The organism is Serratia ureilytica, assembly GCF_013375155.1.
Taxonomy (GTDB): domain Bacteria; phylum Pseudomonadota; class Gammaproteobacteria; order Enterobacterales; family Enterobacteriaceae; genus Serratia; species Serratia ureilytica.
This window is the reverse complement of the sequence record NZ_JABXOF010000010.1, coordinates 56,153-113,823: the sequence shown is the minus strand read 5'-3', so window position 1 is coordinate 113,823 and position 57,671 is coordinate 56,153. Positions and strand designations below refer to the sequence as shown.

At 60.7% G+C, this 57,671-nt stretch carries 50 protein-coding genes and 1 pseudogene (2 of these 51 running past the window's edge); 32 read left to right on the top strand and 19 right to left on the bottom strand.

The features are described from left to right. Positions 1–407, top strand: the end of a protein-coding gene (ampE, locus tag HWW83_RS18710) for a beta-lactamase regulator AmpE (RefSeq protein ID WP_033631795.1). It extends 448 nt beyond the left edge of the window; 407 of the gene's 855 nt are visible here — the last part of the coding sequence; the start codon falls outside the window, past its left edge; its stop codon occupies positions 405–407. Positions 408–469: 62 nt separating this feature from the next. Here the strand turns inward: ampE and hemL are convergent, their stop codons facing one another. Next, complete coding sequence (gene hemL / locus HWW83_RS18705) at positions 470–1,759, bottom strand: glutamate-1-semialdehyde 2,1-aminomutase (RefSeq protein ID WP_015376661.1); 1,290 nt, start codon at positions 1,757–1,759, stop codon at positions 470–472. Between the two features lie 174 nt (positions 1,760–1,933). Between hemL and clcA the strand changes: the two genes are divergently transcribed. Further along, positions 1,934–3,373: a H(+)/Cl(-) exchange transporter ClcA gene (gene clcA, locus HWW83_RS18700; protein ID WP_033641864.1), complete on the top strand. Its 1,440-nt coding sequence runs from the start codon at positions 1,934–1,936 to the stop codon at positions 3,371–3,373. 89 nt (positions 3,374–3,462) lie between these two features. Continuing rightward, on the top strand, positions 3,463–3,807 hold the full coding sequence (gene erpA / locus HWW83_RS18695) for an iron-sulfur cluster insertion protein ErpA (protein ID WP_033641865.1): 345 nt from the start codon (positions 3,463–3,465) through the stop codon (positions 3,805–3,807). Positions 3,808–3,971: 164 nt separating this feature from the next. On the opposite strand, the gene HWW83_RS18690 is transcribed toward erpA, so the two are convergent. The 3 genes from HWW83_RS18690 to mtnN are packed head-to-tail and all read right to left on the bottom strand — an operon-like array spanning position 3,972 to position 6,095. After that, the gene (locus HWW83_RS18690; RefSeq protein ID WP_033641866.1) at positions 3,972–4,586 is read right to left on the bottom strand and encodes a TRIC cation channel family protein; all 615 of its coding nucleotides are present in this window, start codon (positions 4,584–4,586) and stop codon (positions 3,972–3,974) included. Then, complete coding sequence (btuF, locus tag HWW83_RS18685; protein ID WP_046688235.1) at positions 4,586–5,392, bottom strand: vitamin B12 ABC transporter substrate-binding protein BtuF; 807 nt, start codon at positions 5,390–5,392, stop codon at positions 4,586–4,588. Before btuF ends, HWW83_RS18690 begins: the two co-directional genes overlap by 1 nt. A gap of 1 nt (position 5,393) precedes the next feature. Next, positions 5,394–6,095, bottom strand: coding sequence for a 5'-methylthioadenosine/S-adenosylhomocysteine nucleosidase (gene mtnN / locus HWW83_RS18680; protein ID WP_122016515.1), 702 nt, complete (start codon positions 6,093–6,095; stop codon positions 5,394–5,396). Between the two features lie 128 nt (positions 6,096–6,223). On the opposite strand from mtnN, the gene dgt reads away from it, so the two are divergent. Next, positions 6,224–7,741, top strand: a complete 1,518-nt coding sequence (gene dgt, locus HWW83_RS18675) for a dGTPase (protein ID WP_176589475.1) — start codon at positions 6,224–6,226, stop codon at positions 7,739–7,741. Positions 7,742–7,922: 181 nt separating this feature from the next. Next, complete coding sequence (gene degP, locus HWW83_RS18670) at positions 7,923–9,365, top strand: serine endoprotease DegP (protein WP_033641869.1); 1,443 nt, start codon at positions 7,923–7,925, stop codon at positions 9,363–9,365. 68 nt (positions 9,366–9,433) lie between these two features. Here the strand turns inward: degP and barA are convergent, their stop codons facing one another. Continuing rightward, a complete protein-coding gene (barA, locus tag HWW83_RS18665) occupies positions 9,434–12,160 on the bottom strand; it encodes a two-component sensor histidine kinase BarA (RefSeq protein WP_033641870.1) in 2,727 nt (908 codons plus the stop codon). Between the two features lie 66 nt (positions 12,161–12,226). Between barA and rlmD the strand changes: the two genes are divergently transcribed. The 8 genes from rlmD to HWW83_RS18625 all read left to right on the top strand — a co-directional run bounded on the left by rlmD (position 12,227) and on the right by HWW83_RS18625 (position 23,187). Continuing rightward, positions 12,227–13,576 (top strand): 23S rRNA (uracil(1939)-C(5))-methyltransferase RlmD, encoded by a 1,350-nt coding sequence (gene rlmD / locus HWW83_RS18660; protein WP_046688236.1) that lies wholly within the window; start codon positions 12,227–12,229, stop codon positions 13,574–13,576. Positions 13,577–13,585: 9 nt separating this feature from the next. Beyond that, positions 13,586–15,817 (top strand): GTP diphosphokinase, encoded by a 2,232-nt coding sequence (gene relA / locus HWW83_RS18655; protein WP_122016514.1) that lies wholly within the window; start codon positions 13,586–13,588, stop codon positions 15,815–15,817. A 99-nt stretch (positions 15,818–15,916) separates the two neighbouring features. Beyond that, a complete protein-coding gene (gene mazG, locus HWW83_RS18650) occupies positions 15,917–16,711 on the top strand; it encodes a nucleoside triphosphate pyrophosphohydrolase (protein ID WP_033641873.1) in 795 nt (264 codons plus the stop codon). A 358-nt stretch (positions 16,712–17,069) separates the two neighbouring features. Continuing rightward, positions 17,070–18,707: a glutamine hydrolyzing CTP synthase gene (gene pyrG, locus HWW83_RS18645; protein ID WP_004932674.1), complete on the top strand. Its 1,638-nt coding sequence runs from the start codon at positions 17,070–17,072 to the stop codon at positions 18,705–18,707. An 81-nt stretch (positions 18,708–18,788) separates the two neighbouring features. Then, the gene (gene eno, locus HWW83_RS18640; protein WP_004932670.1) at positions 18,789–20,084 is read left to right on the top strand and encodes a phosphopyruvate hydratase; all 1,296 of its coding nucleotides are present in this window, start codon (positions 18,789–18,791) and stop codon (positions 20,082–20,084) included. Positions 20,085–20,368: 284 nt separating this feature from the next. Next, a complete protein-coding gene (locus HWW83_RS18635) occupies positions 20,369–21,559 on the top strand; it encodes an NAD(P)/FAD-dependent oxidoreductase (RefSeq protein ID WP_042783697.1) in 1,191 nt (396 codons plus the stop codon). Continuing rightward, positions 21,556–21,960, top strand: a complete 405-nt coding sequence (locus HWW83_RS18630; protein WP_080280870.1) for a hypothetical protein — start codon at positions 21,556–21,558, stop codon at positions 21,958–21,960. The genes HWW83_RS18635 and HWW83_RS18630 overlap by 4 nt, the downstream gene beginning before the upstream one ends. Positions 21,961–21,990: 30 nt before the next feature. Further along, positions 21,991–23,187, top strand: coding sequence for a methionine gamma-lyase (locus HWW83_RS18625; protein WP_160203970.1), 1,197 nt, complete (start codon positions 21,991–21,993; stop codon positions 23,185–23,187). 36 nt (positions 23,188–23,223) lie between these two features. Here the strand turns inward: HWW83_RS18625 and HWW83_RS18620 are convergent, their stop codons facing one another. From HWW83_RS18620 to HWW83_RS18605, 4 genes are all read right to left on the bottom strand, one after another. Continuing rightward, positions 23,224–24,618, bottom strand: a complete 1,395-nt coding sequence (locus tag HWW83_RS18620) for an amino acid permease (RefSeq protein ID WP_033651653.1) — start codon at positions 24,616–24,618, stop codon at positions 23,224–23,226. A gap of 102 nt (positions 24,619–24,720) precedes the next feature. After that, complete coding sequence (gene hutH, locus HWW83_RS18615; protein ID WP_025301604.1) at positions 24,721–26,256, bottom strand: histidine ammonia-lyase; 1,536 nt, start codon at positions 26,254–26,256, stop codon at positions 24,721–24,723. Further along, complete coding sequence (gene hutU, locus HWW83_RS18610; RefSeq protein WP_025159649.1) at positions 26,253–27,944, bottom strand: urocanate hydratase; 1,692 nt, start codon at positions 27,942–27,944, stop codon at positions 26,253–26,255. The genes hutH and hutU overlap by 4 nt, the downstream gene beginning before the upstream one ends. Before the next feature lie 375 nt (positions 27,945–28,319). Continuing rightward, positions 28,320–29,660 (bottom strand): MFS transporter, encoded by a 1,341-nt coding sequence (locus HWW83_RS18605; protein ID WP_176589474.1) that lies wholly within the window; start codon positions 29,658–29,660, stop codon positions 28,320–28,322. Between the two features lie 327 nt (positions 29,661–29,987). Here HWW83_RS18605 and queE point away from each other — a divergent pair, with 327 nt between their 5' ends. After that, entirely contained in the window at positions 29,988–30,659 is a 672-nt protein-coding gene (queE, locus tag HWW83_RS18600; RefSeq protein WP_033641878.1) for a 7-carboxy-7-deazaguanine synthase QueE, read from the top strand. Between the two features lie 43 nt (positions 30,660–30,702). Next, positions 30,703–31,212: a GNAT family N-acetyltransferase gene (locus HWW83_RS18595; protein WP_049866645.1), complete on the top strand. Its 510-nt coding sequence runs from the start codon at positions 30,703–30,705 to the stop codon at positions 31,210–31,212. 26 nt (positions 31,213–31,238) lie between these two features. Here the strand turns inward: HWW83_RS18595 and queD are convergent, their stop codons facing one another. Next, a complete protein-coding gene (queD, locus tag HWW83_RS18590; RefSeq protein ID WP_004932638.1) occupies positions 31,239–31,598 on the bottom strand; it encodes a 6-carboxytetrahydropterin synthase QueD in 360 nt (119 codons plus the stop codon). Between the two features lie 436 nt (positions 31,599–32,034). Between queD and cysJ the strand changes: the two genes are divergently transcribed. The 3 genes from cysJ (at position 32,035) to HWW83_RS18575 (ending at position 36,345) form a co-directional block, all read left to right on the top strand. Then, entirely contained in the window at positions 32,035–33,834 is a 1,800-nt protein-coding gene (gene cysJ, locus HWW83_RS18585; RefSeq protein ID WP_176589473.1) for an NADPH-dependent assimilatory sulfite reductase flavoprotein subunit, read from the top strand. Further along, positions 33,834–35,549 (top strand): assimilatory sulfite reductase (NADPH) hemoprotein subunit, encoded by a 1,716-nt coding sequence (gene cysI / locus HWW83_RS18580; RefSeq protein WP_033641880.1) that lies wholly within the window; start codon positions 33,834–33,836, stop codon positions 35,547–35,549. The genes cysJ and cysI overlap by 1 nt, the downstream gene beginning before the upstream one ends. A gap of 61 nt (positions 35,550–35,610) precedes the next feature. Beyond that, a complete protein-coding gene (locus HWW83_RS18575; RefSeq protein WP_033641881.1) occupies positions 35,611–36,345 on the top strand; it encodes a phosphoadenylyl-sulfate reductase in 735 nt (244 codons plus the stop codon). Positions 36,346–36,400: 55 nt separating this feature from the next. Here HWW83_RS18575 and HWW83_RS18570 read toward each other — a convergent pair whose 3' ends face one another. Next, a complete protein-coding gene (locus tag HWW83_RS18570) occupies positions 36,401–37,471 on the bottom strand; it encodes an aminopeptidase (RefSeq protein ID WP_176589472.1) in 1,071 nt (356 codons plus the stop codon). Positions 37,472–37,732: 261 nt separating this feature from the next. Here HWW83_RS18570 and cysG point away from each other — a divergent pair, with 261 nt between their 5' ends. From cysG to HWW83_RS18545, 5 genes are all read left to right on the top strand, one after another. Beyond that, entirely contained in the window at positions 37,733–39,163 is a 1,431-nt protein-coding gene (cysG, locus tag HWW83_RS18565; RefSeq protein ID WP_142075049.1) for a siroheme synthase CysG, read from the top strand. A 22-nt stretch (positions 39,164–39,185) separates the two neighbouring features. Continuing rightward, entirely contained in the window at positions 39,186–40,094 is a 909-nt protein-coding gene (gene cysD / locus HWW83_RS18560; protein ID WP_033641883.1) for a sulfate adenylyltransferase subunit CysD, read from the top strand. 11 nt (positions 40,095–40,105) lie between these two features. Beyond that, positions 40,106–41,533 carry a sulfate adenylyltransferase subunit CysN gene (cysN, locus tag HWW83_RS18555; RefSeq protein ID WP_033641884.1) on the top strand — a complete coding sequence of 476 codons (1,428 nt, stop codon included), beginning with the start codon at positions 40,106–40,108 and terminating at the stop codon, positions 41,531–41,533. Beyond that, positions 41,472–42,161: an adenylyl-sulfate kinase gene (gene cysC, locus HWW83_RS18550; protein WP_079656228.1), complete on the top strand. Its 690-nt coding sequence runs from the start codon at positions 41,472–41,474 to the stop codon at positions 42,159–42,161. The genes cysN and cysC overlap by 62 nt, the downstream gene beginning before the upstream one ends. 83 nt (positions 42,162–42,244) lie before the next feature. Further along, positions 42,245–42,571: a DUF3561 family protein gene (locus HWW83_RS18545; RefSeq protein ID WP_033641885.1), complete on the top strand. Its 327-nt coding sequence runs from the start codon at positions 42,245–42,247 to the stop codon at positions 42,569–42,571. Between the two features lie 52 nt (positions 42,572–42,623). On the opposite strand, the gene HWW83_RS18540 is transcribed toward HWW83_RS18545, so the two are convergent. The 3 genes from HWW83_RS18540 to HWW83_RS18530 form a co-directional block, all read right to left on the bottom strand. After that, positions 42,624–43,346: an amino acid ABC transporter ATP-binding protein gene (locus HWW83_RS18540; protein WP_033641886.1), complete on the bottom strand. Its 723-nt coding sequence runs from the start codon at positions 43,344–43,346 to the stop codon at positions 42,624–42,626. Then, complete coding sequence (locus tag HWW83_RS18535) at positions 43,330–44,049, bottom strand: amino acid ABC transporter permease (RefSeq protein ID WP_042706788.1); 720 nt, start codon at positions 44,047–44,049, stop codon at positions 43,330–43,332. The genes HWW83_RS18540 and HWW83_RS18535 overlap by 17 nt, the downstream gene beginning before the upstream one ends. 114 nt (positions 44,050–44,163) lie before the next feature. Then, positions 44,164–44,934 (bottom strand): basic amino acid ABC transporter substrate-binding protein, encoded by a 771-nt coding sequence (locus tag HWW83_RS18530; protein ID WP_033651644.1) that lies wholly within the window; start codon positions 44,932–44,934, stop codon positions 44,164–44,166. Positions 44,935–45,337: 403 nt separating this feature from the next. Between HWW83_RS18530 and ftsB the strand changes: the two genes are divergently transcribed. From ftsB to rpoS, 8 genes are all read left to right on the top strand, one after another. Then, positions 45,338–45,658, top strand: coding sequence for a cell division protein FtsB (gene ftsB, locus HWW83_RS18525; RefSeq protein ID WP_016929043.1), 321 nt, complete (start codon positions 45,338–45,340; stop codon positions 45,656–45,658). Positions 45,659–45,661: 3 nt separating this feature from the next. After that, a complete protein-coding gene (ispD, locus tag HWW83_RS18520) occupies positions 45,662–46,369 on the top strand; it encodes a 2-C-methyl-D-erythritol 4-phosphate cytidylyltransferase (protein WP_004932598.1) in 708 nt (235 codons plus the stop codon). A 10-nt stretch (positions 46,370–46,379) separates the two neighbouring features. Further along, entirely contained in the window at positions 46,380–46,853 is a 474-nt protein-coding gene (gene ispF, locus HWW83_RS18515) for a 2-C-methyl-D-erythritol 2,4-cyclodiphosphate synthase (protein ID WP_004932594.1), read from the top strand. 4 nt (positions 46,854–46,857) lie between these two features. Continuing rightward, positions 46,858–47,904, top strand: a complete 1,047-nt coding sequence (truD, locus tag HWW83_RS18510; RefSeq protein WP_089196592.1) for a tRNA pseudouridine(13) synthase TruD — start codon at positions 46,858–46,860, stop codon at positions 47,902–47,904. Continuing rightward, positions 47,885–48,646: a 5'/3'-nucleotidase SurE gene (surE, locus tag HWW83_RS18505; protein WP_033641889.1), complete on the top strand. Its 762-nt coding sequence runs from the start codon at positions 47,885–47,887 to the stop codon at positions 48,644–48,646. Before truD ends, surE begins: the two co-directional genes overlap by 20 nt. Continuing rightward, a complete protein-coding gene (locus HWW83_RS18500; protein WP_033641890.1) occupies positions 48,640–49,266 on the top strand; it encodes a protein-L-isoaspartate(D-aspartate) O-methyltransferase in 627 nt (208 codons plus the stop codon). The genes surE and HWW83_RS18500 overlap by 7 nt, the downstream gene beginning before the upstream one ends. Before the next feature lie 325 nt (positions 49,267–49,591). Then, entirely contained in the window at positions 49,592–50,590 is a 999-nt protein-coding gene (nlpD, locus tag HWW83_RS18495; RefSeq protein ID WP_033641891.1) for a murein hydrolase activator NlpD, read from the top strand. A 54-nt stretch (positions 50,591–50,644) separates the two neighbouring features. Beyond that, on the top strand, positions 50,645–51,643 hold the full coding sequence (rpoS, locus tag HWW83_RS18490; protein WP_019455119.1) for an RNA polymerase sigma factor RpoS: 999 nt from the start codon (positions 50,645–50,647) through the stop codon (positions 51,641–51,643). 79 nt (positions 51,644–51,722) lie between these two features. Here the strand turns inward: rpoS and mutS are convergent, their stop codons facing one another. Next, on the bottom strand, positions 51,723–54,278 hold the full coding sequence (gene mutS / locus HWW83_RS18485; RefSeq protein ID WP_089192564.1) for a DNA mismatch repair protein MutS: 2,556 nt from the start codon (positions 54,276–54,278) through the stop codon (positions 51,723–51,725). Positions 54,279–54,672: 394 nt separating this feature from the next. On the opposite strand from mutS, the gene HWW83_RS18480 reads away from it, so the two are divergent. Then, complete coding sequence (locus tag HWW83_RS18480; RefSeq protein WP_164489250.1) at positions 54,673–54,840, top strand: hypothetical protein; 168 nt, start codon at positions 54,673–54,675, stop codon at positions 54,838–54,840. On the opposite strand, the pseudogene HWW83_RS18475 reads toward HWW83_RS18480, so the two are convergent. From HWW83_RS18475 to HWW83_RS18460, 4 genes and pseudogenes are all read right to left on the bottom strand, one after another. Further along, positions 54,837–55,455 (bottom strand): annotated as a pseudogene (locus tag HWW83_RS18475) (Fic/DOC family protein). The gene HWW83_RS18480 and the pseudogene HWW83_RS18475 overlap by 4 nt on opposite strands. 194 nt (positions 55,456–55,649) lie before the next feature. Continuing rightward, positions 55,650–56,642 (bottom strand): Vgb family protein, encoded by a 993-nt coding sequence (locus HWW83_RS18470; protein ID WP_230079616.1) that lies wholly within the window; start codon positions 56,640–56,642, stop codon positions 55,650–55,652. Positions 56,643–56,672: 30 nt separating this feature from the next. Continuing rightward, entirely contained in the window at positions 56,673–57,644 is a 972-nt protein-coding gene (locus tag HWW83_RS18465; RefSeq protein WP_033641894.1) for an aldo/keto reductase, read from the bottom strand. Positions 57,645–57,656: 12 nt separating this feature from the next. After that, on the bottom strand, positions 57,657–57,671 hold the 3' portion of the coding sequence (locus HWW83_RS18460) for an SDR family NAD(P)-dependent oxidoreductase (RefSeq protein WP_049866646.1). It continues 786 nt past the right edge of the window; the window shows 15 of its 801 coding nt (coding positions 787–801); its start codon lies off the right edge, out of view; its stop codon occupies positions 57,657–57,659.

The window sequence follows — 57,671 nt, the reverse complement described above, 5'->3', positions numbered from 1 at the left end:
GGTTCGTGGTCTTTGGGCCGTACGGGCCGATCGCGCTGGCGGGATATGCCTTCCTGCGCGCCTATCAAACCTGGCTGGCGCGCCACAATACGCCGCTGGAGCGTTCGCAGTCGGGCATTGATCATCTGCTGAACTGGCTGGACTGGATCCCGGTGCGTTTGGCCGGGGTGGCCTATGCGTTGTTCGGCCACGGCGAGCGCGCGTTGCCGGCCTGGTTCGCCTCACTCGGCGATCGGCATTCGTCGTCGTATCAGGTGTTGACGCGGCTGGCGCAGTTCTCGCTGGCGCGCGATCCGCATATGGACCCGGTGCAAACGCCGCGGGCGGCGGTGACGCTGGCGCGCAAGGTGACGATGATCATCGTGGTGGTGGTGGCGCTGTTGACCATTTACGGCACGCTGCTGTAAACCGCCGTGAAAAACAAAACGGGCGCCTCGGCGCCCGTTTCTTTTTGGCCATCCGGCCGGGATTACAGCTTGGCGAAGCAGCGACGCGCGGCGTCGATGGTGCGCTGGATGTCTTCCTTGCTGTGCGCCACGGACATGAAACCCGCTTCGAAGGCGGACGGCGCGAGATACACCCCCTCTTCCAGCATCAGGTGGAAGAAGCGCTTGAAGCGTTCCACGTCGCACTGCATCACGTCCTGGTAGCAGGTGACCGCCGGCGCGTCGGTGAAGAACAGGCCGAACATGCCGCCGACGTTGTTGACCACCAATGGAATATTCTCTTCCTGCGCCGCGTGCAGCAGGCCAGCGGCCAGCATCTCGGTCAGTTCGGTCAGCGTCTGGTGCACGCCAACCTGCGACACTTCGGTCAGGCAAGCGTAGCCCGCCGCCATGGCGATCGGGTTGCCGGACAGGGTGCCCGCCTGGTAGACCGGGCCGGTCGGCGCCAGCGCGTCCATCACCTCGCGACGGCCGCCGAAGGCGCCCACCGGCATGCCGCCGCCGATGATTTTTCCGAGGCAGGTCAGATCCGGCTCGACGCCGTAATAGGATTGCGCGCCGGCCAGCGCGACGCGGAAGCCGGTCATCACTTCGTCGATGATCAAGAGCGCGCCGTACTTGTCGCACAGGGCGCGCAGGCCCGGCAGGAATTCCGGCAGCGGCGGCACGCAGTTCATGTTGCCGGCGACCGGCTCGACGATGATACAGGCGATCTCGGACGGGTACTGTTCGAAGGCGGCGCGCACCGAATCCAGATCGTTATAGGTGCAGGTCAGGGTGTGTTTGGCGAAGTCGGCCGGCACGCCCGGTGAGTTCGGCTGGCCGAGGGTCAGCGCGCCGGAGCCGGCTTTCACCAGCAGGCAGTCGGCGTGGCCGTGGTAGCAGCCTTCGAACTTGATGATTTTATCGCGGTTGGTGTAGCCGCGCGCCAGGCGGATAGCGCTCATGGTGGCTTCGGTGCCCGAGTTCACCATGCGCACCATATCCATCGTCGGCACCAGTTCGGTGACCAGCTGCGCCATTTTGACTTCCATCTCGGTCGGCGCGCCGAAGCTCAGGCCGCGCTGCGCCGCTTCGATCACCGCGTCGCGGATCGCCGGGTGGTTATGCCCCAGCACCATCGGTCCCCAGGAACCGACATAGTCGATATAGGCCTTGCCGTCGGCATCGAACAGGTAAGCCCCGTCTGCGCGCTCGATAAACAGCGGCACACCGCCCACGCCGGTGAATGCACGCACCGGAGAGTTTACCCCGCCGGGGATCAACTGTTGCGCCTGGGCGTACAGACTTTCGGACTTGCTGTGTAGGCTCATAAATCGGCTCCTGGATTCTCTTTTGAATGATTTGACCGCGCTATTCTAGAGGAGAGCGCCGCGTTATGAAACGATCACAGTCAGATACCATTAACGGCAGCGCCCGCCGCCGGGTTGGGGTAGAATTATCGCCCTGCCTATTTGTATTACAAATTACCTGACGAATCACTCGCGATGACAGAATCACAATCACAGCCAGTCGGGACGTTGAGCCCGCGTCTTAGCCGCAGCGATGCGGTGCGCCAGTTTATCCGCCGCGATAAAACGCCGGTGGCGATCCTGTTGATGGCCGCGCTGGTGGGGACGCTGGCCGGTTTGCTCGGCGTGGCCTTCGATAAAGCGGTGGAGTGGGTGCAGCAGCAGCGGCTGGCTTCGCTGGCGCAGGTCGCCGACTTCTGGATCCTGGTGTGGCCGCTGGCGTTTATCTTGTCCGCCGCGCTGGCGGCGCTGGGTTATTACCTGGTGCGGCGCTTTGCGCCTGAGGCTGGCGGTTCGGGCATTCCGGAGATCGAAGGCGCGCTGGAGGAGCTGCGGCCGGTGCGCTGGTGGCGCGTGATACCGGTGAAATTCATCGGCGGCATGGGAACGCTGGGGGCGGGCATGGTGCTGGGGCGCGAAGGGCCTACGGTACAGATGGGCGGCAACGTCGGGCGCATGGTATTGGACGTGCTGCGCATTCGCGGCGCCGAGGCGCGCCATTCGCTGCTGGCGACCGGGGCCGCCGCCGGGCTGTCCGCCGCGTTCAACGCGCCGCTGGCCGGCATTCTGTTTATCATCGAAGAGATGCGGCCGCAGTTTCGCTACAACCTGATCTCGATTAAAGCGGTGTTTATCGGCGTTATCATGTCGAGCGTGGTGTTCCAGCTGTTCAACGGCCAAGGCTCGGTGATCGCGGTCGGCAAACTCGCCTCGGCGCCCATCAACACCTTGTGGCTCTATCTGGTGCTGGGCGCGATATTCGGCGCGGTGGGTGTGGGATTCAACGCGCTGATCTTTCGCACTCAGGACATGTTCGCGCGCCTGCACGGCGGCAGAATGCGCAATGTGCTGCTGATGGGCGGGCTGCTCGGCGGCGTGTGCGGCATTCTGGGGCTGATCCAGCCGGAGGCGGCGGGCGGCGGCTTTGGGCTGATCCCGATCGCCGCGGCGGGCAATTACAGCGTCGGCATGTTGATGTTCATTTTCATTACCCGCATCTTCACCACGCTGCTGTGCTTCGGTTCCGGCGCGCCGGGCGGCATCTTTGCGCCGATGCTGGCGCTGGGCACGCTGTTCGGCACCGCCTTCGGGCTGGCGGGGGCGCATTTGTTCCCGCAGTACGGCATCGAGGCGGGCACTTTCGCCATCGCCGGCATGGGGGCGTTGTTCGCCGCCACGGTGCGCGCCCCGCTGACCGGTATCGTGTTGGTGCTGGAAATGACCGACAACTACCAGCTGATTTTACCGATGATCATCACCTGCCTCGGCGCTACGGTGGTGGCGCAACTGCTCGGCGGCAAGCCGCTGTATTCGTCGATCCTGGCGCGCACCCTGCAACGGCAGGAGGCGCAGTTGGCGCGGGAAGCGGCGGAGAAAACAAGTAAAGAAAATACAACAAATGCGGTGAATACTTGAACGCAACACTCAGGTATCGGATAATCGTTAATATTAATCAGGCAGCCCTGGTCGCGATCTGATGCTGAACAATGTTGGGAGTAAAGAGTATGAGTGATGAAACGGCACTGCCCCTGCAATTTACCGAGGCAGCAGCAAACAAGGTCAAGTACCTGATTGCTGACGAAGAAAATCCGAACCTGAAGTTGCGGGTTTACATTACCGGCGGCGGCTGCAGCGGATTCCAGTACGGTTTCACTTTTGACGACAAGGTCAACGATGGCGACATGACCATCGAGAAGCAGGGCGTGGCGCTGGTGGTCGATCCGATGAGCCTGCAGTATCTGGTTGGCGGTTCGGTGGACTACACCGAAGGGCTGGAAGGATCGCGTTTCGTGGTGACCAACCCGAATGCCAAAACCACCTGCGGTTGCGGTTCGTCGTTCAGCATCTGAGTTTGCCTGTCAGAATATCAACCCGCTTGCTTTCCAGCCGGCGGGTTTTTTTATGCCTACCACTCCACGAGGAGCACTGCCACGCCGTTCTCCTGGGCCGGTGGGCTGTGGATGATAATCGGCTGTGCCGTCGCGTGGCTGCATTCGCCCCGCAGGGCGGCGGCTCAGCGTTCGAGAATAAAGGCGGGCAGCTTGAGGTGCCAGCGGATGGCCGCCAGCCGAATGGCCAGCGTGATGACCATGCCCAGCATCATGGCTTGTTGCAGCGGCATGTTGAAGGTGTAAAACGCCGTGGCGTGCGCGATGCCGCCGATGATACAGGCGGTGGCGTAAATTTCGGTGCGCAGGATCATCGGGATCTCGCGCGCCAGCACGTCGCGGATAATGCCGCCGCCGACGCCGGTGATCACCCCCATGCAGATCGCCACCAGCGGGCCGGTACCGGCCGCGAAAGCCTTGTTGACGCCGATGCCGACGAACACCGCCAGCCCGACGGCATCGAGCACCGGCAGCACCCATTTCGGCAGGCGGCGCGGCTGGCGCACCAGCAGCAGCGTCAATACGCAGGTGATCATCGCCACCACCAGATCGGTGGGATCCTTGACCCAGAACACCGGGCCGTTGGCCAGCGCCATATCGCGGATGGTGCCGCCGCCGACCGCGGTAACCACGCCCAACACCAACACGCCGAACGGATCCATGCGCAGTTTGCCGGCCAGCAGTACGCCGGAGACGGCGAACACCGCCGTACCGAGAATATCCAACCAGAACACCAGCATCAGCGGATCTCCGCCAGCTGGCGGCACAGTTGCTGCGCCGCCAACAGCAGCCGCGGGCCGCCGCGATTGAACCAGTCTTCATTCAGCGCGATCACCGGCACCTGCAGCTGCGGCGCCCAGAAGGCTTTCACATTGGCGGCCTCTTTCGCGCCGCCGGTGATGACGATGGCCTGGGGTTGGCGCGCCAGCACCTGCTCGCGGCTGATCTGCGGCCAAGGCGTGCGGCTGTCGGCGAAGACGTTCTGCGCGCCGCACAGCGCCAACACCTGGCTCTGCAGCGTGGCGCCGGAGCTGGTGAACAGCGGCTGGGTGCCGAACTGCAGCAACACGCGTCGCGGAGGATTATCGGCGTACTGTTGTCTGAGAGCAGCGAACTGACGGCGAAGGCCGGCGGCGGCCTGATGCGCCTGGTCCGGGTGCGGGCTGTATTGCGCCAGCTTATCCAGCAAGCCGGCGATCCCTTCGAGATTATCGGCGTCCGCATAGAAGATCGGGATGCCGAATGCGGCGAGCTGATCCAGCACGCGCTGCGGATTGCCGCCGCGCCAGGCGAGGATCAGGTCCGGCTTGAGCGCCAGCACCCGCTCCAGGTTGATGCCCTGCCAGGAGGCCACCTGCTCCAGCCTGGCGGCCTGCGGCGGATAATCGGAATAGGCGCTCGCCGCCACCAGCACTTCGCCCATGCCGGCGGCATAGGCGAGTTCGGTCGCATTGGGCGCCAGGCTGATCACTCGCTGGGCGGCCCCGGCCGGCAGGGCTAGCCAGAACGCCAGCAGCCAGAGCGCCGAGGTGAAGCGCAGCCTCACATCAACCGCGCTTGGTCAGGGTTTGCAGCATGGCGTTGACCATCAGCGTAGACTGCTTGGCCGCTACCACCAGGAACTCGTCAAAGCTCATGTGCGACTCGCTGTCGGCGACGTCGGAAATGGCGCGCACCACCACGAACGGCGTGCCGAACAGATGGCAGACGTGGGCGATCGCCGCGGCTTCCATTTCCACGGCGGCGACGCGCGGGAAGGTGGCGCGGATGCGCGCCAGCGGCTCGGCGCCGTTGATGAAGGCGTCACCGCTGCAGATCAGGCCGCGCACCGCGTGCAGATCCAGCTGTTTGATGCAGCTTTCCGCCAGCGCGATCAGTGCGTCGTCGGCGACGAACGCCGCCGGGCAGCCGGCCATCTGGCCCGGCTCGTAGCCGAAGGCGGTGACGTCGGCGTCGTGGTAGCGCACTTCTTCCGACACCACGATGTCGCCCACGCGCAGCGTGCTGGCCAGGCCGCCGGCGGAGCCGGTATTGATCACCACGTCCGGGCTGCAGTGCTCCAGCAGCAGGGTGGTGCCCATGGCTGCGGAGACTTTGCCGATGCCGGATTTCAGCAGGGCCACTTCAACGCCGCCGATCTGGCCGGTGTAGATTTCGCAGCCCGCGCGCTGGATGGTTAGACGGTTTTCGATTTGATCGCGCAGCAGGGTGACTTCCTGCTCCATTGCGCCGATGATGCCTACTTTCATAATAACACTCGCTGATTGGCCGTGAGAATTGCGGCATAGTCTATCATGGCTGTGTATCAGAGATAATGCGTTGCATCCGCCGCCGGGAATTGTTATCACGGGGGCAGGGCGCAACGGCGGAGAAACAGATGTCCGGGATCGACTTCAAGCAAAAAATCAGCTTCCAACGGCCTTTCAGCAAACCGATCGAGGCCGAGGAAGAGTACGACATCGTGCGGCAGTTCGAGAGCGATCGCGGGCGCATCGTCAACTCGGCCGCCATTCGCCGTTTGCAGCAAAAAACCCAGGTGTTTCCGCTGGAGCGCAACGCGGCGGTGCGCAGCCGCCTGACGCACTCGATGGAGGTGCAGCAGGTCGGGCGCCATATCGCCAAAGAGATCCTCAACCGCTTCAAACAGGCGGGTAAGATCGATGAATTCGGCCTGACCCGGCTACTCGATCCGTTTGAGAGCATCGTGGAAATGGCCTGTCTGATGCACGATATCGGCAATCCGCCGTTCGGTCACTTCGGCGAGTCGGCGATCAACGACTGGTTCGCCCAGCGGCTCGATCCTGCCAGCTGCGGCAGCGAGCCGGGCAGTCACGATCGCTGCCAGGTCGCGTCGCTGCGGCTGCATGAAGGGGAGAGCGATCTGAACCGGCTGCGCAGCCGGATCCGTCAGGATCTCAGCCATTTCGAGGGCAACGCCCAGGCGATCCGCATGGTGTACAGCCTGCTGAAACTCAATCTGACCTACGCGCAGGTCGGCTGCATTTTGAAATACACCCGCCCGGCTTATTGGGCGGGCGACATCCCCGCCAGCCACAGCTATTTGATGAAAAAGCCCGGCTATTATCTGGCGGAAGAAGCCTTTGTCGATAGGCTGCGGCGCGAGCTGCACATGGGCGAGTTCGATCGTTTTCCGCTGACCTACATCATGGAGGCCGCCGACGATATCTCATACTGCGTGGCCGATCTGGAAGACGCGGTGGAGAAGAGCATTTTCACCGTCGAGCAGCTGTATCAGCACCTGATTCAGGAGTGGGGCGAGGTGGCGCCGGGCGATCTGTTCGACAAGACCGTCGCCAGCGCGTTTCGCAAGATCGACCGCGGCGGCGCGCGGCGCAGCGCGGAAGATCAGTTCTTCATGTATCTGCGGGTGTTTACCGTGGCGCGGCTGGTGCCGCACGCGGCGCAGCGCTTTATCGACAATCTTGACGCGGTTTATCAGGGCAGTTTCAATCAGGCGCTGCTGGAAGATTCCAGCCCTGCCTATCAGCTACTGAAAATATTTAAAAATGTGGCGTTCAAGCACGTGTTCAACCACCCGGAGGTCGAGCAGCTCGAGCTGCAAGGCTACCGGGTGATCAGCGGCCTGCTGGACATTTACAGCCCGCTGCTGGCGATGTCGCTGGCGGACTTCAGCCGGTTGGTGCGCGAGGACAGCCATCGCTCTTACCCGATCGAAACGCGCCTGTTCCACAAGCTGTCCACCAAGCATCGGCTGGCTTATGTGGAAGCGGTAGAAGGGCTGCAGCATTTATCGCCGGAGCAGCAAACCATTCGGGAATATTATTTCCGCGCGCGTTTATTGCAGGACTATATCAGCGGAATGACCGACCTTTATGCCTATGATGAATATCGTCGATTAATGGCGGCGGAATAATTAAGCGGAGGAATAATTATCAGCAATTCCAACCGGTTGGCTGTCTCGAGTTTTGTAAAGACGAACAATATTTGTTTACTATTGCCAATCATCTGTGCCGGAACTTCGGGCTATTAATTAACTCTGAATAAGCACGCAAGACAGCCATTCTTTTTTGAACGACTTTATAAGAGACACACAGATGAAAAAAACCGCATTAGTTCTGAGCGCACTGGCATTCAGCATCGGTATGGCGATGGGCCCGGTTACGGCCAGCGCCGCTGAAACCGCGTCTTCCAGCACCCAGCAGTTGCCGAGCCTGGCGCCGATGCTGGAGAAGGTGATGCCTTCCGTCGTGAGCATTAACGTTGAGGGCAGCACCACGGTCAATACGCCGCGCATGCCGCAACAGTTCCAACAGTTCTTCGGTGAAGATTCGCCGTTCTGCCAGGACGGTTCACCGTTCCAGGGCTCGCCGATGTGTCAGGGCGCTGAACAGCCCGGACCGGATGGCCAGCAGCCGCAGGGCACGCAGCAGAAATTCCAGGCGCTGGGCGCTGGGGTGGTTATCGATGCCGCCAAGGGCTATGTGGTGACCAACAATCACGTGGTGGACAACGCCAACAAGATCCAGGTGCAACTGAGCGACGGCCGCCGTTTCGACGCCAAAGTGATCGGCAAGGATCCGCGTTCCGACATCGCCCTGATCCAGCTGAAAGACTTCAAGAACCTGACGGCGATCAAGATGGCGGACTCCGATCAGCTGCGCGTCGGCGATTACACCGTGGCGATCGGCAACCCGTACGGGCTGGGTGAAACCGCCACCTCGGGCATCGTGTCCGCCCTGGGGCGCAGCGGCCTGAACATCGAAAACTACGAAAACTTTATCCAGACCGATGCGGCAATCAACCGCGGCAACTCCGGCGGCGCGCTGGTTAACCTGAACGGCGAGCTGATCGGCATCAACACCGCGATCCTGGCGCCGGACGGCGGCAACATCGGCATCGGCTTCGCCATTCCGAGCAATATGGTGAAAAACCTGACGGCGCAAATGGTCGAGTATGGCCAGGTGAAACGCGGCGAGCTGGGCATCATGGGCACCGAGCTGAACTCTGAGCTGGCCAAGGCGATGAAGGTCGACGCGCAGCGCGGCGCCTTCGTCAGCCAGGTAATGCCGAAATCTTCCGCCGCGAAGGCGGGCATCAAGGCCGGTGATGTGATCGTCACTATGAACGGCAAGGCCATCTCCAGCTTCGCCTCGTTCCGGGCAGAGATTGGCACGTTGCCGGTCGGCAGCAAGATGTCGCTGGGCATTATTCGCGACGGCAAGCCGATAACGATTGACGTCACGCTGGAGCAAAGCGCGCAGACCCAGGTGGCCTCGGGCAATATCTACACCGGCATTGAAGGCGCCGAGCTGAGCAATACCCAGGTCGGCAACGTGAAAGGCGTCAAGGTCGACAGCGTGAAAGCCGGCAGCGCCGCCGCACGCATCGGCCTGAAAAAGGGCGACGTGATCCTGGGCGTGAACCAACAGCCGATCCAGAACCTGGGCGAGCTGCGTAAAATCCTCGACAGCAAACCGTCGGTGCTGGCGTTGAATATTCAGCGCGGCGATAGCCAGCTGTACCTGCTGGCGCAGTGATAAACGTCAGGCGCTAAAAGCAACAAAGGCACGCTACGGCGTGCCTTTTTGCATTATGGCCTGAGGATTCAGGCCGGTTGCGCCAGATGCGCGCGCGCCGCGTGGATCACCAGTTCAATCTCATCCAACAGCTCCAGCCACTCCGGCTCCAGCTCGTCGTTGGTGATGCCCTGGCGCAGCTGCCGCTCGAGGTAGAAACACAGCTGCTTGAGGCGCGGCACGCCGCTGTAGCTGCAGCTGCCGTGTAGCTTATGGACCAGGTCGAGGATCTCGTCGTCGTGTTGCCCCTCGAGCAGCGCCTGCACCCGTTCGCGTACCTGCGGCAGGAAATCGAGCAGCATTTGCAGCAGATCGCGCGCCAGATCCGGTTTATTGGCCGCCTGGCGCAGCGCCAGCGGCCAGTCGAGCGACAGCGGGGCATCGTCGGCGACGGCGCTTTCCACGTCGCCGCTGTGGTAGCGCGACAGCACGCGGGTCAGCATTTTCTCGTCGATCGGCTTGGCCAGGTAGTCGTCCATCCCCGCCTGCAGCAGATGCTCGCGTTCGCCGCTGGCTGCATGGGCAGTGACGGCGACGATCGGCGTGGAGTTGTGGTGCGGCAGTTGGCGGATCAGTTCGCTAGCGTGAATGCCGTCCATCTTCGGCATTTGAATGTCCATCAGGATCAGATCCAGCACGTTGTTGCGCGCCAGCGCCAGCGCTTCCTCACCGCTCTCGCACAGCAGCGTTTTTTCCACCTGTTCGCCCAGCAGCGTGCCGATCAGCTTCAGGTTGGCCGGGTTGTCGTCGACCGCCATCACCGTCAGCGGCAGACGTTTACGCTCAGGCGGGGCGGCGAGCCGATCGGGCGTTTCCATTCTCAGCAGCGGGAACAGACGCGTGCTGGTGATAGGCTTGATCAGGCAGCCGAGCGCGCCTTGTTGCTTAAGCAGCTCGGCGTCGATCTGCGCCTGGCACGGCAGCGCCAGAATGACCCGATCGGCCAGCTTCAGCGAGGCCAACAATTTGTCCTGATGCTGCGCCATGTTGTCGCGGAACGGGATCGGCACGCCGGCCAGCAGGAAATCGTAATGGCCTGACGGCAGTTGGCCCAGCGTCGGCGAGTGGGTGATCACCAGCTGCGTGACGCTGAGCATGTTGAGCGTCGCCTGTGCCGCCGTCGGGTTGGACTCGATGTAGGCGAGCGTTTTGCCGTTCAGATCCGGCAGGTTCGGCGCCAGCGACAGCATGCCCTCGTTCAGATCCAGCGTGATGTGGAACCAGAAGGTCGAGCCGCGATTCAGCTGGCTGTGGAAGCAGATGTCGCCGCCCATCTCCTTCACCAGCTTTTGCGTGATCACCAACCCCAGCCCGGTGCCGCCGTGGCGGCGGGAGATGCTGGCGTCCGCCTGGCGGAACGCCTGGAACAGCTGCGACTGCTGGCGTTCGGAGATGCCGATGCCGGTGTCGTGGATCTGCACTTCCACTTCCACCCGGCGCTCCAGCTGTTTGCGCAGCTCGACGCGAATATCGATATTGCCGGTTTCGGTGAACTTGATGGCGTTGCCCAGCAGGTTGGTGATGATTTGCTGCAGGCGCAGCGAATCGCCGATCACCTGCTCCGGCACGTCGTTGTGCACATCCAGCGTCAGCTCCAACCCTTTGTCATGGGCGCTGGGGGCCAGCAGCACCACCACTTCGTCCAGCGTTTCGCGCAGGGCGAACGGAATATGCTCCAGCACCAGTTTGCCGGCCTCCAGCTTGGAGAAGTCCAGTACGTCATTGATGATGGTCAGCAGGTTGTTGGCCGAGCGCTCGATGGTCTGCAAATAGTCGGTTTGGGTCGCGCTCAGATCGGTTTTCAGCATCTGGCGGGTAAAACCGATCACGCCGTTGAGCGGGGTACGCAACTCGTGCGACATGTTGGCCAGGAATTCGGACTTGATGCGCGCCGCCTCCTGCGCGCGTTTTTTCGCCAGATCCAGTTCGACGTTCTGGATCTCCATCTGCTCCAGCGTTTCACGCAGGTCAGACGTGGCCTGATCGATGTTCTGCTGCATCTCTTCATGATAGGCGGTGAGCGACATCGCCATCGAGTTGATGCCGTTCTTCAGCATGTGCAGCTCGCCGAGCATGTAGCCCTCCACGCGGCTGTCGAGCTGGCCGCGGCGGATGCGATCGACGGTGTTCACCATGTTGCGGATCGGGCCGGTCACGTCGCGCATCAGGCGGTAAGCGAACAGGATGGCGATGCACATGCACAGCAGCAGCAGCAGGGTGGAGACGAACACCTCTTTATACTGCTGCAGCCGCACCGACTGCAGATCCAGCTCGATCGCCACATAGCCCAGGTTGTTGTCGGGGTGGCTGCCGCCGTCGGCGGTTTCATCCGGATACTGATTTTCCGACAGGATCGGCGTGCGCAGGATCAGCGAATCGCCGCGCCGGGTGAGCATCAGTTCGGTGGGCAACGGCACGCCTTTCGGCAACTGCAGCTGAGCGAAGTTGTGGTGATAATTGGAGGTGACGAACAGGTTGTTCTGCGCATCGAACACGGTGATCGAACGCACGATGTCCGAATGGCGGCGGTGCAGCAGGCTGACCAGTTGCCTGACCGATTCGCGGCTGCGGAACGTCATGCCGTACTCGCTGGCTACCGCCAGCGGCTCGATGATGCTGGCGCCGGCATCGACCAATTGCTCCTGCAGCTCGTTATAGCGGTGCACCACGAAGAAGGTGCTGAGCAGCAAACCAATCAGCAAGGTCGGGGCCAGAATCAGGATCATCATGCGCGCACGCAGGCTGTATTTGGTCATGGGATTCCAATGTGGGAGAATTGACAGCTGACACTAGCTTAATGAACCAGCACACAATCGACAAATATGGCGCAATTCTACTCTCCCAAACGCCGCGTGACGACCCGGCAGAGCTCACAAATCTTCACCGTGACGGTGAGCGATCTCGATACTTTCGGCCAGGGCGTGGCGCGCCACGACGGCAAAGCGGTGTTCGTGCCGGGCGTATTGCCGGGCGAGCAGGCGGAAATCCAACTGACCGAAGACAAGCGCCAGTTCGCCAAAGGCAAGCTCAAGCGCCTGCTGAGCCGCAGCCCGCAGCGGGTGGAGCCGCGCTGCCCGCATTTCGGCGTGTGCGGCGGCTGCCAGCAGCAACATGCGGATGAGGCGCTGCAACAGCAGAGCAAGGCGGCGGCGCTGGTGCGCATGATCGCCCGCGAAACCGGAGTAACCCCGCAACAGGAACCGGTGATCGCCGGCCCGGAATACGGCTATCGCCGCCGCGCCCGCCTGAGCCTGGCGTGGCAGCCGAAGCTGCAGCGCCTGATGATGGGGTTTCGACAGGCGGCCTCCAGCGAGCTGGTGGCGGTGGAGCACTGCCCGGTGCTGCGCCCGGAGCTGGAACAGCTGCTGGCGCCGGTGCGCGCCTGCCTGAGCGGGCTGCAGGCGGTGCGGCGGCTGGGGCATGTGGAGCTGGTGCTGGCGGATAACGGTCCGCTGCTGGTGCTGCGCCATCTCGATGCCCTGAAAGAGGCGGATCGCCAGGCGCTGTTGGCGTTTGGCGAGCGGGAAAAGGTCGCCGTTTATCTGGCGCCGGACAGCGATCGGGTGGAAAAACTGTGCGGTGAAACGCCGTATTATCAGGTTGACGGGCTACGCTTAGACTTCAGTCCGCGCGACTTTATTCAGGTCAATGACGCCGTAAACCAACAAATGGTGGCGCAGGCCCTTGAATGGCTCGACATTCAACCCAATGATCGGGTGCTGGACCTGTTCTGCGGCATGGGGAATTTCACCCTGCCGCTGGCGCGCCGCGCCGCTGCGGTGGTGGGCATCGAAGGTGTTGCCACGCTGGTAGCGAATGGGCAATATAATGCACATAAGAATAAGCTGAATAATGCGTCGTTCTTCCATGAGAATCTGGAGGACGACGTTGAGCGGCAACCTTGGGCAGCACAAGGGTTTGATAAGGTGATGCTGGATCCCGCCCGCGCCGGTGCGGCCGGGGTGATGTCACACATTGTAAAACTGGCGCCGGCGCGGGTGGTGTATGTTTCCTGTAACCCCACCACGCTGGCTCGCGACAGCAAAGTGCTGTTGAACGCCGGTTATCGTCTTGCGCGCGTGCGGATGTTGGATATGTTTCCGCACACGGGGCATCTTGAATCAATGGCGCTGTTTATCAACGAGCGCGCGCCAGAGGTCGCTGCAAAGTAGGGAGAAGTTATGGTTGCGGTAAGAAGTGCACATCTGAATACGGCGGGTGAGTTCGCTCTCGATGAGTGGATCGCCGGCTTGGGGCTACCCAACCCGCAGTCATGTGAGCGATTGGCCGCAACCTGGCGTTATTGTGAGCAGCAGACCCAAAACCATCCCGACGCCTCGCTGCTGTTGTGGCGCGGCCTGGAGATGGTGGAAATCCTCTCGACGCTGAGCATGGACAACGACAGCATGCGCGCCGCGCTGCTGTTTCCGCTGGTGGATGCCGGCATTGTGCAGGAAGAGATCCTGACGGAAACGTTCGGCAAGGGCATCGTCGCCCTGGTGCATGGCGTGCGGGACATGGACGCCATTCGCCAACTGAAAGCCACCCAAAACGACTCGATGGCCTCCGAACAGGTCGACAACGTGCGCCGCATGCTGCTGGCGATGGTGGAGGATTTCCGCTGCGTCGTCATCAAGCTGGCGGAGCGCATCGCCCACCTGCGCGAGGTGAAAGACGCGCCGGAAGACGAACGCGTGCTGGCGGCGAAAGAGTGTTCCAACATCTATGCGCCGTTGGCTAACCGGCTCGGCATCGGCCAGTTGAAGTGGGAGCTGGAGGATTTCTGCTTCCGCTACCTGCACCCGGAAGAATACAAGCGCATCGCCAAGCTGTTGCATGAGCGCCGCATCGATCGCGAACAGTTCATCGACGATTTCGTCGCCGGGCTGCGCGACGAGATGGCCAAAGAAGGCATTCGGGTGGAGATCTACGGCCGGCCGAAACACATCTACAGCATCTGGCGCAAGATGCAGAAAAAGCACCTGGCGTTCGACGAACTGTTCGACGTGCGCGCGGTGCGCATCGTGGCGGAGCGTCTGCAGGATTGCTATGCGGCATTGGGCATCGTGCATACCCACTTCCGCCATCTGCCGGATGAGTTCGACGACTACGTCGCCAACCCCAAACCCAACGGCTACCAGTCGATCCACACCGTGGTGCTGGGGCCGCGCGGCAAAACCGTCGAGATTCAGATCCGCACCCGGCAAATGCACGAAGACGCCGAACTGGGGGTGGCCGCGCACTGGAAGTACAAAGAGGGCGCGGGGGTTACCGTGCGCTCCGGCTACGAAGAGCGCATCGCCTGGCTGCGTAAGCTGATCGCCTGGCAGGAAGAGATGGCGGACTCCGGCGAGATGCTCGACGAAGTGCGCAGCCAGGTGTTCGACGATCGGGTCTATGTCTTTACCCCGAAAGGCGACGTGGTGGATCTGCCGGCCGGCTCCACGCCGCTCGATTTCGCCTACCACATTCACAGCGACGTTGGTCACCGCTGCATCGGCGCCAAGATCGGCGGCCGCATCGTGCCGTTTACCTATCAGCTGAAGATGGGCGATCAGATTGAGATCATCACCCAGAAACAGCCGAACCCGAGCCGCGACTGGCTGAACCCGAACCTGGGCTACGTGACCACCAGCCGCGGGCGCTCGAAGATCCACAACTGGTTCCGCAAGCAGGATCGCGACAAGAACATTCTTGCCGGCCGCCAGATGCTGGACAACGAACTGGAACACCTCGGCATCAGCCTGAAAGAGGCCGAGAAGCTGCTGATCCCGCGCTACAACATGAACTCGCTGGACGAGGTGCTGGCGGCGATCGGCGGCGGGGACATTCGCCTGAACCAGATGGTGAATTTCCTGCAGGGCAAGTTCAACAAGCCGAGCGCCGAAGAGCAGGATCGCGAGGCGCTGCGCCAGCTGGTGCAGCAGAAAGCGCCGCCGCCGGCCCGCAACAAGGATAACGGCCGCGTGGTGGTGGAGGGCGTGGGCAACCTGATGCACCACATCGCCCGCTGCTGCCAACCGATCCCGGGCGACGACATCGTCGGCTTTATCACCCAGGGGCGCGGCATCTCGATCCACCGTGCGGACTGCGATCAGCTGGCCGATTTGCAATCGCATGCGCCGGAGCGCATCGTCGATGCGGTGTGGGGCGAAAGCTACTCCAGCGGTTATTCGCTGGTGGTGCGCGTGATGGCCAACGATCGCAGCGGGCTGCTGCGCGATATCACCACCATTCTGGCCAACGAAAAGGTCAACGTGCTGGGCGTCGCCAGCCGCAGCGATACCAAGAAGCAGTTGGCCACCATCGATATGGACATCGAAATTTATAACCAGCAGGTGCTGGGCCGGGTGCTGGCGAAGCTGAACCAGCTGCCGGACGTGATAGACGCCAAGCGTCTGCACGGCAACTAACTCCTGCGCCTTTCGGGCCGCATCCGAGGTCGATGCGGCCCGAACTCCATCAGTTCCGGCGGACATGTCCGTGCGCCCCCATTTTCTCAGAGATTTTTTATGACCCAATCCACTTCGTTGCAGCGCCTGCTGAACATCATGAAAACGCTGCGCGACCCGCAGAACGGTTGCTCATGGGACCGTAAGCAAACCTTCGCCACCATCGCGCCCTACACGCTGGAAGAGACTTACGAAGTGCTGGACGCCATCGAACGGCAGGACTACGCCGATCTGCGCGACGAACTGGGCGACTTGCTGTTTCAGGTAGTGTTCTACGCTCAGATGGGGCAGGAACAGGGGCTGTTCGATTTTGATGAGGTGTGCACCGCCATCAGCGACAAGCTGGAGCGCCGTCATCCGCACATCTTCGGCGACGCCGAGGGCGGAGACAGCGAAGCCGTGGCGGCGCGCTGGGAGCAGCTCAAGGCCGGCGAGCGCGCCGAAAAAGCGCTGCACTCAGTGCTGGACGACATTCCGCAGGCGTTGCCGGCGTTGATGAAGGCGCACAAGATCCAAAAACGCTGCGCCTCGGTCGGCTTCGACTGGAACACGCTGGGCCCGGTGCTGGACAAAGTGTATGAAGAGATCGACGAAGTGATGCACGAAGCCCGCCAGGCGGTGGTCGATGAGAGCAAGCTGGAAGAGGAGATCGGCGATCTGCTGTTCGCCACGGTGAACCTCTCGCGCCATTTGGGCCACAAGGCCGAGAACGCATTGCAGGCGGCCAACCGCAAGTTCGAACGCCGCTTCCGCGAGGTGGAGGCGATCGTCAAGCAACGCGGGCTGCGGCTTGAAGACGCCACGCTGGAGCAGATGGAAGACGCCTGGCAGCAGGTGAAACGCCAGGAAAGTTGAATCGCTGCAACGACAATGTTGAATGTTGATCACAAACAAGGTTCACTCAAGCTGAAACGGTTAAGCTTACGGTCAGGTCACAGGCGCAGGGCTGCCGTCGGCAGCAAAAGGCCAACAAACTGAAATCTAAGGTGTTTTATCGCTCGAGAGGGGCGGTAAAAAGAAATTTTCTCCGCTAACTCTTTGTATTTCCTGGAGGGTTTTGGGCGCGCCGGCGGAGTAAACCCTGATGAACACGGGAGGGCGGCCGAGATGATGGACAGCAAAACGATCGTTTGTAGGTCAGGAGAGGTTCGGGTATACTACTTTCCCGTCCTGGTTCTTCCATCGTCTTTAAACCTAAACTCTCAGGTTCAGCATGACAACTAATTATATTTTTGTGACCGGCGGGGTCGTATCCTCTCTGGGTAAAGGCATTGCCGCAGCCTCTCTGGCGGCTATTCTTGAAGCCCGTGGCCTCAACGTTACCATCATGAAACTGGACCCGTACATCAACGTGGATCCGGGCACCATGAGCCCGATTCAGCATGGGGAAGTTTTCGTCACCGAAGACGGCGCAGAAACCGATCTGGATTTGGGTCACTACGAGCGCTTCATCCGCACCAAAATGTCGCGTCGCAACAACTTCACCACCGGCCGCATCTACTCCGACGTGCTGCGTAAAGAACGCCGCGGCGACTATCTGGGCGCGACCGTGCAGGTCATTCCGCACATCACCAACGCGATCAAAGAACGCATCATCGAAGGCGGCGAAGGCCATGATGTGGTGCTGGTGGAAATCGGCGGCACCGTCGGCGATATCGAATCGCTGCCGTTCCTCGAAGCCATCCGTCAGATGGCGGTGGAAGTGGGCCGCGAGCACACCCTGTACATGCACCTGACGCTGGTGCCGTACATGGCGGCGGCGGGCGAAGTGAAAACCAAGCCGACCCAGCATTCCGTAAAAGAGCTGCTTTCCATCGGTATTCAGCCTGATGTGCTGATTTGCCGTTCCGACCGCGCGGTTCCTGCTAACGAACGCGCGAAAATCGCGCTTTTCTGCAACGTGCCGGAAAAAGCGGTTATCTCTCTGAAAGACGTTGATTCTATTTATAAAATCCCAGGCCTATTGAAATCTCAGGGGCTGGACGATTATATTTGTAAACGATTCAGCCTGAACGCGCCGGAAGCCAACCTGGCCGAATGGGAACAGGTGATCTACGAAGAAGCCAATCCGGGCGGCGAAGTGACCATCGGTATGGTCGGCAAATACGTTGAGTTGCCGGACGCCTACAAGTCGGTGATCGAAGCGCTGAAGCACGGCGGGCTGAAAAACCGTCTGACCGTGAACATCAAGCTGATCGACTCGCAGGACGTGGAAACCCGCGGCGTGGAAGTGCTGAAAGGGCTGGACGCGATCCTGATCCCGGGCGGCTTCGGCTACCGCGGCGTGGAAGGCAAAGTGATGACCGCACGCTATGCGCGCGAGAACAACATTCCTTACCTGGGCATTTGCCTGGGCATGCAGGTGGCGTTGATGGAGTTCGCTCGCAACGTGGCGGGGATGGAGAACGCCAACTCCACCGAGTTTATGCCAGACTGTAAGTACCCGGTGGTGGCGTTGATCACCGAATGGCGCGATGAAGACGGCAACGTCGAAGTGCGCAGCGAAGAAAGCGATTTGGGCGGCACGATGCGCGTAGGTGGCCAACAGTGCAACCTGAGCGACAACAGCCTGGTGCGTCAGCTGTACGGCGAACCGACCATTGTCGAGCGTCATCGTCACCGTTACGAAGTTAACAACATGCTGTTGAAGCAGATCGAAGCCGCAGGGCTGCGTGTCGCCGGTCGTTCCGCCGACAACAAGCTGGTCGAGATCATTGAACTGCCGAATCACCCGTGGTTTGTGGCCTGTCAATTCCACCCGGAATTTACATCGACGCCGCGTGATGGGCATCCGCTGTTCGCCGGCTTCGTGAAAGCCGCAGGCGAGCATCAGAAGCGCCAGGTGAAATAAAATATTTGGTAGGCGGCGCGCGGTGAGAACCGCGCGCTGTTTGTCTGGAGTTTTAGTTTAACTTGTACTGAGGAAAACCTAATGTCCAAAATCGTTAAAGTCATCGGTCGTGAAATCATCGACTCCCGCGGTAACCCGACTGTTGAAGCCGAAGTTCATCTGGAAGGCGGTTTCGTCGGCCTGGCTGCTGCGCCGTCAGGTGCTTCTACCGGTTCCCGCGAAGCGCTGGAACTGCGTGACGGTGACAAGTCTCGTTTCCTGGGTAAAGGCGTACTGAAAGCCGTTGCTGCAGTAAACGGTCCGATTGCTCAGGCAGTACTGGGTAAAGATGCCAAAGACCAGGCGAACATCGACAAGATCATGATCGAGCTGGACGGCACCGAAAACAAATCCAACTTCGGCGCCAACGCCATTCTGGCGGTTTCCCTGGCAGCAGCGAAAGCGGCCGCAGCCTCTAAAGGCATGCCGCTGTACGAGCACATCGCTGAACTGAACGGCACCCCAGGCAAATTCTCCATGCCACTGCCGATGATGAACATCATCAACGGCGGCGAGCACGCTGACAACAACGTCGACATTCAGGAATTCATGATTCAGCCGGTTGGCGCGAAGACCCTGAAAGAAGCGGTGCGTATCGGTTCCGAAGTGTTCCACCACCTGGCGAAAGTTCTGAAAGCCAAAGGCATGAACACCGCCGTGGGCGACGAAGGCGGCTACGCGCCAAACCTGGGTTCCAACGCCGAAGCGCTGGCGGTTATCGCTGAAGCGGTAAAAGCGGCGGGCTACGAGCTGGGCAAAGACGTCACTCTGGCGATGGACTGCGCGGCTTCCGAATTCTACAAAGACGGTAAATACGTGCTGGCCGGCGAAGGCAACAAAGCCTTCACTTCCGAAGAGTTCACTCACTTCCTGGAAGAGCTGACCAAACAGTACCCAATCGTGTCTATCGAAGACGGCCTGGATGAATCCGACTGGGCGGGCTTCGCTTACCAGACCAAAGTGCTGGGCGACAAAATCCAGCTGGTGGGCGACGATCTGTTCGTGACCAACACCAAGATCCTGAAAGAAGGCATCGAGAAAGGCATCGCTAACTCCATCCTGATCAAATTCAACCAGATCGGTTCTCTGACCGAAACGCTGGCGGCTATCAAGATGGCGAAAGACGCCGGCTACACTGCGGTGATCTCTCACCGTTCCGGTGAAACCGAAGACGCAACCATCGCCGACCTGGCGGTAGGTACTGCAGCTGGCCAGATCAAAACCGGTTCCATGAGCCGTTCTGACCGCGTTGCCAAGTACAACCAACTGATCCGCATCGAAGAAGCGCTGGGTGACCGTGCGCCGTTCAACGGCCTGAAAGAAGTTAAAGGCCAGTAAGTTCGACCGATTCGGTTGCTAAATAAAAACCCGCCGCGGCGGGTTTTTTTATGGCTGACGTCCCGATGTTAACCCTGTTTTATTTATTAATAATCGCTGCGTTTACCCTAATAAATTTATTGTGCAGTTTTCTTGCCGGTTTTTATATTCCGTTTTTATTTGCTTTATAATTATTCGTTACTAGACTGCCAATAAGGCGGCGTTATTTTTTTCTTGCCGTTAAATATCGCCATCATCGTAATGCGTTCTTTCATACTGCCGGGTTTCGGCTGGGGGAGGGCCAGATGCGACAGCGAGTCGTCATTGTCGGCGGTGGAACCGGCGGCACCATGCTAGCCAATCTGCTGGCCGTGAAATTGCACTGGGAAATTCTCAATAATAAAGTTGAGTTATTAATGATTTCGGATTCGCCGCTGCATTATTACAAGCCGGCGTTTATGTATGTTGCATTCAATAATTTTTTCAAGCAGGAGCTCACGCGTTCACAGCGGAGTTTATTGCGGCCGGAAATACAGTTTGTCGTCGATAAAGCGGAATCTTTTGATTTAAAACAGCGGTATATCATTACGCAAAGCGGCAAGCATTATCCGTATGACTTCCTGGTTTTCGCCACCGGCTGCGTGCCCTGGCCGGAGCGCATCGAAGGGTTGGCGCAGGCGGGCGATCATTTCTACCAGTATCAGGCCGCGCGACGGTTGGCGCATAAGCTGGCGACGATCGAGAAAGGCCGCATTTTCATCACCGTGTCCTTCCCTGAAACGCCTAATGTGCCCCATCAGTGCGGCATCGCGCCGATTGAAACCACCCTGATGCTGGACGACTACCTGCGGCGGCGCGGCGTGCGCAAGGCGGTGGAGATCGTTTATACCTACCCAACCATTTCTCAACTGCTGCGCAACTGTCTGTTTTTACAGCGCCCGACCGGCGAAGCGCTACCCGCTATTTTTGCCGCGCGCGACATTCGCCACCAGCGTGGGTTTACCCTCAGCCGGGTGGACGCTCAGCGCAACATCGCCTATTCCGCCGAGGGGGAAGAACAGCCGTTCGACATTCTGATGGCGACGCCGCCCATCCGTGCAGTGGAGGCGGTGCGCAATACCGGGTTGAGCGAGAGCCAAAACGGCGAAGGCTGGCTGCCGACCGATCATCAAACGCTGCAGGTCTACGGCCAGCAGGGGGTGTATGTCATAGGCGATACCGTGGATTTGCCGGTCAGCAAGGCCGGCGGCTCTTGCCATAATCAGGCGCCGGTCATTGCCGACAACATCGTGGCGGAAATGCGGCTGGGCCAAACCGTGAGCCATTATGACGGAAAGGTGCAGGCGGTCGCGCAAATGGGGCTGAATGCCGGCATGCCGCTGGTGTATGACTACCGTCACGACGTGCTGCCGACGCCCGCCACCAAGGCGGGCGGTATGCTGCGCAACGGGTTCAACCGCGGCCTTTACTGGGCCACGGTAAGGGGACTGATATGACGGAAAGCACGGTGCATGCGGCTGACCTGCAATCATTGGCGGCGTTGCTCGAGAAACTGCAGCCGCTGCTGGCGGGCGGCCGTTTGGATAACGTGGTCGATCTGTTGTCGCTGCTGTCGGACGCGGTGGACATCGCCGACAACGCGCTGGTGGAGAAACTGGCCGGCGTCTTTGAAGGTTTGGTGACCATCGGTTGGGAAGGCGGAACGGCGCTGCAGATGGCGCACAGCGAGCTGCAATTGAATCCTCCGCCGGCCAGTTTTCGCGCGCTGTACGCCTTGCTGAAGCAGCCGGATACCCTGCTGGGGTTGACGCTGCTGCTGCGTACTTTACAAATCATCGGCCAGCGCACGCGAGACAGCGCATTGCCGCCGGCCCTTTCGGATGAATCAAAAAATTAAGCTTCACCCACTCAGGTAAGGAGTTGTGTTATGTCCGCTACAGCAGTTGGCCACGACTTTGCCACCCGGGCTATTCATTACGGCTACGATCCGCAGCGGTATCAGGGGGCACTGTCTCCGCCGGTGTTTATGAGCTCTACGTTTGCTTTTCCCACTGCAGAATACGGCGGCGCCTGCTTTGCCGGCACCGAGCCGGGGTACTTTTACTCGCGCATCGCCAATCCGACGTTAAACCTGCTCGAGCAACGCATCGCCAACCTGGAGGAGGGGGAGGCGGCGGTGGCGTTCGCTTCCGGCATGGGGGCGATCACCGCCTGTTGCTGGACGCTGCTCAGACCGGGCGATGAGCTGATTGTCGACGAAACCGTGTATGGTTGCACCTTCAGCTACTTTCATCATGGCCTGGCGCGCTTTGGCGTCAAGATAACCCACGTTGATCTGACCCGGCCGGAGCGGCTGGCGGCGGCCATTGGACCGCGTACCCGCCTGGTGTATTGCGAAACGCCGGCCAATCCCAATATGCGTTTGATCGATATCGCCGCCGTGGCGGAGATTGCCCATCGGCATCAGGCGCTGTTGCTGGTGGACAACACCTATTGCACGCCCTATCTGCAGCGGCCTTTGGCGCTAGGCGCCGATATCGTGGTGCACTCGGCGACCAAGTACCTCGGCGGACACGGCGATCTCCTGGCCGGAATAGCGGTGACGCGTCAGGCGTTGGCAGAGGCGATCCGTCTGGAGGGGCTAAAGGACATGACCGGGGCGGTACTGTCGGCGCAGGATGCCGCGCTGGTGCTGCGCGGGATGAAAACCCTGCCGCTGCGCATGGATCGTCATTGCGATAACGCGCAGCGCCTGGCGGAGATGTTGGCGGAGCATCCGGCGGTCGAGCGGGTATATTACCCCGGCCTGGCGAACTTCCCGCAGCATGCGTTGGCGCAGCGGCAAATGGCGCGCCCCGGCGGCATGCTGGCGTTTGAGCTGCGGGGCGGCCTGCGTGCGGGCATTCGTTTCCTCAACGCGCTGCAGCTCATCTTGCGCGCGGTCAGCCTGGGCGATTGCGAAAGCCTGGCGCAGCACCCGGCCAGCATGACGCACTCGGCCTACACGCCGGAAGAGCGGAAACGGCATCACATCAGCGAGGGGCTGGTGCGGTTGTCCGCCGGGCTGGAGGCGTTTGACGATCTGCAGGCGGATATCCTGCAGGCGTTGGCGCAGGCGCAATAAAAAACCCGCCGCAGCGGGTTTTAGCAGAAGCGAGCGTTACATCTGTTGCGTCGCCGCGGTCACCGGCGAACCGCCGCCTTTCTTGCGAACCCACAGCCAGTAAGCCACGGTGAGTAAAGCGATCCACACCAACCCGACGTACAGCGCGATGCGGCTCTCTTCGAAATAGCCGAGCAGGCCGATGACGAACGCCATAAAGGCGGTCGCCAATGCCGGCGCCACCGGCCACCACGGCACCGGGAAGCTCAACTGGCGCGTTTCTTCCGGCGACAGCGTGCGGCGCATGACGATCTGCGACAGCAGGATCATCAGCCACACCCAGACGGTGGCGAAGGTGGCGATCGAAGCGATGATCATGAAGACCTTCTCCGGGATCAGGTAGTTGAGCACCACCGCCAACAGCAGGGCGACCGACATCACCAGCACCGTCATCCACGGCACGCCGCTGGCGGTCAGTTTGGTGAAGCTGCGCGGCGCCTGGCCGTCCTGCGCCATGCCGTACATCATGCGGCCGGCGCCGAAGATATCGCTGTTGATGGCCGAAATGGCGGCGGTGATCACTACCACGTTCAGCACGTTGGCGGCGGAGCTGATGCCGAGGTTGCTGAAGATCTCAACGAACGGGCTGCCGTTCTGGCCGATGCTGTTCCACGGATAGATAGCCATCAGCACCGTCAGCGTCAGCACGTAAAACAGCAGGATGCGCACCGGCACGGCGTTGATCGCCTTCGGCAGCACTTTGGCGGGGTCTTTCGCCTCGCTGGCGGTAATGCCGATGATCTCGATGCCGCCGAAGGCGAACATCACCACCGCCAATGACGCGACCACGCCGCCGATGCCGTTAGGCATAAAGCCGCCGTGTTGCCACAGGTTGCTGATGCCGGTGGCGTGCTGGGTTTGCCCGAAACCGAACAGCATCACCGCTGCACCGCCGACGATCATCGCCACGATGGCGGCGACCTTGACCAGCGACAGCCAGAACTCCAGCTCGCCGAAGACCTTGACGCTGCACAGGTTGAGCGCGCCGATAAACAGGATGATGCTGAGCACCCAAACCCACTGAGCGACGTCCGGGAACCACAGCCCCATATAGATGCCGAAGGCGGTGACGTCCGCCAGGGCGACGATCACCATTTCAAAGGTGTAGGTCCAGCCGGTGAGGAACCCGGCCAGCGGGCCGAGATAGTGGCTGGCGTAGTGGCCGAACGAGCCGGAAACCGGCTGATGCACCGCCATTTCACCCAGCGCGCGCATCACCATGAATACCGCCGCGCCGCCCACCAGATAGGCCAGCAGCACGGCCGGACCGGCCAGTTGGATGGCGCCGGCGGAGCCGTAGAACAGGCCGGTGCCGATCGCCGAGCCGAGAGCCATGAAACGGATATGCCGCGCGTTTAGTCCGCGTCTGAGTTGTGTCGTTTCGTTACGCATGTTGTTTCCCGTTAAGTGTTTGCCGAACAGGCACGCGCTGCCCGCACCGGGTGGAACGCACCCGGCGGGGCAGAACAAACTGCGTGATTCAGTGTGTGATGATTATGCCTGGCTAGGCAGCAGCGCCGCAGGCAGCAGCGATGTCAGGTGACCGGCCGCCAAGAGTTGGCTGGCGGCTTCAATGTCGGGGGCGAAGAAACGATCCTTGTCGTAGAAACTGACATGCTCGCGCAGCAGACGGCGCGCCTGCTCCAGACCTTCCGAGGTCTTCAGGCCGTTGCGGAAATCCAGGCCCTGGCAGGCGGCCAGCCATTCGACCGCCAGAATGCCGCGCACGTTGTCCGCCATGCTCCACAGGCGGCGACCGGCGGCCGGCGCCATGGAGACGTGGTCTTCCTGGTTGGCGGAGGTCGGGATGCTGTCGACGCTCGACGGATGCGCCAGCGCTTTGTTTTCGCTGGCCAGCGCCGCGGCGGTGACCTGAGCGATCATGAAGCCGGAGTTCACGCCGCCGTTTTCCACCAGGAACGGCGGCAGTTGCGACATGTGTTTGTCCATCATCAGCGAGATGCGGCGCTCGGACAGCGAACCGATTTCGGCGAACGCCAGCGCCAGGTTATCGGCGGCCATCGCCACCGGTTCGGCATGGAAGTTGCCGCCGGACAGCACGTCACCCTGTTCGGCGAACACCAGCGGGTTATCGGAGACGGCGTTGGCTTCTATCTCCAGCACCTCGGCGGCCTGGCGGATCTGCGTCAGGCAGGCGCCCATCACCTGCGGCTGGCAGCGCAGGGAGTAAGGATCCTGCACTTTTTCGCAGTTGCGGTGCGAGTCGGAGACTTCGCTGCGCGCGCCGAGCAGGTGGCGGTAGGCGAGGGCGGCGTCGATCTGGCCGCGCTGGCCGCGCACCTCATGGATACGCGCATCGAACGGGCTGCGGGAGCCCAGCGCCGCTTCCACCGTCAGGCTGCCCGCCACGGTCGCGGCGGCGAACAGGTCTTCCGCGTCGAACAGGCCGCGCAGCGCGAAGGCGGCGGAGACCTGGGTGCCGTTCAGCAGCGCCAGGCCCTCTTTCGCCGCCAGCGTCAGCGGTTTCAGACCGGCCTTGGCCAGCGCTTCGGTCGCCGGCAGCCATTGGCCCTGATGACGCGCCTGGCCTTCGCCCAGCAGCACCAGGCTCATGTGCGCCAGCGGCGCCAGGTCGCCGGAGGCGCCGACCGAGCCCTTCAGCGGGATATGCGGATAAACTTCGGCGTTGACCAGCGCGATCAGCGCCTGGATGACTTCCAGACGAATGCCGGAGAAGCCGCGCGACAGGCTGTTGATTTTCAGCACCATGATCAGGCGCACCAGATTGTCGTCGGTGGGCTCGCCCACGCCGGCGGCGTGTGACAGCACGATCGAACGCTGCAGGTTTTCCAGATCGTCGCGGGCGATGCGGGTCGAAGCCAGCAGGCCAAACCCGGTGTTGATGCCGTAAGTGGTGCGGTTTTCTTCAACGATGCGTTCCACGCAGGCCACGCTCTGCTGGATAGGGCCGTAGGCGTTGTCGTCCAGCGTCAGCGTCACCGGATGTTGATACACGTCGCGTAGCTGGGCCAGCGTCAGTTTGCCTGGGCGAATAGTCAGCGCTTTCATGCTTTTTCTCCTTGGGTCGCGGCAACCATCGGCAGGTTCAGGCCTTGCTCACGGGCGCAGTCGATAGCGATATCGTAACCGGCGTCGGCGTGACGCATAACCCCGGTAGCCGGGTCATTGTGCAGGACGCGGGCAATGCGCTCGGCGGCTTCGTCGGTGCCGTCGCAGACGATCACCATGCCGGAGTGTTGGGAGAAGCCCATGCCGACGCCGCCGCCGTGGTGCAGGGAAACCCAGGTGGCGCCGCTGGCGGTATTCAGCAGCGCGTTCAGCAGCGGCCAGTCGGAAACGGCATCTGAGCCGTCTTTCATCGCTTCGGTTTCACGGTTCGGGCTGGAAACGGAGCCGGAATCCAGATGGTCGCGGCCGATGACGATCGGGGCAGACAGTTCGCCGCGGCGCACCATCTCGTTGAACGCCAGGCCCAGCTTGGCGCGCTGGCCGAGGCCAACCCAGCAGATGCGCGCCGGCAGGCCCTGGAAGCTGATGCGCTCGCGCGCCATGTCCAGCCAGCGGTGCAGGTGCTCGTCATCCGGGATCAGCTCTTTCACCATGGCGTCGGTTTTGTAGATGTCCTGCGGATCGCCGGACAGCGCCGCCCAGCGGAACGGCCCGATGCCGCGGCAGAACAGCGGACGGATGTAGGCCGGCACGAAGCCCGGGAAGTCGAAGGCGTTGTCGACGCCGGTTTCTTTCGCCATCTGGCGAATGTTGTTGCCGTAGTCGAAGGTCGGCACGCCCATCTGCTGGAACGCCAGCATGGCTTTGACGTGATCGGCCATCGATTGCTTGGCGGCGGCGACCACTTTGGCCGGCTCGGTTTGAGCGCGCTGGCGATACTCTTCCCAGCTCCAGCCCTTCGGCAGGTAGCCGTTCAGCGGATCGTGGGCGCTGGTCTGGTCGGTGACCATGTCCGGGCGCACGCCGCGGCGCACCAGCTCAGGCAGGATTTCCGCCGCGTTGCCGCACAGAGCGATGGAGATGGCTTTGCCTTCTGAGGTGTATTTCTTGATGCGGGCCAGCGCGTCGTCCAGATCTTTGGCCTGCTCATCGACGTAGCGGGTTTTCAGACGGAAATCGATGCGGCTCTGCTGACATTCGATGTTCAGCGAGCAGGCGCCCGCCAGCGTCGCGGCCAGCGGCTGCGCGCCGCCCATGCCGCCCAGACCGGCGGTCAGCACCCAGCGCCCCTGCAGGCTGCCGTCGTAGTGCTGGCGGCCCGCTTCGACGAAGGTTTCATAGGTGCCCTGAACGATGCCCTGGCTGCCGATGTAGATCCAGCTGCCGGCGGTCATCTGGCCGTACATCGCCAGGCCTTTGGCGTCCAGCTCGTTGAAGTGTTCCCAGGTTGCCCAGTGCGGCACCAGGTTGGAGTTGGCGATCAGCACGCGCGGCGCGTTGCTGTGGGTTTTGAAGACGCCGACCGGTTTGCCGGACTGCACCAGTAGGGTTTCGTCTTCTTCCAGCGTTTTCAGGGTTTCGACGATCTTGTCGTAGCAATCCCAGTCGCGCGCGGCGCGGCCGATGCCGCCGTACACCACCAGCTCGTGTGGGTTCTCCGCAACTTCAGGATCGAGGTTGTTCATCAGCATGCGTAACGGCGCTTCGGTCAGCCAGCTTTTTGCGTTTAATTGTGTGCCGCGTGGCGCGCGTACATCGACATTGCGAACTTTGTTATTTGTAGTCACAGCATTTTCCTCAAACAGTATCGGTGCAGATTCCATGCCGCGGTGGGGATGAGTACCACGGCATAACAATGCGTAGGGCTTATTAACATATACTTGTATGTACAAGCATATGCAACACTGACCAGTTGCCGCTGAAAAGTGGCATAAGAAAAAGTTATTTTCTTTTTATATCAGGTTGATATGCGATTTTTTATCGCCGGCCTCAGGTACGGAAAGCCGGAGAAAAGTGAGCTGTTCGGCAAAAATGAATTAAAATTGACTCATTTTTGGGCGGCTAGTCACAATATTTTTACAGTCTGATTACAGTTGACGGCGGAGGATAAAAAAGCCCTATCACCGCAGGAAGAAAGCCCGCCGTGGGCGGGCTTGCAAGGGTCAGGCGGCCGGCTGCAGCGTCGGTTTGCGGCTCATCTTGCACACCGTGGCGATGGCGGCGATCAGCGCCGGCACGCACAGGAACATCAGGATGCTCTGCACTTCCCACTGCATAGCCAGCAGTTGGGCGCCCATCATGGTGCCGGCGACGCCGCCGAAGCGGCCGATGCCCTGCATCCAGGCGATGCCGGTGGCGCGGCTGTGGGTCGGGTAGAAGGTCGCCGCCAGCGTTTGCAGCCCGGACTGCGCGCCGTTCATGGTGACGCCCATCAGGAAGATGAAGGCGCCCAGCAGTACGATCTGTTTATCCTCGGTGGCCATCGCCACGATCAGCAGGGCGGTGACGACAAAGCCGCTCGAGACTACTTTGTGCGCATTCCAGCGGTCCATCAACCAGCCGGCCACCAGGATGCCCAGCGTGCCGCCGAAGGTGAACAGCGAGGTGAGCATCGCCGATTGCTCCAACTGATAGCCCAGTCCCTGCATCAGGATTGGCATCCAGCTCAGCAACACGTAGTAGATCACCAGCCCCATAAAGTAGGTCAGCCACAGCATCAGCGTGCCGAGCAGGTAAGGGCGGCTGAACAGCAGGCCGACGCTGGTCTTGGTCTGCGCCAGCTTCTCTTCGTACAGGTAAAAACGCGTCACGTCGTCGAGGCTCCGGCTGACGAAGCGCTGCGCGATGCGCTTGATCTTCGCCGCATCCTGGCCGCGGTTAACCATATATTTAACCGACTCCGGCAGCAGCAGGATCAGCAGGACAGTCAATACCAGCGGCGCGATGGCGCCGAGCAGCAGCACGCTGTGCCAGCCGTAGTTCGGGATCAGCCACGATGAAATGGCGCCGCCGCCGGCCGCGCCCAGCGGAAAACCGCAGTACATGGTGTTGATCGCCAGCGAACGGCAGCGCTGCGGCGCGTATTCGGAGATCAAGGTAATGGCGTTGGGCATCGCCGCTCCCAGCCCGAGACCGGTGAGGAAGCGCCACAGCGTCAGGCTGTTGAGCGAACCGGCGTAGGCGGTGGCTAGGCTCGACAGGCCGAAGAACAGGCAGGAAAACACCAGCACGCGCTTGCGGCCGATGCGGTCGGAGATCGGCCCGGCGATCAGCGCGCCGAGCGACAGCCCCAGCAGCGCAGCGCTCAGCACCGGCCCCAGATCCTGCTTCACGATGCCCCAGTCTTTGGCGACCGAGGGGGCGATATAGCCCATGGCGGCGGTATCGAAGCCGTCGATGGCGAGGATCAGAAATCCGAGAATGATCAGTGTCCAGTGAAACAGCGAAAACTTGCTGTCGTCGATGGCCTGTTGAATGTTTAACTCGCTGGTGGAATGAGTCATGGCACCCTCTAAACGCAGATGTAGTCGTGATGGATGGAACGTGGCCGAAACTGGCGCTCGGCTTGTGTTTGCTTGTATATACATCTGCGCGTCGGCGCTTTATGTCAAATATAATTATCTTATTTGTTAACTTTGTGTTGTTTTCTGTGGAGCAGGTTGCACCGCCGATGAAAGGCCAAAGACCGGTTAACAAATTAAATGAACGCCCTTGGCGGTGAGATATGCTGACGGCGGCGCGGAGGATAAAATTTAATACAATTTTGGCCGTTTGGTCGCCGGGCCGGAATCTGCGATAATCGCTTTTTACTTTTCCAGATTGAGAAACCGATGCAGTACCCGATCAACGAGATGTTCCAAACCTTGCAGGGCGAAGGCTTTTTCACCGGCGTTCCGGCCATTTTCATCCGCCTGCAGGGCTGCCCGGTAGGGTGCAGCTGGTGCGACACCAAACATACCTGGGAAAAGGAAGCCCATCGGGAAGTCGACCTGCAACGGATCCTGGTCAAAACAGAAGAGAGCGACGCCTGGGGCAATGCCGGCGCCGAGCAGCTGTTGGCGGTGATGCGCCAACAAGGTTACACCGCGCGCCATGTGGTGATCACCGGCGGTGAACCCTGCATCTACGATCTGGCGCCGTTGACCGAGCTGTTCGAGCAGCACGGCTACCGTTGCCAGATTGAAACCAGCGGCACCCACGAAATTCGCTGCTCCGCCAACACCTGGGTGACGGTTTCGCCCAAGGTGAATATGCGCGGCGGCATGAAGGTGCTGGATCAGGCGCTGCGGCGCGCCGACGAGGTGAAGCATCCGGTGGCGCGCGAGCGCGATATCGAGGCGCTGGATGCGCTGCTGGCGACGCTGCAGGACGATAAGGCGCGCATTATCGCGCTGCAGCCGATCAGCCAGAAAGAAGAGGCGACCCGCCTGTGCATCGAAACCTGCATTGCGCGCAATTGGCGGCTGTCGATGCAGACCCACAAATATCTGAATATCGCCTGAGTTTTTTATTGGCCGCAGGCCTTCGAACGGGACGGGAGTTACGGTGAAAATTGTATCGCGTGCATTCGAGGCGGTGACGGAAGCGGAATTGCGGTCGATTCGCTCGCTGTTGTCCGACGCTTTCCCCGAGATAACCGACGGATTTTATCGGCGGCAGGTGCCGGCTTGCCTGGTGACCGCCACGGAAGGCGAGGCGATCGTTGGCCAACTGGCGGTGCATGAGCGGCCGGTGTTGATTGACGGTGAGGCCGAGGTGATCGGCATCATCGGGCTGGTGGCCGTGGCACACACGCATCGGCGCCGCGGCGTGGCCGCAAACATGCTGGTGAAGGCGCATGACTATTTGCGCAGTAAAGGGATCGCGTATTCCATACTGTTTGCGGTAAGCGAAAAGTACTATACCGGCGCCGGCTATCGGGCGATGGAAAACGAGACGGCGTTCATTGAGGATGGCGAGAGCAAAACGTTTGTCTATCGCGGGGGAATGGCGTTGAGCCTGTCGGAAAGGCCCTGGACGGCGCGGCGTCTGGATCTGCAAGGCGAGGTAGTGTGAGGGTATCTGCACATACCCTCACGGCATCAACCTTTATATACGCATCCCGCCGTACAGGTCTCTTTCACCATCACCGCAGTCAGTTCCGGTAACTGGGGCTTGAGCTGCTGCCAAATCCAGGCGGCGAGCACTTCGCTGGTGGGATTTTCCAATCCTGGAATATCGTTCAGATAATGGTGATCCAGCCGCTCCCAGATCGGGGAAAACACAGCCTTGAGCTCGGCGAAATCCATCACCCAACCGGTGTGGGGATCCACTTCACCGGTCACTTCCAGACGCACCATAAACGAATGCCCATGCAGACGGCCGCATTTGTGGCCCTCCGGCACATGCGGCAAACGGTGTGCGGCTTCAAACTGAAAATCTTTAAACAGCGTGGTTGCCATTATTACGGCCTCATTGACTCAAAAACCGCCGCATAGTACCGGAAAGCGCGTCTGCTTGCCATTTATACCGTTATGGTCTACCGCCACGGCAAACGCATCCGGTTAACACTTTTTTTGTTTGGTGTCTGCGGCACCTATCGGCTGGGGTTATGAGCCGAAATGTTGAACGGTGAAAAAATGATGAAAAAAAGTGCTTTATTTTCATCTGGATAAAAAACTTTGTTTAACGGTTTAAGCGTTATCCCTTACCAGAAAAACAGCTTAGTCATTTTGGTTATGATTTATTGCTATCCCTTATTTAATCGTTGCTATTCTGCTCGGTAACCTTACAAACTCTCCTGATCTTTTCCGCACACCCGACGCAGCGAAGAGACAGCGACTGACACTGGCGCGCGCCTGGCAGGAAAGGCGCTAAGTATAGGAAATAAGTACAGCAATGACGACTCAGGCTCCTCCAACATCTTTGCTCCCGCTGACGCCCGAACAGCTGGCACGCCTGCAGGCGACGATCGGCGACTATTCGCCGACGCAGCTGGCGTGGCTGTCCGGTTATTTTTGGGGCATGGTCAATCAACAGCCAGGAGCCGTGGCCATTGCGCCCGCCGCCCCTGCCGCCGCCGGCATCACCATCATTTCCGCTTCGCAGACCGGCAATGCGCGCCGCCTGGCGGAGCAGCTGCGCGACGATTTGCTGGCCGCCAATCTGAACGCCACGCTGATCAGCGCCGGCGATTACAAGTTCAAGCAGATAGCGCAAGAGCGCCTGCTGGTGATCGTCGCCTCCACGCAAGGGGAAGGCGAGCCGGCGGAAGAAGCGGTGGCGCTGCATAAATACCTGTTCTCGAAAAAGGCGCCGAAGCTGAGTGACACCGCGTTTGCGGTGTTCGGGCTGGGCGACACCTCTTATGAGAATTTCTGTCAGTCCGGTAAAGATTTCGACGCCAAGTTGGCCGAACTGGGCGCCGAGCGCCTGGTGGAGCGCGTGGATGCCGACGTGGAGTATCAGGAACTGGCCGCCGCCTGGCGCAAACAGGTGGTGTCGGTGCTGAAGGCGCGCGCGCCGGCGGAAAGCGCCGCGCCGGGCGCGTTGGCCAGCGGCGCGGTCGACCTGATCGACAGCAGCCCGTACAGCAAGGAACAACCGCTCACCGCCCAACTGGCGGTCAAGCAGAAAATTACCGGCCGCGCGTCCGATAAAGACGTGCGCCATATCGAGATCGATTTGGGCGATTCGGGCCTGCGCTACCAGCCTGGCGATGCGCTCGGCGTATGGTTCGACAACGATCCGGCGCTGGTGGACGAATTGGTGCAGCTATTGTGGCTGAAAGGCGACGAACCGGTCGAGGTGGAAGGGCAAACCCTGCCGCTGGCGCAGGCGCTGCGCAGCCATTTCGAACTGACGCAGAACACCACGCCGATCGTCGATAAATACGCCGCGCTGTCGCGCGACGAAAAGCTGATCGGTCTGTTGGCGGATAAAGCCGCGCTGCAGCAGTATGCGCACAACACGCCGATCGTCGACATGGTGCGCCAGGCGCCGGCGGATCTGAGCGCCGAACAGCTGGTCGGGCTGCTGCGTCCGCTGACGCCGCGCCTGTACTCCATCGCCTCTTCACAGGCGGAAAATGCGAACGAAGTGCACATCACCGTGGGCGTCGTGCGTTACGACATCGACGGGCGCGCTCGCAGCGGCGGCGCCTCCGGTTTCCTGGCGGATCGCCTGGAGGAGGACGGCGACGTGCGGGTGTTTATCGAGCACAACGACAACTTCCGTCTGCCGGCCAACCCGGAAACGCCGGTGATCATGATCGGCCCGGGCACCGGCATCGCGCCGTTCCGCGCCTTTATGCAGCAGCGCGACGCCGACGGCGCCGGCGGCAAAAACTGGCTGTTCTTCGGCAACCCGCACTTTACCGAAGATTTCCTGTACCAGGTTGAATGGCAGCGCTACGTGAAAGACGGCCTGCTGACCCGCATCGATCTGGCCTGGTCCCGCGACCAGCAACATAAAATATACGTACAAGACAAACTGCGCGAACAGGGCGCGGAAGTGTGGCGCTGGATTCAGGAAGGCGCGCACATTTACGTCTGCGGCGATGCCAATCGCATGGCGAAAGACGTGGAACACACATTACTGGAACTGGTGGCCGAGCACGGTGGCATGGATACCGAGCAGGCGGATGAATTTTTAAGTGAGCTGCGCCTTGAGCGCCGTTATCAGCGAGATGTTTACTGATGAGTGATAAACACCCCGGGCCTTTGGTGGTCGAAGGCAAACTGGCCGATGCGGAGCGCATGAAGAAGGAGAGCAACTTCCTGCGCGGCACCATCGCCGAAGATTTGAACGACGGCCTGACCGGCGGCTTCAACGGCGACAACTTCCTGCTGATCCGTTTTCACGGCATGTACCAGCAGGATGACCGCGACATTCGCGCCGAACGCGCCGAGCAGAAGCTGGAGCCGCGCCACGCCATGATGCTACGTTGCCGCCTGCCGGGCGGCGTCATCAGCCCGCAGCAGTGGCTGGGCATCGACAAGTTCGCGCAGGAGAGCACGCTGTACGGCAGCATTCGCATCACCAACCGCCAAACGTTCCAGTTTCACGGCATCCTGAAAGGCAACGTCAAACCGGTGCACCAGTTGCTGAATCGCCTGGGGCTGGACGCGCTGGCGACCGCCAACGACGTGAACCGCAACGTGCTGTGCACCTCCAACCCGGTGGAGTCCGAGCTGCATCAGGAAGCCTACGAGTGGGCGAAGAAGATCTCTGAACACCTGCTGCCGCGCACCCGCGCCTACGCAGAGGTGTGGCTGGATCAGGAGAAGGTGGCCACTACCGACGAAGAGCCGATTCTGGGGCCGACCTACCTGCCGCGCAAATTCAAAACCACGGTGGTGATCCCGCCGCAGAACGACGTCGATCTGCACGCCAACGACATGAACTTCGTGGCGATCGCCGAAAACGGCAAGCTGGTGGGCTTCAACCTGCTGGTGGGCGGCGGGCTGTCCATTGAGCACGGCAACAAGAAAACCTACGCGCGGCAGGCCAGCGAGTTCGGCTACATTCCGCTCGAGCATACGCTGGCGGTGGCGGAAGCGGTGGTCACCACGCAGCGCGACTGGGGCAACCGCACCGACCGCAAGAACGCCAAGACCAAATACACGCTGGAGCGCGTCGGGGTGGACGTTTTCCGCGCCGAAGTGGAAAAGCGCGCCGGCATCACCTTCGCGCCGATCCGCCCATATGAATTCACCGGCCGCGGCGATCGCATCGGTTGGGTGAAGGGCATCGACGATCAGTGGCATCTGACGCTGTTTATCGAGAACGGCCGCCTGCTGGACTATCCGGGGCGCCCGCTGAAGACCGGCATGGCGGAGATCGCCAAGATCCATAAAGGCGACTTCCGTCTGACGGCGAACCAAAACGTGATCATCGCCGGCGTGCCGGAAAGCGAGAAGGCCAAGATCGACGCCTTGGCGCGCGATCATGGCCTGATCGACGACCAGATCAGCGAGCAACGCAAGAACTCGATGGCCTGTGTGTCGTTCCCGACCTGCCCGCTGGCGATGGCGGAGGCCGAGCGCTTCCTGCCGCAGTTCGTCACCAAGGTTGAGGAGATCATGCATCGGCACGGGATGGGCGACGAGCATATCGTGCTGCGCATCACCGGCTGCCCGAACGGCTGCGGCCGCGCGCTGCTGGCGGAGCTGGGACTGGTGGGCAAGGCGGTCGGCCGCTATAACCTGCATTTGGGCGGCAACCGCGAAGGCACGCGCATTCCGCGCATGTACCGCGAAAACATCAACGAAGACGAGATCCTGAGCGAGATCGACCTGTTGGTGGGGCGCTGGGCGAAGGAGCGCAACGCCGGCGAAGGCTTCGGCGACTTCACCGTTCGCGCGGGCATCGTCAAACCGGTGCTGGATCCGGCGCGAGATTTCTGGGAGTGAGGCCGGGCGGCCCCTGGGCAGAGGGGCCGCACAGGTAATTTCAAGTATCAGGAGAGACAACATGGCTGAATTCGATCTGGCGGCGCTGAACGCGTTGCCCAAATCCGGGCAGGCGCTGGCATTGGCGGTGGTCAACGGCCAGCTGGAGAGCCTCAGCGCCGAACAGCGCGTCGAATGGGCGCTGGAGCATCTGCCCGGCGAGTTTGTACTCTCGTCCAGTTTCGGCATTCAGGCGGCGGTGTGTCTGCACCTGGTGACGCGCATCCGGCCGGATATCCCGGTGATCCTGACCGACACCGGTTACCTGTTCCCGGAAACCTACCGCTTTATCGATCAACTGACCGACCAGCTGAAGCTGAATCTGCAGGTGTTCCGCGCCGAACAGTCTCCCGCCTGGCAAGAGGCGCGCTACGGCAAACTGTGGGAGCAGGGCGTGGAAGGCATTGAAAAGTATAACCAGATCAATAAGGTCGAGCCGATGAACCGCGCGCTGGAGACGCTGGGCGCGCAGAGCTGGTTCGCCGGCCTGCGGCGCGAACAGTCCGGCAGCCGCGCCAATCTGCCGGTGCTGGCGGTGCAGCGTGGGGTGTTCAAGATCCTGCCGATCATCGACTGGGACAACCGCAAGATTTACCAGTATTTGACCGAACACGGGCTGAGCTACCACCCGTTGTGGGAGCAGGGCTACCTGTCGGTAGGCGATACCCACACCACCCAAAAGTGGGAGCCGGGCATGAGCGAGGAAGAGACGCGCTTCTTTGGCCTGAAGCGCGAGTGCGGTCTGCACGAAGGCTAAACGACGCGAATGACATCACAGGGCTCAGCAATGCTGGGCCCTGTTTTTTTACGGGCTACTTTTTCTTTTGCGCTTTCGGCGGGTGCGCCTGCGCCAGCTCTTTGATCAAGGGCAGCAGGATCTGCACGCTGTCGCGGCTGCGTTTGTCGATCCGCCCCGGCAGGTAGCGATCCAGATATTGCAGGTTGTCGTACTGCGGGCGGTGCCAGGTGATGCCCTGCGGGAAGTGCGGGCTGACGGCGCGCTGCTGGTAACCGTCCTTGTCGCCCAGCGACCAGTTGGTGGCCTCCACTGACAATACCGGGATGCCTGCGGCGTCGAACACCTCTTGATCGGAACAGCAGCCGGTGCCTTGCGGATGCTGCGCGTTGCCAGGGTTGGTGGCGGCGGCGATGCCGTAGCGGTGGGCGATATCCAGTGCGCGATCGCGGGAGCGCTTCGCCATCTGCGGCGGCGTGTTGCGCCCGGCGTTGAAGTACAGACGATCGCCGGTGATCAGGCTGTCGAGGTTGATCACCAGCACGGTGTTGATTTTCTCTTCCGCGCTCATGCGCTGCAGGTAGTTCTGCGCGCCCAGCGAACCGATCTCTTCAGCGCTGGTGGCGACGAAGCGCAGGCCGTAGGCGGTGGGGATATCCTTCAGGCGTTCCGCCAGCTCCAGCATCACGCCGATGCCGGAGGCGTTGTCGTCGACGCCCTGCAGCGTCAGGCCGCCGAGATTGTTATCCAGATCCTCGTCGCTCTGCGGCGTATAGGTGTCGAAGTGGGCGACGATCACGACCTGTTTCGGGCTGCTGCCGTTGCGGGCGGCGATCACCGAGCTGGCGGTGACGTTATTCCAGTTCTTCTTGCCGTCTTTGCTGGTGTAGAGATAGCGCGTATTGACGCTGCGAATGTCGCTTTGGTAACCCATCTTGCCGAACTGCTGCTTGAGATAGTCGGCGGTGAGCAATTCTGCCGGGCTGCCCGCCATGCGGCCGGGGAAGTAAGTGGCGATGTGGCGGGTCTGTTCGGCGGCGAAACGGCCCATTGGCGCGTCTTTTACGGGCTGTGCGGCACAAACGCTGAAGACGCCGCCGAGTGCGAGGGCCAGCAGGCTGGTCTTCAGGTAAAAACGGGAAAACATACCGAAAAATCCTTCTTTGCTATCGGCGCTGCCGATCATTTTTCTTCGGCGCCCAGTATGAGACGACGGGCGGCATTACACAATTTCCCTGTCTCTTAATTTTCGCGCGAACGCGCAAATCGCCGTCGCGATGAGCATGGTTTGCCTCCTGCGCTGCGGCCTATATTCCATAAAGGAACTAATCATTCCTTTTCGTCATTTCAGAGGCTAAATCTCAGCCCGTATAGTCACACTATCTTTCTGTTATATGAAAAGGCTGTTGTGGACTATCTACCAATATTCGCCGACCTGAAACAACGTCCGGTGCTGGTCGTTGGCGGTGGTGACGTGGCGGCGCGCAAAGTCTCCCTGCTTCAGCGCGCCGGGGCTGAAATACGGATAGTTGCGCAGTCGCTCTCACCGGAACTGGAACAACAACGTCAGCAAGGGCGGGTGCTCTGGCTGGGGAAAACCTTTGATCCGCAGCAGCTGGACGACGTGTTTCTGGCGATCGCCGCCACGGACGACAATGCGCTGAACGCCGCGGTGTTCGCCGAGGCGGATAAACGCCGGGTGCTGGCCAACGTGGTGGACGATCAGCCGCGCTGTTCGTTCATCTTCCCGTCGATCATCGATCGCTCGCCGCTGGTGGTGGCCGTATCGTCCAGCGGCCAGGCGCCGGTGCTGGCGCGGTTGCTGCGCGAAAAGCTGGAGGCGTTGCTGCCCGCCAGTTTGGGGCAGATGGCGCAGGTGGCGGGCCGCTGGCGCGGCCAGGTCAAACAGCGGTTGGCTTCGATCGGCGAACGTCGCCGTTTCTGGGAAAAAACCTTCGGTGGCCGTTTCGCCACGCTGGTGGCCAACGGCCAGACGGCGCAGGCGGAACGCCAGCTGGAGCAGGATTTACACCGCTTCGCCGCAGGCGATGAGGGCGCCCAGGGCGAGATAGCCCTGGTGGGCGCCGGGCCGGGCGACGTGGGGTTGTTGACCCTGCGCGGGCTGCAGGTGATGCAGCAGGCGGACGTGGTGCTGTATGACCATCTGGTCAGCGGCGAAATCCTCGATCTGGTGCGCCGCGACGCCGAGCGCATCTGCGTGGGCAAGCGCGCCGGCGCGCACTCGGTGATCCAGGAAGAGACCAATAGGCTGCTGGTGGAACTGGCGCAGCAGGGCAAGCGCGTGGTGCGCCTCAAGGGGGGCGATCCGTTCATCTTCGGCCGCGGCGGTGAAGAGCTGCAGGTGGCCGCCGCCGCCGGCATTCCGTTCCAGGTGGTGCCGGGCGTCACGGCCGCCGCGGGGGCGACTGCCTACGCAGGCATTCCGCTGACGCACCGCGACCACGCGCAGAGCGTGACCTTTATCACCGGCCACTGCCGCCCCGACGGCGATGGCCTGGACTGGGCCGATCTGGCCCGGGCGCGGCAGACGCTGGCTATCTACATGGGCACCATGAAGGCGGCGGACATCAGCCAGCGCCTGATCGCCCACGGTCGCGACGCCGCGACGCCGGTGGCGGTGATCAGCCGCGGCACGCGCGCCGATCAGCAGGTGCAGATCGGCACGCTGGAACAACTGGAATATCTGGCCCAACGGGCGCCGTTGCCGGCGCTGCTGGTGATCGGCGAAGTGGTGGAACTGCACCACCAAATCGCCTGGTTCGGGCATCAATCGCAGACGGAAGGGGCCGCGCGCCCGGCCGTCGTGAATTTGGCATAGGCAAGGCTTTTAAGGACCTGTTATGGACGAAAAACGACTCACTCATTTGCGGCAATTGGAGGCGGAGAGTATCCATATCATCCGTGAAGTCGCCGCTGAATTCGCCAACCCGGTGATGCTGTATTCCATCGGCAAAGACTCTTCCGTGATGCTGCATTTGGCGCGTAAGGCGTTCTTCCCCGGCACGCTGCCATTCCCGCTGCTGCACGTCGATACCGGCTGGAAATTCCGCGAAATGTACGAATTCCGCGATCGCACCGCGAAGGAGTACGGCTTCGAGCTGCTGGTGCATAAAAACCCGGAAGGGGTGGCGATGGGCATCAACCCGTTCGTGCACGGCAGCGCCAAGCATACCGACATCATGAAAACCGAGGGCCTGAAGCAGGCGTTGAACAAGTACGGTTTCGACGCCGCCTTCGGCGGTGCGCGGCGCGACGAGGAGAAATCTCGCGCCAAAGAGCGCATCTATTCGTTCCGCGATCGCTTCCACCGCTGGGATCCGAAAAACCAGCGGCCGGAGCTGTGGCACAACTACAACGGCCAGATCAACAAAGGGGAGAGCATCCGCGTCTTCCCGCTGTCGAACTGGACCGAGCTGGATATCTGGCAGTATATCTTCCTGGAAAACATCGACATCGTGCCGCTGTATCTGGCGAAACCGCGCCCGGTGGTGGAGCGCGACGGCATGCTGATGATGGTGGACGACGATCGCATCGATCTGCAGCCGGGTGAAGTGATCAGCCAGCGCATGGTGCGTTTCCGCACCCTGGGCTGCTGGCCGCTGACCGGCGCGGTGGACTCGCAGGCGCAAACCCTGCCGGAGATCATCGAAGAAATGCTGGTCTCCACCACCAGTGAACGCCAGGGGCGGATGATCGATCGCGATCAGTCCGGCTCGATGGAGCTGAAAAAGCGTCAAGGGTATTTCTAAGGAGCCGCCGGATGAACAACGCAATTGCACAACAAATCGCTGACCAGGGCGGCGTCGAATCTTACCTGCACGCGCAGCAGCACAAGAGCCTGCTGCGCTTTCTGACCTGCGGCAGCGTCGACGACGGCAAAAGCACCCTGATCGGCCGCCTGCTGCACGATACCCGCCAGATCTACGAGGATCAGCTATCGACGCTGCACAGCGACAGCAAACGCATCGGCACCCAAGGCGAGAAGCTCGATCTGGCGCTGCTGGTGGACGGTCTGCAGGCCGAGCGCGAGCAGGGCATCACCATCGACGTGGCCTATCGCTACTTCTCGACCGAAAAACGCAAGTTTATCATCGCCGATACCCCGGGGCATGAGCAGTACACCCGCAACATGGCCACCGGTGCCTCTACCTGCGATCTGGCGATCCTGCTGATCGACGCGCGTAAAGGGGTGCTGGATCAGACTCGCCGCCACAGCTTTATCGCGACCCTGCTGGGCATTCGCCATCTGGTGGTCGCGGTAAACAAAATGGATCTGGTGGACTATCAGGAAGCGGTGTTCGAGCAGTTCAAACAGGATTACCTGACCTTCGCCCAGCAGCTGCCAGGCGATCTGGACATCAAGTTTGTGCCGCTGTCGGCGTTGGACGGCGACAACGTGGCGAGCGAAAGCGCCCATATGCCGTGGTACAGCGGCCCGACGCTGCTGGAAGTGCTGGAGAGCGTTGACGTGGTCAGCGAGCGAGAAAACCAGCCGCTGCGCTTCCCGGTGCAGTACGTCAACCGCCCGAACCTCGATTTTCGCGGTTATGCCGGCACGCTGTCCGCCGGCGTGGTGCGTGTGGGGCAACGCATCAAAGTGCTGCCTTCCGGCGTGGAGTCCAGCGTGGCGCGCATCGTGACCTTCGACGGCGATCTGCCTGAGGCGGTGCCGGGCGAAGCGATTACGCTGGTGCTGAAGGATGAAGTGGACATCAGCCGGGGCGATCTGCTGGTCGACGCCGGCGAAAGTCTGCAGGCGGCGCAGAGCGCGCTGGTAGACGTGGTATGGATGGCCGAGCAGCCGCTGGTGCCGGGCCAGAGCTACGACATCAAGATCGCCGGTAAAAAGACCCGCGCGCGCGTGGAGAGCATCCGTCATCAGGTGGAGATCAATACGCTGGCGCAGCATCCGGCCGACACGTTGCCGCTCAACGGCATCGGATTGGTGGAGCTGACCTTCGACGAACCGCTGGTGCTGGACAGCTACCAGAGCAATCACGACACCGGCGGGCTGATCTTCATCGATCGCATGAGCAACGTCACGGTGGGCGCCGGGCTGGTGCGTGAAACGCTGCAGGCCGCATCGGCGGCGCGCGGCGAATTCAGCGCCTTCGAGCTGGAGCTGAATGCGCTGGTGCGCAAGCACTTCCCGCACTGGGGCGCGCGCGATCTGCTCGGTGGCCGATAAGGTGGCCGCTGAACTGAGGGCGACCGGGCCGGACGATGAGAACGTGGTTTGGCATCCGCACGCGGTGACGCGCGCGGATCGCGAAGCGCGCAACGGCCATCGCGGCGCGGTGCTGTGGTTTACCGGGCTGTCCGGTTCGGGCAAATCCACCGTCGCCGGCGCGCTGGAGCAGGCGCTGCATGGGCTCGGCGTCAGCACCTACCTGCTGGACGGCGATAATGTGCGCCACGGCCTGTGCCGCGATCTCGGCTTCTCCGACGAGGATCGGCGCGAGAACATTCGCCGGGTGGGGGAAGTGGCCAAGCTGATGGTGGATGCCGGGCTGGTGGTGCTGACCGCATTCATTTCGCCGCACCGCGCCGAACGGCAGATGGTGCGTGAGATGCTCGGCGACGATCGCTTTATCGAGGTGTTTGTCGATACGCCGTTGGCGATCTGCGAGGCGCGCGATCCGAAGGGATTGTATAAGAAAGCGCGCGCCGGCGAGCTGCGCAATTTCACCGGTATCGACGCGGTTTACGAGGCGCCGCAGCAGCCGGAAATCCACCTTGATGGCCAACAATTGGTAACAAATTTGATTGCGCAATTGTTAGACGTGTTGCGTGGTCAGGCTATTATCAAACCCTGAATTCAAAAAAGCGTGTGGCGTTTTTCGCCATGCGCTTTTTACTCTAAGCCGCCGCAGAGCGAGCCGAATAACCAGGGATCACTATGCAAAATGTCACGCCTATCTTGATCGACTCCAAGCAGTCAAAACAGGAGAAAGAGGAGCCTTCTTATTCTTTCCTGGGCGGCGTCAGCGGCTTTGTTTTCTACTGGCTGGCGTTCGCGTTGCCGTTTTTGGTTTACGGTTCCAATACGCTGTTTTTCCTGCTTTATACCTGGCCATTCTTCCTGGCGCTAATGCCGCTGTCGGTGCTGATCGGCATCACCCTCAGCATGCTGCTGCGCGGCCGTCTGATCTTGACGCTGCTGCTGACCGGTGCCGTTGTGCTGTGCCTGTTCTGGCTGGTGTTCAGCTTCCTGACCGGGTGGTGAGAGAGTGGGCGCCGAGGCCGGCGCCCGCAGGATTGCAAAGCCGTGCCGAAGGTTACAAAACTTTGCTCAAAAATGCCTGAGTGCGCGGATTGGACGGGTGACTGAAGATCTGCTGCGGCTGCCCCTCTTCCTGAATGATCCCCTGATCGATAAACAGTACCCGGTCGGCCACCTCGCGGGCAAAGCCCATCTCATGCGTGACGACCACCATGGTCATGCCCTCATGGGCCAGCGATTTCATCACCGCCAACACTTCGCCCACCAGCTCCGGATCGAGCGCGGAGGTCGGTTCGTCGAACAGCATGATTTTCGGCCCCATCGCCAGCGCGCGGGCGATCGCTACCCGCTGCTGCTGGCCGCCGGACAGGCTGTTGGGATAGGCGTCGATTTTGTCGAGCAGGCCGACCTTGCGCAGCAGCTGTTCCGCTTGCGCGATGGCTTCGGCGCGCGGCAGTTTTTTCACGCTTACCGGCGCCATGATGATGTTTTCCAACACCGTCATGTGCGGGAACAGGTTAAAGCGTTGGAACACCATGCCCACGCTTTCACGCATCTTGTTCAGGTCGGTTTTCTGATCGTGGACGGCGAAGCCATTCACCTCGATCTCGCCGCCGGAGAGCGTTTCCAGCGCGTTGATGCAGCGCAGGAAGGTGCTTTTACCGGAGCCGGAGGGGCCGATGACGCACACCACTTCGTTGGCGGCGATCCGGCAGGAAATGCCGCGCAGCACGTGGCTTTCACCGAACTGTTTTTGCAGGTTATGTACGCGAATCACTTTTACCGAACCTCTTTTCCATGTGTTGCACCAGCAGCGAAAGCAGGAAGGTGATGACCCAATAGACCAGCGAAATGGTCAGGTAGGGCTCCCAATAGGTGGCGTAGGCGCCGGAGACGGTGCGGGCGGCATAGGCCAGATCCGCCAGGCCGATGGCGGAGGCCAGCGACGAATCCTTGACGATGGCGATGGCGTTGTTGCCCAGCGGCGGCAGCATGCGCCGGAAGGCTTGCGGCAAGATAACCTGGCGCATGGTCTTGCCGTAGCTCATGCCCAACGAGCGCGATGCTTCCATCTGGCCGCGGTCGATCGATTGGATCCCGGCGCGGAAGATCTCCGACACATAGGCGCCGGCGTTGAGCGTGATCGCCACCACGCAGGAGAGAAAGGCGCCGTAGTCGGCGCGCAGCGCGCGGGCGAAGTCGACGCTCATCAGGCCGCTGGTGACCAGCAGGCCGTCGCGCGGGTTGATGAACAGCGGCACCAGCGCAAAGTGGACCACCATGATCTGCACGAACAGCGGGGTGCCGCGAAAGGCGCTGATGTAGATGCGTACCGGCCACTGAACGCCGTAATGCAGGATGGGTTTCCAGATGCCGTGCGGCGCCTGCGCCAAGCGCCCCAGACCGAGGATCAATCCCCAGGTGGTGCCCAGCAGCACGCAGATAATGGTGCATTTGATGGTCATCCAGGCGCCTTCCATAAACAGCGGCGCGTATTCCTGGATGATCTCCCAGCGGAAGTTCAAAGGGTATTCCTTCTTGGTATGCTGAAACGGTGGCGCGCCGACGGCCTTGCGGGCGCCGGCGGCAGGGCATTATTCCGCCGGCAGCGTCGGTACGTTGCTGTCGAACCAGGCTTGGTAGATCTTGGCGTAGGTGCCGTCGGCGATGATTTTCTTCAGGCCGGCGTTGATTTTGTTGCGCAGCTCATCGTTGCCTTTGGCGACGGCGATGCCGAAATACTGACGTTCGAACTTGGCGTCGGGCACCAGCTTGAAGGCTTTCTCAGGGTGGGTTTTGATGTAGAACTTGGCCACGCCGACGTCGCCGACCGCCGCGCCGATGCCGTCTTCATACAGCTCTTGCAGCATCAGCGGGGTATTGTCGAAGCGTTTGATGGCGGTGCTGTTTTTGCCCAGTGCGTCGGACACCACGATGTCGCCGGTGCTGGAGTTCACCACGCCGACCTTCAGCGCTTTCAACGCGGCAATGGAGTCTACCTTCGAGTCTTGCGGCACCACGATGGCCTGCTCTGCCGGGAAGTAAGGCGCAGAAAAATCAACCATTTGTTTGCGTTTATCGGTGATGGTGATGCCGGAGATGATGATATCGCGATCGCCGGAATTCAGCGTGGCGAAGATCCCTTCCCACGGCGTATTGATCAGTTTTATTTGAAAACCTTCGGCCTTGGCTACGGCTTTGATTATGTCGATGTCGAAACCTTCCAGCTGCTTTTGGCTGTTTTCAAATTCGAACGGCCGATAGGTGCCGCCGGAGCCGACGACGTAGGTAGGTTCAGCCGCCAACGCGGCGGTGGAGAAGGTGGCGGCCAGGCAGGCGCCGATCAGAACTAAACGTTTTAACATCGCGATCCCCGATAATGAATGGTTATATATTGGAATTATTTATGCACTATGAGTGCATAAAAATAAGCTTCAATGAATGAAAGTGCAACCACTGCATGAGGATTATTCTTTCTATGGTGTTAAATATTCACTTCTTGCTTTGCCTTGGCGTAAGCGACGGGTCAGGACGCGATGGTGCAGTGATTCTTGCTGCATAATGGGGGAAGGGCAGTGTGTGTATCAGCGGAAAACGCGGCGCGCGCGCCGGACTAAAGCGGCTTTTTTTGCCGCTTTCGCAGCGGAATTAGGCGCTGAACATGGGAATCCTTCATCCGTATTCTGAATTTGGCGTTGAAATGCCGCTCTCAGTGTGGAGTCCAACGAGAAGTTGTGGGATGATTGGTCGGTTTTTCAGGGGGCGGAGATGGGAAAACTTACGCTGCTATTGCTGGCATTGCTCGGTTGGTTACAGTATTCACTGTGGCTGGGCAAAAATGGTATTCACGATTACGTGCGGGTCAATGAAGACGTTGCGGTCCAACAGGGCAACAACGCGAAGTTGAAAGCGCGTAACGATCAGCTGTTTGCCGAAATCGATGATTTGAACGGCGGTCAGGAAGCGATCGAAGAGCGAGCGCGTAATGAGCTGGGCATGATCAAGCCCGGTGAGACTTTCTATCGTCTGGTTCCTGACCAATCCAGACGCAACGCGGCGTCTTCCTCGCAAAATAACGCACAAAAATAACGCATGAATCACTCCGCAGGCACCTTTCCCTCGGTGATTGCCGTCCTACCCGCTGCCGGTATCGGCAGCCGCATGCAGGCGGAATGCCCGAAGCAATATTTAACCATCGGCCGGCACAGCATCGTCGAACACGCTATCCATGCCCTGTTGCGCCACCCGCGCATTGAACGGGTGATCGTGGCGATCGGCCCGGAAGATCGTCAGTTCGAACGGCTGCCCATCGCTCAGGATCCGCGGGTGACCGTCACCGAGGGCGGCAAACAGCGCGCCGATTCGGTGATGGCCGGGCTGAAGCTCGCGGGTGATGCGGACTGGGTGCTGGTGCACGACGCTGCGCGCCCCTGCCTGCATGCCGACGATCTCGAGCGCCTGTTGGCGATCACCGCACACAGCAAGGTGGGCGGCATTCTCGCCGCGCCGGTGCGCGACACCATGAAGCGCGCCGAACCTGGCCGCGACACCATCGCCCACACCGTTGAACGACAGGATCTGTGGCATGCGCTGACGCCGCAGCTGTTTCCGCTGCCGCTGCTCAAGCAGTGCCTGCAGCGCGCGCTGGATGAAGGCGCAAACGTCACCGACGAAGCCTCGGCGCTGGAGCATTGCGGTTATCATCCGCTGCTGATCGCCGGCCGGGCGGATAACATTAAAGTAACGCGGCCGGAGGATTTGGCGCTGGCGGCGTTCTATTTGACTCAGTTGGACAATTAAGGAGCGCACCATGCGTATCGGTCACGGTTTTGACGTACATAAATTCGGCGGCGAAGGCCCGTTGGTGATCGGCGGTGTTCGCATCCCTTACGACAAAGGCTTGTTGGCCCACTCCGACGGCGACGTTGCGCTGCACGCCGCGACCGACGCCTTGCTGGGCGCGGCGGCGCTGGGCGATATCGGCAAGCTGTTCCCCGATACCGATCCGGCCTTCAAGGGCGCGGACAGCCGCGAGCTGCTGCGCGAAGCCTGGAAGCGCATCCGCGCCAAAGGGTACCGCCTCGGCAACCTCGACATCACGATTATTGCCCAGGCGCCGAAAATGGCGCCGCACATCCCGCAGATGCGCGTCTTCCTGGCGGAAGATCTGCAGTGCCATATGGATGACGTCAACGTGAAGGCCACGACCACCGAGCAGCTCGGCTTCACCGGGCGCGGCGAGGGCATCGCCTGCGAAGCGGTCGCCTTGCTGATCAAGGAATAACCGCATGGATATGGCGAATCTGACCTGGCTGCATGGCCAGCCGCAGAGCACCGGGGTGTTGAAAGCCAATCCGGAAGACTTCGTGGTGGTGGAAGACCTGGGCTTTGCGCCGGACGGCGAAGGCGAGCATGTGCTGGTGAACATCCGTAAAAACGGCTGCAATACCCAGTTCGTGGCCGACTATCTGGCGCGCTTCGCCGGTATTCACGCCCGTTCCGTCAGCTATGCGGGCTTGAAGGATCGCCACGCGGTGACCGAACAGTGGTTCTGCCTGCATATGCCGGGCAAAGACACGCCGGATTTCTCACAGTTTGCGCTGGAAGGCTGCGAGGTGCTCTCGTTCGCCCGCCACCTGCGCAAAATGCGCATCGGCAATCTGAAGGGCAACCACTTTACGCTGGTGCTGCGCCAGATTTCCGATCGTCAGGACGTTGAGCGCCGCCTGCAGGCTATCGCCGCGCAGGGCGTGCCAAACTATTTCGGCAGCCAACGCTTCGGCCGCGGCGGCAACAATCTGGTGATGGCGCGCCGCTGGGCGAACGACGAAATCCGCGTTAAAGAGCGCAGCAAGCGCAGCTTCTACCTTTCCGCCAGCCGCAGTGCGCTGTTCAATCTGATAGCCGGCCGGCGCCTGGCCGACGGCCTGCAGCGCACCGTGCTGGAGGGGGATGCCCTGCAGTTGAGCGGCCGCGGTAGCTGGTTCGTCGCCAAAGCCGATGAGCTGGAGACGTTGCAACAGCGGCTGGATGCCGGCGAGCTGGCGATCACGGCTTCCTTGCCGGGCGACGGAGAGCCAGGCACCGCCGGCCAAGCCTTGGCTTTTGAACAACAATGCTTGGCGAAACAACCGGAATTGCTTACGCTTTTAAAGCGCGAGCGTGTCGAACCCGCTCGCCGGGCCCTGCTGTTGCAGCCGCAAAATTTGCAGTGGAACTGGTGGGATGACGTTACCGTGGAACTGCGCTTCTGGTTGCCGGCAGGCAGCTTTGCTACCAGCGTGGTTCGCGAAATCATGCAGCAGGATAACAGTGATGCGGATATTGCTGAGTAACGATGACGGCGTCAGCGCCCCAGGCATTCAGGTGCTGGCAGCGGCGCTGCGGGAGTTTGCCGAGGTGCAGGTCGTGGCGCCTGATCGTAACCGCAGCGGTTCTTCCAATGCCCTGACGCTGGAGTCGCCGTTGCGCACGCAGACGCTGGCCAACGGCGATATCGCGGTGCTGCAGGGGACGCCGACCGACTGCGTTTATCTTGGCGTCAACGCATTGATGCGCCCTGCGCCGGATATCGTGGTCTCCGGCATTAACGCCGGACCGAATTTAGGCGATGACGTCATCTATTCCGGCACCGTCGCGGCGGCGATGGAGGGCCGGCACCTGGGGCTGCCCGCGCTGGCGGTGTCGCTGAACGGTCACCAACACTACGCGACTGCTGCGGCCATTACCTGCCGCATCTTGCGTGCGCTGCAGCGTGAACCGTTACGCACCGGAAAAATCCTGAATATTAACGTGCCGGATTTGCCGCTGGCGGAGATCAAAGGCCTGCGCGTCACTCGCTGTGGCAGCCGCCATCCCGCCGATAAGGTCTTCTGCCAGCAGGATCCGCGTGGACAAAATCTCTACTGGATCGGGCCGCCTGGTGATAAATTTGATGTCGGGCCGGATACCGACTTTGCGGCGGTGGAACAAGGCTATGTGGCGATCACGCCGCTACAGGTGGATCTGACCGCCTACGCGGCGCAGGAAGTCGTGAAAACATGGTTAACCAAGGCAGAGGTTAGCGGGGAATGGTGAACAAGCGTATGCAAACATTGCTGACGCAGCTGCGTCAGCAAGGGATCCGGGACGAAAAGCTGCTGCGAGCGATCGAAGCGGTGCCGCGCGAGCGTTTTGTCGACGAAGCGCTGGATCACAAAGCCTACGAAAACACTGCATTACCGATCGGTTCCGGTCAGACCATTTCTCAGCCCTATATGGTGGCGCGGATGACCGAGCTGCTGAATCTGAAGCCTACTTCACGGGTGCTTGAGATCGGCACCGGTTCCGGTTATCAAACCGCCATTCTGGCGCATCTGGTGCAACACGTTTGTTCCGTCGAGCGCATCAAGGGGCTGCAGTGGCAGGCCAAGCGCCGCCTGAAGCAGCTCGACCTTCATAATGTTTCCACTCGCCACGGCGACGGCTGGCAGGGCTGGGCGTCGCGCGGCCCGTTCGATGCGATCATCGTCACTGCCGCGCCGCCGGAGATCCCGCAGGCGCTGGTTGAGCAGTTGGACGACGGCGGCATTTTGGTGTTGCCGGTGGGCGAGCATGCCCAAACCCTCAAACGCATTCAGCGCCATGGCAACGATTTCGTGGTCGACGCGGTAGAGGCGGTGCGCTTTGTGCCGCTGGTGAAAGGCGAATTGGCCTAGCGATTGTCTGATTTTTCGACCGTCTGAAAAATCTGTTGCACTTTCATCACGTGCGGATAAGGTTTTCTCGTTCCAATCAGGCTAATTTTCACTAGAATTGGCCTTTCTACGTAGTTGTCTTATGGTGCGGTGACGCCAATGTGGTTAGCATTGGCGCGCGTTTTGATGCTCCGGCGGGAGATGACCTGGCGTTCAGGGATCGGCCGGCGGCGCCTTTACATCGCAGAAACTGGGAAGTGGCAAAAGCTCGGCTACGATGTAAAGGGTATTTTGGATATATCACTGATATTGCTGTCATGGGGGAAGCATGAGCACGGGAAGCCCAATGATTACGTTACGCCGGGTTGCGGTGTGTACGATGGTAAGTTTGTGGTTGGCGGGTTGTACAAACACGGCCTCGACGTCAGCCCCTATCAGCAGCGTGGGCGGCGGCGGCGCCGTTCCATCCGGCAATAATAATGGCGGAGCGCAGCAGGCCAGCCCAGAGGGCCGCATTGTCTATAACCGCAGTTATAACGCTATCCCTAAAGGGAGCTACAGCGGCGGCGACACCTATACGGTCAAGCGCGGTGATACGCTGTTTTACATCGCCTGGATCACCGGCAACGATTTCCGCGACCTGGCGCAGCGCAACAATATTCCCGAGCCTTACAGCCTGAATGTTGGCCAAACCATTCAACTTGGTAATGGTTCTGCCAATGGCGGCGGCGGTATGCTGGCGACGACTGACGCGACCAAAGGCGGTGTTCCGAAGCCACCTTCCAGCACCCAGATCCAGACGGCAACGGTTGATTCTCAATCAACTAACGCGTATTCTGAAAACTCGGGTAAACAGAATGTAGGTAAGATGTTACCTGCAGCGGGCGCCGCAGCGGTTGGGACCGCGACTGCGCCTGTTACCGCACCGGAAGCCGCTCCACCAGTGAGCAGCACCGTCAGCAACAGCGCTCCGGTCAGTACCTGGAGATGGCCGACTGACGGCAAGATTATTGATAACTTTTCCTCATCAGAAGGTGGGAATAAGGGCGTCGATATCGCCGGTTCCCGTGGGCAGCCTATCTTCGCTACCGCCGATGGTCGCGTAGTGTATGCAGGCAACGCTTTACGGGGTTACGGTAATCTAATCATCATCAAACATAATGATGATTACCTGAGCGCCTACGCTCATAACGACACAATGCTGGTCCGGGAACAACAAGAAGTGAAGGCGGGTCAAAAAATAGCCACCATGGGTAGCTCCGGTACCAGTTCAGTACGTTTGCATTTTGAAATTCGTTACAAGGGGAAATCCGTAAACCCGCTGCGTTATCTTCCGCAGCGATAGATTGGGCAGAATACGCTGAGATTCTGCTCGCGGTATCACGGGTAGGAGCAGCATATGAGCCAAAATACGCTGAAAGTTAACGAGTTACATGATGATGCGGATTTCGACGAGAATGGAGCTGAGGCTGAGTCGTTTGATGAAAAAGCGCTGGTAGAAGAAGAGGCCAGCGAGAACGATTTAGCGGAAGAAGAGCTGTTGTCTCAAGGCGTTACGCAACGCGTATTGGATGCGACGCAGCTCTATCTGGGTGAGATCGGTTATTCACCTCTGTTGACCGCAGAGGAAGAGGTCTATTTTGCGCGGCGTGCTCTGCGCGGTGACGTGCCGTCCCGCCGTCGCATGATTGAAAGCAACCTGCGGCTGGTGGTGAAAATCGCCCGCCGCTACAGCAACCGCGGTCTGGCGCTGCTGGATCTGATCGAAGAGGGTAACCTCGGTCTGATCCGCGCGGTGGAAAAATTCGACCCGGAACGCGGTTTCCGTTTCTCCACTTACGCAACCTGGTGGATCCGTCAGACGATTGAACGGGCGATCATGAACCAAACCCGCACCATTCGTTTGCCTATCCATATCGTCAAAGAACTGAATGTTTATCTGCGCACCGCGCGCGAGCTTTCCCATAAACTGGATCATGAACCGAGCGCTGAAGAGATTGCCGAGCAACTCGACAAGCCGGTGGATGACGTCAGCCGCATGCTGCGCCTGAATGAGCGCATCACCTCGGTGGATACGCCGCTGGGCGGGGATTCGGAGAAAGCGCTGCTGGACATTCTGGCCGACGAGAAGGACAACGGGCCTGAAGACACCACGCAAGACGACGATATGAAGCAAAGCATCGTCAAATGGCTGTTCGAACTGAACGCCAAACAGCGTGAAGTGTTGGCGCGTCGTTTCGGCCTGCTGGGCTATGAAGCGGCGACGCTGGAAGACGTGGGCCGGGAGATTGGCCTGACGCGTGAACGCGTCCGTCAGATTCAGGTTGAAGGTCTGCGTCGCCTGCGTGAGATTCTGCAGATGCAGGGCCTGAGCATTGAGGCGCTGTTCCGCGAATAACGCCGGTTGTTGAACCGCATCAAATAAAAACGGTGAGCATGATGCTCACCGTTTTTTTATGCCCGCGTTTGGCGTCTGACTACACCATATTTTTCAGCCGGTAGATCCATTCCAGCGCCTGGCGCGGCGACAGGGAATCCGGATCCAGCGCCTCCAGGGCTTCTACTGCCGGCGAAGTCTCTTCCTGCAACAGCGTCATCTGGGTGGCATCAACGCTGCCCGACGCGGTGTGGCTGGAGATGGATTCCAGCTCGCGCAGCTTTTGGCGGGCGCGCTTGATGACGTCGCGCGGCACGCCGGCCAGCGCGGCGACCGCCAGGCCATAGCTTTTGCTGGCGGCACCGTCCTGCACGCTGTGCATAAAAGCGATGGTGTCGCCGTGCTCAAGCGCGTCCAGATGCACGTTGACCACGCCTTCCATTTTTTCCGGCAGCGTCGTCAGCTCGAAGTAGTGAGTGGCGAACAGCGTCATCGCTTTGATGCGGTTGGCCAGGTTCTCGGCGCAGGCCCAGGCCAGCGACAGGCCGTCGTAGGTGGAGGTGCCACGGCCGATTTCATCCATCAACACCAGGCTGTGCTCGGTGGCGTTGTGAAGAATATTGGCGGTTTCGGTCATCTCCACCATGAAGGTGGAACGGCCGGAAGCCAGATCGTCCGCCGCGCCGACGCGGGTGAAGATGCGATCCACCGGGCCGATGGTGGCTTTGGCAGCAGGAACGTAGCTGCCGATGTGCGCCATCAGCACAATCAGCGCCGTTTGCCGCATATAGGTGCTTTTACCGCCCATGTTAGGGCCGGTGATGATCAGCATGCGGCGCTGTGGCGACAGGGAGAGCGGGTTGGAGATAAACGGTTCGCTCAGCACCTGCTCCACCACCGGGTGGCGGCCTTCGGTAATGCGGATCCCCGGCTGGTCGCTCATGACCGGGCAGGCGTAGTTCAGGGTGTCGGCGCGCTCGGCCAGGTTGGCCAGCACGTCCAGCTCGGCCAGCGCGGCGGCGCTTTGCTGCAGTTCCGCCAGGTGCGGCAGCAGCAGATCGAACAGCTCGTCGTACAGGCTTTTCTCTATCGCCAGCGCTTTGCCCTTGGAGGTGAGTACCTTGTCTTCGTACTCTTTCAATTCCGGGATGATGTAGCGCTCGGCGTTTTTCAGCGTCTGGCGACGTACATAGTGGATCGGCACCAGGTGGCTCTGGCCGCGGCTCACCTGAATGTAGTAGCCGTGTACGCCGTTGAAGCCGACCTTGAGCGTATCCAGCCCCAGCTTTTCACGCTCGCGGATCTCCAGCCGATCGAGGTAGTCGCTGGCGCCGTCGGCCAGCGCGCGCCACTCGTCCAGCTCGCTGTTGTAACCGGGGGCGATCACGCCGCCGTCGCGCACCAGCACCGGCGGCGATTCAACGATCGCGCGTTCCAGCAGTTCGCGCAGCTCGTCGAACTGGCCTACCTGAGATAGCAGTTGCTGCACATGCGGCGTATCCACATCTTGCAGCACCGCGCGGATGTCCGGCAGTTGCTGGAAAGCATGACGCATGCGGGCCAGATCGCGCGGACGCGCAGTGCGCAGCGCCAGGCGCGCCAAAATTCGCTCCTGATCGCCCACCTGGCGCAGCGAAGGCTGCAGATCGGCGAACCGTTCCTGCAATGCGCCGATCGCCTGTTGGCGGGCGGTCAGCACCTTGATGTCTCGGGTCGGCATGTGCAGCCAGCGTTTCAGCATGCGGCTGCCCATCGGCGTGACTGTGCGATCGAGGATCGCCGCCAGCGTGTTGTCGCTGCCGCCGGACAGGCTCTGCGTCAGCTCCAGGTTGCGGCGGGTGGCGGCGTCCATGATGATGCCGTCCTGCTGACGCTCCATGGTGATGCCGCGAATGTGCGGTAGCGAAGTGCGCTGGGTATCTTTCACATACTGCAACAGACAGCCGGCGGCGCGCAGCGCCTGATGCGCCTGCTCGACGCCGAAGCCGGTCAAATCGCGGGTGCCGAACTGCAGGTTGAGTTGTTGGCGTGCGGTCTCCAGTTCGAATTCCCACAGCGGACGGCGGCGCAGGCCGTGGCGTTGTTCGATCAGCGCCATTTGTTCGAAGGTTTCCGGGTAGAGCAGCTCGGCCGGATTGGTGCGCTGCAGCTCGGCGGCCATGGTCTCTAGATCCTGCGGCTCGGCGACGCGGAAGCGGCCGGAGCTCACGTCCAGCGTGGCGTAACCGAAGCCGCGCGCATCCTGCCAGATCGCCGCCAGCAGGTTGTCCTGGCGCTCTTGCAGTAGCGCTTCGTCGGTGATGGTGCCGGGGGTGACGATGCGTACCACTTTGCGCTCGACCGGCCCTTTACTGGTGGCCGGATCGCCGATCTGTTCACAGATGGCGACGGATTCGCCGAGTTGAACCAGCTTGGCCAGGTAGTTCTCCACCGCGTGGTGCGGCACGCCGGCCATCGGGATCGGCTCGCCCGCCGAGGCGCCGCGTTTGGTCAACGAGATATCCAGCAGTTGGGAAGCGCGCTTGGCGTCGTCGTAAAACAGCTCGTAGAAGTCACCCATGCGGTAGAACAGCAGGATTTCAGGATGCTGGGCCTTGAGGCGCAGGTACTGCTGCATCATCGGCGTGTGCGAATCGAGTTTATCGGTGCTATTCATGCGATTATTTTTCCAATCCATTGAATGTAAAGGGAACTGTGATTTTCATTGTCGTCATTCGCTATCACATTGTTTCAGCAGGCGTCGCCCCACTCAGCGCTTGGCGGGCGGCGCAAATCAAATCATCAAAACGCCAAACGGCGCACTCAAACCTGAGGTTTGCACAGACGCTTATACTAGCCCAGCGGGCAATCGGCTGTCACAGGTAAAAATGGGAAGCGCTGCGCAAGACGGGTTTGTAACGCGGTGAGATTGTTGTTCGCCTGCGGGCAACAACGCAAGTGGCCGCCCGGAGTGGTGGTGAAGCTATTGCTCGGGAGTGAGAGGCAAGGGAATGAAGTCCTGTACATTCCTTGATATAATGTCTTCAGCAAATTTGCGAACAGAGGTTGTCATGAGTAACAGCAAAAAAGTGCAGGTGGGTTATGCTAAGCCGTCTCGTACGGACATTGTGCGTTCCGTGGCGACATCAACGGCGGTTGAAACAGGTCAACCCTCAGCCAGAGTTGAAGCGTCTTTAGAAGAAGCGCGTAAAAAATTTGCTCATTTACGCCTTGCCTAATACCTTCTTAGTGCTTGACTGACCCAGTGTTTCATCGGTTCGTAGTTCATGTTCATACCTGAGTGAATCGCTGAGATATATTGGGCTCTGTTTTGTTCCCAGCTTTGATAATCCAACGATTTATGCCCGCCCTGAACCGCCATCACATCGGCCAACAGCCGTGACAAACGGCCATTCCCTTCTCTGAAGGGATGTATGAGTATCAGTTCAACATGGATTATTGCAATCGCTTCTATCAGCTGTTCTTCGCTCATGGCTGAGCAAGGTGTGTAACGAGCCAGGTATTCCACCTCGAAATCGTCCAGTAGTTTGGGCAATCGCGTCGAAGGGGCAAACATAAAGCCCCCCTTTGCTGATATTGACAGTTCTTGCTTGTCCAGCCCATGCATAGATATTGCCTAACCAGCGGCGATGCCAGCCCTTGATCATCTCGACGGTGATTTTCCCTAACGGAAAATGCTGTTCGAAAACGGAATGGTAGAGCTGTTCCAGCAATACCAATTCGGCATCGTCGAGTTCATTGCTATCGGCAATACCCAGCTTGTTGGCTAGAACTTGCTCGCCGGATTCTTTCTCATATTGGCCTTCGCTGCTGGAAACATGGTATCGGCTCATGCTTACGCTCGGTAAATGAGGCGGGAGATAAGGCAAGTATAATCAGCGATACGCGGCGGAACAATTTAATTAAAATCAGGTTGTTAAGTTAGGATTAATCATAAGTATGATTAATGGCATCGAAGTAAATAGTTTCAATTTATTGGATGTTAACGATACAACGCGAGTGGCCGCCCGCTGAGGCGGCGTAGAGGTTATTGCGCGGCGGTGAGAGGCAAGGGCAGTTGATAGATGCGGAAGCTGTCGGGCACTTCGGTTTCATGGCCGGGCAGCAGGCGGTGGCGGATGCGCGACTCGCTGACGAAGGCGCAGCCTTGTGGGGTGATAGTCAGGTTGACCGGCGACTCCATGCCTTCGCGCAAAACCTCAATCCGATGCATGCCGGTCGCTTTTGGCAACGCGATCCGCAGGATCCGCCCTTGGCCGCTCTGGATCCCGTTCTCCAGCACGATCAATGCGCCGTCCGGCGCCAATCCCATTCCGTCCGGGTTTTCAATCAGGCGCGGCAGCTGCATTTCCGTCAGCTGCGGCTTTGGATCGTGATAGCTGAGAGTGTAAAGCTTACCGGTGCCGAAATTGGCGACAGCCATCAGCCGATCGTCGAGCAGCACGATCCCGGCGGCGCCCAGCCCGCTCGGAGCCGCCAACCGCGCATCCTGAAACAGCGTACTGAATGCCGCTTCGCCCGGCCGCAGGCGCAGGATGCCGCCGCCTCGGGTTTCTGTCACGTACACCGTACCGTCTGCGCCGAGCACGATATCGTTGCCCATTTCCCCCGTCGGCAGCGCCAGGCTGCGGTTGAGCGTGCCATCGGCGACGTTCAGCGCATAGATGCGGTTGGCGCGCGATTTGCCGCCGGAAAGGAAGTCCGGCGAATTGCCCCACAGCAACCCGCGCCGTTCGTCCAGCCGCAGCGCGTTTGAGGCGAACACCGTGTCAGCGCCAGGGAAAAAGGTTTCCCACGCTTTACCCGGCCGCTTGCGCAGCACGTTGCCGCTGGTGATCAGGCCGACATACAGCGTGCCGTCCGCCGCGCGGGCGATGCCGTTGGGATAAAGCGCGCCGGGCGGCAGCGTCATGCTGCTTTCGGCGCAGTGGGTATTGGCGGCGGCCTGCGCCGGAGTGGTCAGGGGGAGTGCGGCGGCGAGGGTGAACAACGCTGCTCGCGCGGTAAGCGCATATGACATGTCTTCTCTCCTGGAATGACGGAAAAGGGGCTACCAGCGATCGGGGCGGGCAGCGTGCGCCATCGGCGCCTCCAGCGCGGCCACGTCTTGCGGCGATAAGCTGAGATTAAGCGCCGCTAGCGCATCCTGCAGATGGTGCGGCTTGGACATGCCCACCAGCGGTGACGCCACGCCGGGTTTGGCCAGCAGCCAGGCCAGCGCGATCTGCGCCGGTGGAACGCCGCGCGTGGCCGCCACCTCCGCTACCGCTGCGACGGTGCGTTCTACTTCGTTTCTGCCGCCGTACCAACGGGGCGCCTGTTCGTCGGTGGCGGCGCGCAGCGTGCCGGCGTTGCCGGAACCAGCCAGCACGCCGCGGGCCAGCGGCGACCAGGGCGTCAGGCTGAGCCCCTCCTCCAGACACAGGGGGATCAGCTCCTCTTCATCTTCACGCGTCACCAGGTTGTATTGGCCTTGCAGCGAAATAAACGGCGCCAGGCGGTGCTGACGCTGAAAGGCCAGCATTTTCATCAGGCGCCAGGCGTGCAGCGAGGAGGCGCCGAGATAGCGGATCTTGCCCGCCCGTACCAGGCCGTCGAGGGTGTCGGCGGTTTCTTCGATCGGCGTTTCGGTGTCGAAGCGGTGCAGCACAAACAGATCGAGGTAATCCGTCCCCAACCGCTGCAAAGAGGCGTCGACGCTGTGCAGCAGGTGCTTGCGCGACAGCCCTCGGCTGTTCGGCTGCGCGTCCATCGGAAAGTAGGCCTTGGTGGCGATCACCACGTCTTCGCGGCGGGCGAACGCCTTCAGGGCGCGGCCGAGAATGCGCTCGCTTTCTCCGCCGGAGTAAATGTTGGCGGTATCGAAAAAATTGATGCCCGCTTCCAGCGCTTCGCGGATAAAGGGGCGCGCTTCATCTTCCTTCAGCACCCAGGGGCGCCAGGCCGGATCGCCATAGGTCATGCAGCCCAGGCAGAGACGAGACACTTTCAGGCCGCTGTCGCCAAGCCGAACGTAGTTCATGGCATCATCTCCTCAGCGCATGCCGGC

Bases quoted from the DNA above. Each gene is read 5' to 3' on its own strand.
- hemL (WP_015376661.1), bottom strand. From the start codon at position 1,759: ATGAGCCTACACAGCAAGTCCGAAAGTCTGTACGCCCAGGCGCAACAG.
- clcA (WP_033641864.1), top strand. From the start codon at position 1,934: ATGACAGAATCACAATCACAGCCAGTCGGGACGTTGAGCCCGCGTCTT.
- erpA (WP_033641865.1), top strand. From the start codon at position 3,463: ATGAGTGATGAAACGGCACTGCCCCTGCAATTTACCGAGGCAGCAGCA.
- HWW83_RS18690 (WP_033641866.1), bottom strand. From the start codon at position 4,586: ATGCTGGTGTTCTGGTTGGATATTCTCGGTACGGCGGTGTTCGCCGTC.
- mtnN (WP_122016515.1), bottom strand. From the start codon at position 6,095: ATGAAAGTAGGCATCATCGGCGCAATGGAGCAGGAAGTCACCCTGCTG.
- dgt (WP_176589475.1), top strand. From the start codon at position 6,224: ATGTCCGGGATCGACTTCAAGCAAAAAATCAGCTTCCAACGGCCTTTC.
- degP (WP_033641869.1), top strand. From the start codon at position 7,923: ATGAAAAAAACCGCATTAGTTCTGAGCGCACTGGCATTCAGCATCGGT.
- barA (WP_033641870.1), bottom strand. From the start codon at position 12,160: ATGACCAAATACAGCCTGCGTGCGCGCATGATGATCCTGATTCTGGCC.
- rlmD (WP_046688236.1), top strand. From the start codon at position 12,227: ATGGCGCAATTCTACTCTCCCAAACGCCGCGTGACGACCCGGCAGAGC.
- relA (WP_122016514.1), top strand. From the start codon at position 13,586: ATGGTTGCGGTAAGAAGTGCACATCTGAATACGGCGGGTGAGTTCGCT.
- mazG (WP_033641873.1), top strand. From the start codon at position 15,917: ATGACCCAATCCACTTCGTTGCAGCGCCTGCTGAACATCATGAAAACG.
- pyrG (WP_004932674.1), top strand. From the start codon at position 17,070: ATGACAACTAATTATATTTTTGTGACCGGCGGGGTCGTATCCTCTCTG.
- eno (WP_004932670.1), top strand. From the start codon at position 18,789: ATGTCCAAAATCGTTAAAGTCATCGGTCGTGAAATCATCGACTCCCGC.
- HWW83_RS18635 (WP_042783697.1), top strand. From the start codon at position 20,369: ATGCGACAGCGAGTCGTCATTGTCGGCGGTGGAACCGGCGGCACCATG.
- HWW83_RS18630 (WP_080280870.1), top strand. From the start codon at position 21,556: ATGACGGAAAGCACGGTGCATGCGGCTGACCTGCAATCATTGGCGGCG.
- HWW83_RS18625 (WP_160203970.1), top strand. From the start codon at position 21,991: ATGTCCGCTACAGCAGTTGGCCACGACTTTGCCACCCGGGCTATTCAT.
- HWW83_RS18620 (WP_033651653.1), bottom strand. From the start codon at position 24,618: ATGCGTAACGAAACGACACAACTCAGACGCGGACTAAACGCGCGGCAT.
- hutH (WP_025301604.1), bottom strand. From the start codon at position 26,256: ATGAAAGCGCTGACTATTCGCCCAGGCAAACTGACGCTGGCCCAGCTA.
- HWW83_RS18605 (WP_176589474.1), bottom strand. From the start codon at position 29,660: ATGACTCATTCCACCAGCGAGTTAAACATTCAACAGGCCATCGACGAC.
- queE (WP_033641878.1), top strand. From the start codon at position 29,988: ATGCAGTACCCGATCAACGAGATGTTCCAAACCTTGCAGGGCGAAGGC.
- queD (WP_004932638.1), bottom strand. From the start codon at position 31,598: ATGGCAACCACGCTGTTTAAAGATTTTCAGTTTGAAGCCGCACACCGT.
- cysJ (WP_176589473.1), top strand. From the start codon at position 32,035: ATGACGACTCAGGCTCCTCCAACATCTTTGCTCCCGCTGACGCCCGAA.
- cysI (WP_033641880.1), top strand. From the start codon at position 33,834: ATGAGTGATAAACACCCCGGGCCTTTGGTGGTCGAAGGCAAACTGGCC.
- HWW83_RS18575 (WP_033641881.1), top strand. From the start codon at position 35,611: ATGGCTGAATTCGATCTGGCGGCGCTGAACGCGTTGCCCAAATCCGGG.
- HWW83_RS18570 (WP_176589472.1), bottom strand. From the start codon at position 37,471: ATGTTTTCCCGTTTTTACCTGAAGACCAGCCTGCTGGCCCTCGCACTC.
- cysD (WP_033641883.1), top strand. From the start codon at position 39,186: ATGGACGAAAAACGACTCACTCATTTGCGGCAATTGGAGGCGGAGAGT.
- cysN (WP_033641884.1), top strand. From the start codon at position 40,106: ATGAACAACGCAATTGCACAACAAATCGCTGACCAGGGCGGCGTCGAA.
- cysC (WP_079656228.1), top strand. From the start codon at position 41,472: ATGCGCTGGTGCGCAAGCACTTCCCGCACTGGGGCGCGCGCGATCTGC.
- HWW83_RS18545 (WP_033641885.1), top strand. From the start codon at position 42,245: ATGCAAAATGTCACGCCTATCTTGATCGACTCCAAGCAGTCAAAACAG.
- HWW83_RS18535 (WP_042706788.1), bottom strand. From the start codon at position 44,049: ATGGAAGGCGCCTGGATGACCATCAAATGCACCATTATCTGCGTGCTG.
- HWW83_RS18530 (WP_033651644.1), bottom strand. From the start codon at position 44,934: ATGTTAAAACGTTTAGTTCTGATCGGCGCCTGCCTGGCCGCCACCTTC.
- ftsB (WP_016929043.1), top strand. From the start codon at position 45,338: ATGGGAAAACTTACGCTGCTATTGCTGGCATTGCTCGGTTGGTTACAG.
- ispD (WP_004932598.1), top strand. From the start codon at position 45,662: ATGAATCACTCCGCAGGCACCTTTCCCTCGGTGATTGCCGTCCTACCC.
- ispF (WP_004932594.1), top strand. From the start codon at position 46,380: ATGCGTATCGGTCACGGTTTTGACGTACATAAATTCGGCGGCGAAGGC.
- truD (WP_089196592.1), top strand. From the start codon at position 46,858: ATGGATATGGCGAATCTGACCTGGCTGCATGGCCAGCCGCAGAGCACC.
- surE (WP_033641889.1), top strand. From the start codon at position 47,885: ATGCGGATATTGCTGAGTAACGATGACGGCGTCAGCGCCCCAGGCATT.
- HWW83_RS18500 (WP_033641890.1), top strand. From the start codon at position 48,640: ATGGTGAACAAGCGTATGCAAACATTGCTGACGCAGCTGCGTCAGCAA.
- nlpD (WP_033641891.1), top strand. From the start codon at position 49,592: ATGATTACGTTACGCCGGGTTGCGGTGTGTACGATGGTAAGTTTGTGG.
- rpoS (WP_019455119.1), top strand. From the start codon at position 50,645: ATGAGCCAAAATACGCTGAAAGTTAACGAGTTACATGATGATGCGGAT.
- mutS (WP_089192564.1), bottom strand. From the start codon at position 54,278: ATGAATAGCACCGATAAACTCGATTCGCACACGCCGATGATGCAGCAG.
- HWW83_RS18480 (WP_164489250.1), top strand. From the start codon at position 54,673: ATGAGTAACAGCAAAAAAGTGCAGGTGGGTTATGCTAAGCCGTCTCGT.
- HWW83_RS18470 (WP_230079616.1), bottom strand. From the start codon at position 56,642: ATGTCATATGCGCTTACCGCGCGAGCAGCGTTGTTCACCCTCGCCGCC.
- HWW83_RS18465 (WP_033641894.1), bottom strand. From the start codon at position 57,644: ATGAACTACGTTCGGCTTGGCGACAGCGGCCTGAAAGTGTCTCGTCTC.